Origin of the sequence: Streptomyces sp. WAC 01529 (assembly GCF_003945545.1) — a bacterium.
In the GTDB taxonomy this organism is placed as follows: Bacteria; Actinomycetota; Actinomycetes; order Streptomycetales; family Streptomycetaceae; genus Streptomyces; species Streptomyces anatolicus.
Window position 1 is genome coordinate 4,193,601 of the sequence record NZ_CP029617.1, and the last position, 56,435, is coordinate 4,250,035.

The following is a 56,435-nucleotide window of genomic DNA, read 5'->3' on the forward strand; positions in this document are numbered from 1 at the left end:
TCCTTGGCAGGGACTTCTGACAGCTCAGCTGATTCTTGGCCGTGCCCTCCTCGGCGGTTTGTCTCTCGGCGCCTCCCGGCGGATTCGCCTCTCAGCGGTCGAAGTCCAGCTCCACTGTGTCCGTCGTCGGGTGCGACTGGCAGGCCAGCACATATCCGGCCTCTGTCTCCTCCGGCTCCAGCGCGAAATTCCGGTCCATGCGGACCCCGCCCGAGACCCGGAAGGCGCGACAGGTCCCGCAGACCCCGCCCTTGCAGGCGTAGGGCGCGTCCGCGCGGTTGCGCAGCACTGTCTCCAGGAGGGACTCACCGTCGAGGACCGGCCAGGTGCCCGAGCGGCCGTCCAGGGTCACCGTCACCGTGCTGTGCGCGGGTGTGGCCGCCGGGGTCGCGGGCGCGGTGGCCAGGCCGCCGTCCACGTGGAAGATCTCCTCGTGGATGCGCCGACGGTCCACGCCGAGGGCGCGCAGGGTCCGCTCCGCGCCCTGCACCAGGCCGAACGGGCCGCACAGGAACCAGCCCGCGATCTCCGCCACGGGCAGCAGCGCCGGCAGAAGACGGGTGAGCCGCTCCTCGTCGAGCCGCCCGGAGTCGAGGCCTGCCTGTTGCTCCTCCCGGGAGAGGACGGTCACCAGCTGGAAGCGGTCCGGCCAGCGATCCTTGAGGTCGGCGACCTCCTCCAGGAACATCGTCGAGGCGGCGGTGCGATCGCTGCGTATCAGGCAGAAGTCGGCCCGCGGCTCGCGCTCCAGGAGTGTGGTGACGATGGAGAGCACCGGGGTGATCCCGCTGCCGCCGACCACTGCGGCATAGCGCCCCGGGGCCGGGTCCAGGGTGAAGCGTCCGGCCGGGGTCATCACCTCCAGCTCGTCGCCCACGTTCAGCTCCTTGAAGGCGTACGTCGAGAAGGCGCCGTCCTCCACGAGGCGCACCCCGACCCGCAGCGTCCGGGGCTCCCCGGGGGCGTCGGGGCGCGGGGCGGGGGAGCAGATCGAGTACGTCCGGCGGATCTCGGTGCCCTCGACGAAACGGCGGAGCGCGAGGTGCTGGCCGGGAGCGAAGCGGTACTCCTCGCGCAGCGCGGGCGGCACGTCGAAGGTCAGCGTCACGGAGTCGTCGGTGAGCCGGTCGACCGCCGCTACCCGGAGCGGGTGGAAGCGGGCCATCACAACTCCTTGAAGTGGTCGAAGGGTTCACGGCAGGCGGCGCAGCGGCGCAGCGCCTTGCACGCGGTGGAGGAGAAGCGGCTGAGCAGCTCCGTGTCGGTCGATCCGCAGTGCGGGCAGCGGATCGAGAGGCTCAACGGGATGGGGCCGTCCGCCGGGTGGGAGCGCGGGGGCGCTATGCCGAACTCGGCCAGCTTGCGGCGGCCCTCGGCGCTGATGTCATCCGTCGACCAGGCGGGGGAGAGCACCGTGCGCACAGATACCTCGGGGATGCCGCGGTCGTGCAGCACCTGCTCTATGTCGGATGTCATGGCCTCGATCGCCGGGCAGCCGGTGTACGTCGGGGTCAGCTCGACGTCGACCCTGCCGGGGGCGAGGACCCGCACGCCGCGCACGACGCCGAGGTCGGCCAGGGTCAGCACGGGCAGCTCGGGGTCCGGCACCGAGCCCGCGAGGGCCAGCAGCTCCGCCTCCAGCGCGGTGGGCGCGGTGGTCACCATGACGCCCCCGGGTGGCTGCGGTGCAGGTGCTGCATCTCGGCGAGCATCCGGCCGAACGGCTCGGTGTGCAGGCCCTGGCGTCCGGCGCCCGCCGTCCACGCGCCGCTCTGCGGTCCGTCGGGCACGCTCAGCGTGGCCCGCTCGATGACGGCCGTCACCGAGGCCGTCCAGCTCTCCCGCAGCGCCTCGAAGTCGACGTCGATGCCGTCCACCGGCTGGAACATCTCGCCGGTGAACCGCCAGAGCGCGTCCAGGCCGCGCCGCATCCGCTCGTGGCTCTCGGCCGTCCCGTCGCCGAGCCGCAGCGTCCACTGCTCGGCGTGGTCCTGGTGGTAGGTGACTTCTTTGACGGCCTTCGCGGCCAGGGGCGCCAACTCGCTCTCGCCGGACGCCAACTGGCCGTACAGCAGGGTTTGGTAGGTGGAGAAGTAGAGCTGGCGGGCGATGGTGTGGGCGAAGTCGCCGTTCGGCTGCTCGACCAGCTGGAGGTTGCGGAAGGCGCGCTCCTCGCGGAGGTACGCCAGCTCGTCCTCGTCACCGGCCAGGGAGAGCAGGACGCGGGCCTGGCCGAGCAGGTCGAGGGCGATGTTCGCCAGGGCGACCTCCTCTTCGAGGACGGGGGCGTGTCCCGCCCACTCCCCCAGGCGGTGCGAGAGCACCAGGGCGTCGTCGCCCAGGGCGAGCGCGGCCACGTTCGCGGGCAGCGCGCGGGCCGGGGCGGCGGCCTGGGCGGACGCGGCCGCGGAAGTGGGTGCCGGGGTGGGCGTGGGGGCCGCGGCGGGCGTGGGCGTGGCGGTCACAGGTGCTTCACCCCGTCCGGGATCTCGTAGAACGTCGGGTGGCGGTAGGGCTTGTCACCGGCCGGTTCGAAGAAGGAGTCCTTCTCGTCCGGCGAGGAGGCGGTGATCGCCGTGGAGGGCACGACCCAGAGGGAGACGCCCTCGCTCCTGCGGGTGTACAGATCGCGGGCGTTGCGCAGGGCCATCTCCGCGTCCGGGGCGTGCAGGCTGCCGGCGTGGGTGTGGGAGAGCCCGCGGCGGGAGCGGACGAAGACCTCCCACAGCGGCCAGTCGGTCGAGCTGCTCATGCTGTCGCCTTTCCGTGCTTCGCGGCGTAGGCGGCCGCGGCCTCCCGGACCCAGACGCCCTCCTCGTGGGCGCGCCTGCGCTGGGTGATGCGCTGGTCGTTGCAGGGGCCGTTCCCCTTGAGGACGGCCCAGAACTCGGTCCAGTCGATCGGGCCGAAGTCGTAGTGCCCCCGGGCCTCGTTCCACACCAGGTCCGGGTCGGGGAGGGTCAGGCCGAGCGACTCGGCCTGGGGGACGCAGATGTCCACGAAGCGCTGGCGCAACTCGTCGTTCGAATGGCGCTTGATCTTCCACGTCATCGACTGCTCCGAGTGCGAGGACTCGTCGTCGGGCGGGCCGAACATCATCAGCGAGGGCCACCACCAGCGGTTCACCGCGTCCTGCGCCATCTCGTGCTGGGCCTTGGTGCCGCGGCTGAGGGCGAGCAAGGACTCATACCCCTGGCGCTGGTGGAAGGACTCCTCCTTGCAGACGCGGACCATCGCGCGGGCGTAGGGACCATACGAACAGCGGCACAGGGGGACTTGGTTGGTGATCGCCGCGCCGTCCACGAGCCAGCCGATCGCGCCTACGTCCGCCCAGGTCAGCGTGGGGTAGTTGAAGATCGATGAGTACTTCTGGCGGCCCGAGTGCAGCTTGTCGAGCAGCTCCTCGCGGCTGGTTCCCAGGGTCTCGGCGGCGCTGTAGAGATACAGGCCGTGGCCGGCCTCGTCCTGGACCTTGGCCATCAGGATCGCCTTGCGCCGCAGGGAGGGGGCGCGCGTGATCCAGTTCGCCTCGGGCTGCATGCCGATGATCTCGGAGTGCGCGTGCTGCGCGATCTGGCGGACCAGGGTCGCGCGATAGGCGTCCGGCATCCAGTCGCGCGGCTCGATCCGCTCGTCGGCGGCGACCGCCTCGTCGAAGGCGGCCTGCTGCTCGGCCGTGCGCGCGGAGGAGGCCGCCGGGTGCGCGGCCTCGCCCGGCTCCGTCCCCGCCGCCGTGTGTGCGGCTGCTGTCGCCATCTCGGTCCCCCTCGACCTGAGCGACGAACCGACCGATCGTTCGGTTCGTTGGAATTCAATGGTGCGGCGCGCCGCCATAAGGTGTCAACCCTGTGGATAACTTCGCGAACGCTGTGCGCGGGGGGTCGGCCTGAGTACCGTTCCGGCGGCAGGGTTCGGCGTGGGAGCGGGGAACGGGAACGGGGCGGAATGGACGGGGACGGGTACGAGGAGGGCTCCGACAGGGGGCCCGCCGGTCCTGAGAGGCCGGTCGGCGGCCCGGAAACTGGTCCGGGAACCGGCCCGCGAGCCGTGCCGGAAGTCGGCCCGCAAGCCGTGCCGGGAGCCCGCGTGCAAGCCGTGCCTGAGGCCGCCGCTCCGGAAGCCGCGCCGGAATCCGCTCCGGAATCCGCGCCGGAGACCGACCGCGTCGGTATCGCCGGGCTCAAGCTCGGCTACCAGATCGCCGCGGCCTGCGCCCTCGCGCTCATCGCTGTGGCCGCGTGTGTCCACGTGGCGATGCTCTTCTTCCACGTCGCTCCCTCGAACACCCTGACCAAGCAGCACGGCGACGTGGTCGACGCGTGGGTCTACCCCGAGTTCGAGCAGAACTGGAAGCTCTTCGCCCCCAACCCACTCCAGCAGAACATCGCGGTGCAGGCCAGGGCGGAGCTTCGTACGGCGGGCGGAGGGGTGCGCACCACCGATTGGTACGACCTCTCCGCGCAGGACGGCGCCGCCATCGACGGCAGCCTGCTGCCCAGCCACACGCGGCAGAACGAACTGCGCCGCGCCTGGGACTTCTACGTGGGCTCGCACGACGCGCAGAATCGTCCCGTCGGCCTGCGGGGGCAGCTCTCCGAGCAGTACATCCGCCGCATCGCGTACATGCGGCTCGACCGGGAGCGGCCCGGCGGCAAGGGCGACACCATCGCGCGCGTGCAGCTGCGCTCCAGGACCACGAATGTACGGCCACCGAAGTGGAGCGAGGAGAAGGTCTCCCCGAAGCCGGTGTACCGGCTGCTCGCGTGGTGGACGGTGACCCCCGACGACCTGCCGCTCGCGGGCGCGGAAGGGACCGCCAGGTGACCCGTCACGAACTCCCGCTGGCACAGGGGCTCAGCAAGGTCACCGGGTTCGCCCTCGGCCCGTACCAGACCGCCGTGGTCCGTATCGGGTTCGCCGGCACCTGGCTCTTCTTCCTGCTGCGCGAACTCCCCCACCGCCATGAGATGTACGGTCCCGACGGCCCCTGGGACTGGGGCATGGCACGGCAGCTCATCTCGGGCAACGGCGCCTTCACCGCCCTGATGTGGTCGGACGGGCGGCTCTGGTTCGAGGTGGTCTACGCGCTGGCGATCCTCAGCAGCGCCCTGCTGATGCTCGGCTGGCATACGCGCGCGATGTCCGTGCTCTTCATGATCGGCGTGCTGTCGCTGCAGAACCGCAGCATCTTCATCGGCGACGGCGGCGACAACGTCATCCACCTGATGGCGACCTACCTGGTGCTCACCCGGTGCGCCCAGGTCTGGTCGCTCGACGCGCGGCGAGCGGCACGCGCGCGTGGGCAGGCCCTCGCCGACTCGGCGGCCGGTGCCGAGAGGGCGGGCAGTGCCGAGAGTGCGGGCAGGGTCGAGAGGGCGGACTCCGCCCGGAAGGCGGGCCGTGTCGACCCGGTGGGGCCCGTCTTGTGGTCGGTTCTCGGGATCGCCTTGTCCGTCGTGACCTTCATGGGGGAACTCAGCCGTGGATGGCTGCTGATCTTCTGGGGGCTGTGGCTGGTGCACGGCCTGTGGTGGGCCGTTGGGAGGCGCGCCCCGCACAGCGAGCTGCGCAAGCTGCTCGACGTCGTCGCCAACCTCGCCCACAACGCCGGCCTGCTCGTCATCATGGTCGAGGCCTGCCTGATCTACGCCACCGCGGGCTGGTACAAGATCCAGGGCAGTCGCTGGCAGGACGGCACGGCCGTCTACTACCCGCTGAACCTCGACTACTTCTCCCCGTGGCACACCCTCTCCGAACTGCTCTCGTCCAACGGCCTGATCCTGCTCCTCGTGACCTACGGGACGGTCGCCGTGCAGGTGGCCTTCCCCTTCACCCTCTTCAACCGCCGGGTGAAGAACGTCCTGCTCGCGGCGATGATCTTCGAGCACGCCGTCATCGCCGTCGTCCTGGGGCTGCCGTTCTTCTCGCTCGCGATGATCACGGCCGACGCGGTGTTCCTGCCGACGTCGTTCCTGCGGCGCCTTGGTGGAGGGGTGGCACGCGCGCGTGGAGCGTTGGTTTCCCGCGTGTGGCGGAGGCGGGCCGCGACCGCTGACCGGCGCCAGGACGAGGAGCCCGCCGAGCACGCGCGCGTAGGCTTCACTCCATGAACAGGACGGACGCGGAGGACCCCGACGGCGCCGTGCGCGCCTGGCGCGGGCTCGCCGACACAGCCGTGCTGCTCGACGGCTTCCACGCGATCAAGCACGCGCTGCGCTTCGGCGCGCGCGTGCCGGTCGCGCTGACCGGCGACCGGGCCGGTGTGCTGGCCCTCGCGGACGACCTCGCGCCGGATGTGAGGGACGCGCTGGACGCGCTCCTGGTGGAGATCCCCGAGGAGCGGCTGCGCGCGCTGGTGCCGCGCCTGCATCCCACCGCGACGGCCGCCCTGGCCCTGCGTCCCTCGCGCGCGGCCAACCTCGACGCGCTGGGCCGTATGCCGAGGACCGCGCCGGTCGTCGTGCTCGACGACCCCCGCAATCTCGGCAACGCGGGGGCGGTGATCCGGCTCGCCGCCGGATTCGGGGCAACCGGGGTCGTCACGACGGGGACGCTCGACCCCTGGCACCCCACGGTCGTACGCGGTGGTGCGGGTCTGCACTTCGCGACGGCCGTGGAGCGGATGGAGGTCGCCGAGCTGCCGCCCGGGCCGGTGTTCGCGCTCGACGCGGAGGGCGACGACATCCGGGGGCTGAAGCTCCCGGACGACGCCGTACTCGCCTTCGGGTCCGAGCGCAGCGGCCTGTCGGCGGGGCTGCGGGAGCGGGCGGACCACCTGGTGTCCCTGCCGATGCGCCCCCAGGTCTCCAGCTACAACCTGGCGACGAGCGTCGGCATGGCGCTCTTCCACTGGTCGGCGGGCAGGCCTCCGGCCCTGGAGACCTGAACCCGCCGGGGCACGCTCTTGGCGCGGGTCACGCGTCCTTGCGGATCTCCACCACACGGAAGCGGTTGGCGACGAACGCGCCGTCGCACAGCGCGGCGTTCGCCGCGGGGTTGCCGCCCGAGCCGTGGAAGTCCGAGAACGCCGCCGTCTGGTTCACATAGACCCCGCCCGTGAGGTTCAGGGACAGCTGCGCGCACTCCTCCAGGCAGGTCTCCTCGATGGCCGCGGAGAGCTCGTCCGACGTGGTGTACGCCCCTACGGTCATCGCTCCCTTGTCGCGCACCGTGCGACGCAGCAGCTCCACCGCGTCGGCCGCGGAGTCGACGGCGACCGCGAAGGAGACCGGTCCGAAGCACTCGCTCAGGTAGGCCGCCTCGGCGTCCGGCTTCGCGCCGTCCAGCTTGACGATCACCGGGGTGCGCACGACGGCGTCCGGGAAGTCGGGGTTGGTGATCTCCCTTGAGGGGAGGGCCACTTCACCGAGGCCGGCGGCCGACTCCAGACGGGTCTTCACGTCCGGGTTGACCAGCGCGCCCAGGATGCCGTTCGCCCGGGCGTCGTCGCCCAGGAGGCCGTTCACTGAGGCCGCCAGGTCGGCCACCACGTCGTCGTACGACTTCGCTCCGGCGTCCGTCTCGATGCCGTCGCGCGGGATGAGGAGGTTCTGCGGGGTGGTGCACATCTGGCCGCTGTAGAGGGACAGGGAGAAGGCGAGGTTGGCCAGCATTCCCTTGTAGTTGTCCGTCGAGTCGACGACGACCGTGTTGACACCGGCCTTCTCCGTGTAGACCTGCGCCTGGCGGGCGTTGGCCTCCAGCCAGTCGCCGAAGGACGTCGACCCCGTGTAGTCGATGATCTTGATCTCGGGGCGTACGGCGAGGGTCTTGGCGATGCCTTCGCCGGGCCGCTCGGCGGCCAGCGCGACCAGGTTCGGGTCGAAGCCCGCCTCCGCGAGGACCTCACGGGCGATCCGCACCGTGAGCGCGAGCGGCAGCACCGCGCGCGGGTGGGGCTTGACCAGGACGGGGTTGCCGGTCGCGAGCGAGGCGAAGAGCCCGGGGTAGCCGTTCCACGTCGGGAAGGTGTTGCAGCCGATCAGGAGCGAGAGGCCGCGCGCCACGGGCGTGAACCGCTTGTTCATGGCGAGGGGGTCGCGCTTGCCCTGGGGCTTGTGCCACTCGGCGGTGTCGGGGGTGCGGGCCTGCTCCACATAGGCATACGCGATCGCTTCCAGGCCGCGGTCCTGGGCGTGCGGGCCGCCCGCCTGGAAGGCCATCATGAAGGCCTGGCCGCTGGTGTGCATGACCGCGTGCGCCAACTCGTGCGTGCGGGCGCTGACCCGGGCCAGGATCTCCAGGCAGACCATCGCGCGCGTCTCCGCGCCCGCCTCGCGCCAGGCGCGCATTCCGGCGCGCATGGCCGGCAGCAGCGTGTCGATGTCCGGGTGGGGATACGTGATCCCCAGCTCCGGGCCGTACGGAGAGACCTCGCCGCCGACCCAGTCGTCCGTGCCGGGCTGGTCGAGGTCGAAGCGGGTGCCCTGGAGGGCGTCGAAAGCGGCCTTGCCCTCGGGCAGGCTCAGGCTGCCGTCCGCCCCGTACGCCTTGGGGTGTTCGGGGTGCGGCGACCAGTACGCGCGCGTGCGGATGGTCTCCAGCGCCTGATCGAGGGTGGGCCGGTGCTTGGCGATCAGCTGGTGCGCGGTGAGTTCGGCGGCCATGACAGGACCAACTCCTCGTCGGTCAGCTCTCCATCGAGCTGGCGAGTGGGCGGGAACAGTGGGCGGGGACTGGCTGACAGAGCTAGAGTAACCGAACGATCGGTCGGGACAAGAGGGTCCGCCAAACCTGTGGACAACTTCTCCGCGGCCACCCCGAAACCGCCGGCCGGCGGACCGTGCGGGAGGATCGCGAACATGACAGCACTCGAGCTCAGCAGCGCCGTTGCCGTGGTGGGCACCGGAACCATGGGTCAGGGCATCGCACAGGTCGCCCTGATGGCCGGCCACCCCGTGCGGCTGTACGACGCGGCCCCCGGCCGGGCGAAGGCGGCGGCCGACGCGATCGGCGCCCGGCTCGACCGGCTCGTGGAGAAGGGCAGGCTCACCCCCGACGACCGCACCGCCGCGGCCGCACGGCTCGCGCCCGCCGAGAGCCTCGCGGAGCTGGCGGGCTGCGGCCTCGTCATCGAGGCGGTGCTGGAACAACTGGACGTCAAGCAGAGCCTGTTCCAGGAGCTGGAGGACATCGTCGGCGGAGACTGCCTGCTGGCCACCAACACCTCCTCCCTCTCCGTCACCGCCATCGCGGGCGCCCTGAGCAACCCGGGCCGCTTCGTGGGCCTGCACTTCTTCAACCCCGCGCCGCTGCTCCCCCTCGTCGAGGTCGTCAGCGGCTCCGCGACCGACGAGATGGCGGCCACGCGCGCGTACGAGACCGCCGAGGCGTGGGGCAAGACGCCGGTGCGCTGCGCGGACACCCCCGGCTTCATCGTCAACCGCGTCGCCAGGCCCTTCTACGCCGAGGCGCTGCGCCTCCACGAGGAGCGGGTCGCCGACCCCGCCACGATCGACGCGGTCCTGCGTGAGTGCGGCGGGTTCAAGATGGGCCCCTTCGAGCTCACCGACCTCATCGGCCAGGACGTCAACGAAGCCGTCACGCGCTCCGTGTGGGAGTCGTTCTTCCAGGACCCCAAGTTCACCCCCTCGCTCGCCCAGCGCCGGCTCGTCGAGTCACGGCGCCTCGGCCGGAAGTCGGGCCAGGGGTGGTACGCGTACGGCGACGACGCCCCCCGCCCGGAACCGCACACCGCCGGGCCCGAGACGGCGCCCGAAACGGTCACCCTCCACGGTGAACTCTTCGCCGCGGACGCCCTGATCGGCCTCATGCGGGACGCCGGAATCCGGGTCGAGCAGGGCACGGACGTGCCGAGCTACCCCGGCTCCCTCGAACTGCCCGGTGGCGCGCGGCTCGAACTGGCCGACGGGATGTCCCCCGACGCCGCGGCGGAGCCCACCATCCACTTCGACCTCGCCCTGGACTACCGCACCGCCACCCGCATCGCCCTCGCCCCCTCCAGCCGGGTGGGCGAGCAGGCCCTGAAGGAGGCGATCGGCCTCTTCCAGGCGCTCGGCAAGAAGGTCAGCGTCATCGGACCCGCTCCGGGGATGATCGTGGCCCGCACGGTGTGGATGCTCGTCGACTTCGCCCTGGACGCCGTAGGCCGCGAGGCGGCGGACGCCGAGGACATCGACACCGCCATGCGCCTGGGCGTCAACTACCCGCTCGGACCGATCGAATGGGGCCGCCGCCTCACCACGTACCGCGTGGTCGAGGCGCTGGACCTGCTGAACGGCGAGTACCCCACCGGGCGTTACGCGCCCTCCCAGGCCCTGCGGCGCCAGGCCGTGCGAGAGGAGTACTCATGACCACCGCCCGGCGGGACACGTACACCCCGGAGACGCTGCTCAGCGTCGCCGTCCGGGTTTTCAACGAGCGCGGCTACGACGGCACGTCCATGGAGCACCTCTCCAAGGCGGCCGGTATCTCCAAGTCCTCGATCTACCACCATGTGGCGGGCAAGGAGGAGCTGCTGCGCCGCGCGGTGAGCCGGGCCATCGACGGGCTCTTCGGGATTCTCGCCGAGGACCACGCGCGCGTGGGCAGCGCCGTCGAGCGCCTGGAGTACGTCACGCGGCGCACCGTGGAGGTCCTCGTCGCCGAGCTGCCCTATGTGACGCTGCTGCTGCGCGTGCGCGGCAACACGGGCACCGAGCGGTGGGCCCTGGAGCGGCGCAGGGAGTTCGACCAGCAGGTGGCCGAGCTGCTGAAGGAAGCCGTCGCGGACGGTGACCTGCGCTCCGACGTCGAGCTGCGCCTGGCCACCCGGCTGCTCTTCGGAATGATCAACTCCATCGTGGAGTGGTACCGGCCGGAGAGCCGGGGGGCGGCCAACGGCGCGGAGATCGCCGACGCCGTGGTGAAGCTGGCCTTCGCGGGGCTGCGCACCGACCGCTGAGCCCGCCGGGCGGCTCCCGTCAGCTCTCCGGCTCGGCGCTCCCGGCGCTCCCGGCGCTCTCGCCGGTGGTGTCGGCGTTGTTCAGGTCCTCCTCCTCGAAGACCAGCAACGTACGCGTGCTGAGGACCTCGGGAATGGACTGCAGCCGGGTGAGGACCAGCTCGCGCAGGGCGCGGTTGTCCGGCGTGTGCACCAGGAGAAGTACGTCGAAGTCGCCGCTGACCAGCGCGATATGGGACGCACCGGGGAGTGCGCGCAGATGCTCGCGCACCGTACGCCAGGTGTTCTGGACGATCTTGAGCGTGATGTAGGCGGACGCGCCCTGCCCGGCGCGCTCGTGGTTGATGCGCGCCCCGAAGCCCCGGATGACGCCGTCGTCGATGAGGCGGTTGATGCGCGCGTACGCGTTGGCGCGGGACACATGGACGCGTTCGGCCACGGCACGTATCGACGCGCGACCGTCCGTGTGCAGGATCTGGAGGATGTCGCGGTCGATGGCGTCCACCGGCCGGGGATCCGGCAGCCGGGGTTCCGGTACTCGGGGCTCCGGGTGGCCGCCGGCGTGCTGGTCGGCCATTCGTTCAGATGCCATGTCCCCCCGCCTCCCTACCATGGACGTACTGCATCCATCCCAGGCTGTGCAGAACCGTTTGTCCACAGCCTGGAGGTGCCTGTAGCCAAAATGTGCCGACGACCGAACAATCGGTAGGTGAGGCGCATCACAACGCTGCGCCTCTTTTGCCGCTCCCACGAGGAGTCCGCTTCCACCAGGAGGTGCCGTCATGACGGTCATGGAGCAGCGGGGCGCCTACCGGCCGTCCCCGCCACCCGCTTGGCAGCCCAGGACCGACCCCGCGCCGCTGCTGCCCGACGCGGAGCCGTACCGCGTCCTTGGCACCGAGGCCGCCGCGAAGGCCGACCCGGGGCTGCTGCGCCGCCTCTACGCGGAGCTGGTGCGAGGCCGCCGTTACAACACGCAGGCGACGGCACTGACGAAGCAGGGCAGGCTCGCGGTCTACCCCTCGAGCACCGGCCAGGAGGCCTGTGAGGTCGCCGCCGCGCTCGCCCTGAAGGGCCAGGACTGGCTCTTCCCCAGCTACCGGGACACGCTCGCCGTGGTCGCCCGCGGCCTCGACCCCGTGAGCGCCCTGACGCTGCTGCGCGGCGACTGGCACACGGGATACGACCCGCGCGAGCACCGCATAGCTCCCCTGTGCACCCCCCTCGCCACCCAGCTGCCGCACGCCGTGGGTCTCGCGCACGCCGCCCGCCTCAAGGGCGACGACGTGGTCGCGCTCGCCATGGTCGGCGACGGCGGCACCAGCGAGGGCGACTTCCACGAGGCGCTGAACTTCGCCGCCGTGTGGCAGGCGCCCGTGGTCTTCCTCGTGCAGAACAACGGCTTCGCGATCTCCGTGCCGCTCGCCAAGCAGACCGCGGCGCCCTCCCTGGCCCACAAGGCTGTCGGGTACGGCATGCCGGGACGGCTGGTGGACGGCAACGACGCGGTGGCGATGCACGAGGTCCTCGGCGAAGCGGTCGCCCGCGCGCGGGAGGGCGGCGGACCCACCCTGGTCGAAGCGGTCACGTACCGCATGGAAGCCCACACGAACGCCGACGACGCCACGCGCTACCGCCTCGACGCCGAGGTCGCGGCCTGGCGTGACCACGACCCGATCCTGCTCCTGGAGCGGGAGTTGACCGAGCGCGGACTCCTGGACGACGACACCAGGCGGCGGGCGAGCGAGGACGCCGAGACCATGGCGGCCGACCTGCGCGCACGCATGAACGAGGACCCCGCGCTGGACCCCATGGACCTCTTCACGCACGTGTACGCCGAGCAGACCTCCCAGCTGCGGGAGCAGGCGGCGCAGTTGCGGGCCGAGCTGGAAGTGGCCTCGGAAGAGGCGGACGTACCGGAGGGGGAGACGCGATGACCACGGTCGCGGCGAAGCCGGTCACCAAACCGGCCACCATGGCGCAGGCGCTCGGACGCGCGCTGCGCGACTCCATGGCCGAGGATCCCTCGGTGCACGTCCTGGGGGAGGACGTCGGGGCGCTCGGCGGTGTCTTCCGGGTCACCGACGGGCTCACCAAGGAGTTCGGCGAGGAGCGCTGTACGGACACCCCGCTGGCCGAGGCGGGCATTCTCGGTACGGCGGTCGGCATGGCGATGTACGGCCTGCGGCCCGTCGTCGAGATGCAGTTCGACGCCTTCGCCTACCCCGCCTTCGAGCAGCTGATCTCGCACGTGGCGCGCATGCGCAACCGCACCAGGGGCGCGATGCCGCTGCCCATCACCGTGCGCGTGCCCTACGGCGGCGGGATCGGCGGCGTCGAACACCACAGCGACTCCTCCGAGGCGTACTACATGGCGACCCCGGGCCTCCACGTCGTCACACCCGCCACGGTCGCCGACGCCTACGGCCTGCTGCGGGCCTCCATCGCCTCCGACGACCCGGTCGTCTTCCTGGAGCCGAAGCGGCTGTACTGGTCGAAGGCCGACTGGAACCCGGAAGCCCCGCAGCGCGTGGAGCCGATAGGCCGCGCGGTGGTGCGCCGCCCCGGGCGCAGCGCCACGCTCATCACGTACGGCCCGTCCGTGCCCGTCTGCCTGGAGGCGGCCGAGGCCGCGCGCGCCGAGGGCTGGGACCTCGAAGTGGTCGACCTGCGCTCGCTGGTGCCGTTCGACGACGAGACGGTCGCCGCGTCCGTGCGGCGCACGGGCCGGGCTGTCGTCGTGCACGAGTCGGGCGGTTTCGGGGGCCCCGGCGGGGAGATCGCCGCGCGGGTCACCGAGCGGTGCTTCCACCACCTGGAGGCGCCGGTGCTGCGGGTCGCGGGGTTCGACATTCCCTATCCGCCGCCGATGCTGGAGAAGCACCATCTGCCGGGCGTCGACAGGATCCTGGACGCGGTCGCGCGGTTGCAGTGGGAGGCGGAGAGCTGATGGCGCCCGCGTTTGATGTGAACAGCCTGGAGTTCAAGCTGCCCGACCTCGGCGAAGGGCTGACGGAGGCCGAGATCGTCCGCTGGCTCGTCCAGGTCGGGGACGTCGTCGCCGTGGACCAGCCGGTGGTCGAGGTCGAGACCGCCAAGGCGATGGTCGAGGTGCCGTGTCCCTACGGGGGTGTGGTCACCGCCCGCTTCGGCGAGGAGGGCACGGAACTGCCGGTCGGGGCGCCGCTGTTGACGGTCGCCGTGGGGACCCCTGCCGGGCCCCGCGCCCCGGAGGAGCCCGCCGAGCGGGCGCTCCAGACGGCGGCCGAGGAGTCTTCCGGCAACGTCCTGGTCGGTTACGGCACCGCGGCGGCGCCCGCCCGCCGCAGGAGGGTGCGGCCCACGGGGCCCGCCCTGACGGCCGCCTCCGGGGGGCCTGGCCCCCAAACGCCTCCCCCGCGCGTGGACGGCCCGGTCCCGGTGATCTCCCCGCTCGTGCGCAAGCTGGCGCGGGAGCACGGCATGGATCTGCGCGCGCTCGCGGGATCGGGCCCGGACGGGCTCATCACGCGCGCCGATGTCGAGGCGGCCATCGGCGCGGGCCCGGTCGCCGCGCCTGAAACGGGGCCCTCCGGCGCGCGGCGCCAGGTCGAGGCGGGCCAGGAGCCCACGCGCGCGGGTCTTGAGGCCCGGCACGCGCTGACCGGCATCCGGGGCCTCGTCGCGGACAAGATGGCCCGCAGCAGGCGCGAGATACCGGAGGCCACCTGCTGGGTCGACGCCGACGCGACCGAGCTGCTCGCCGCCCGCACCGCCATGAACGCGGCGATGACGGAACGCGACGGGAGCCAGAAGGTGTCGCTGCTCGCACTCTTCGCCCGTATCACCGTGGCCGCGCTGGGCCGCTTCCCGATGCTCAACTCCAGCGTGGACATGGAGGCGCGCGAGATACGCCAGTTCGCCGACGTCCACCTCGGGTTCGCCGCGCAGACCGACCGCGGCCTGGTCGTCCCGGTCGTCCGGCACGCCCAGTCGCGGACGACCGAGTCGATCAACGCCGAGCTGATCAGGCTCACGGAGGCGGGACGGGCCGGGACGCTGACCCCCGGCGAGCTGACCGGGGGGACGTTCACGCTGAACAACTACGGGGTGTTCGGGGTCGACGGGTCCACGCCGATCATCAACCACCCCGAGGCGGCCATGCTCGGCATCGGCAGGATCGTGCCCAAGCCGTGGGTGCACCAGGGGGAGTTGGCGGTGCGGCACGTGGTCCAGCTGTCGCTCACCTTCGACCACCGGGTGTGCGACGGCGGCACGGCGGGCGGCTTCCTGCGGTACGTGGCCGACTGCGTCGAACAGCCGGCGGTACTGCTGCGGTCGGTGTGAGCGGTGTGAGCGGTGTGAGCGGCGTGACGGTGACGTAAGTCCCTTGGGCCAAGGGTCCTTCGCGGGGTGGCAATGATCCTCCGTATGCCCATACTCGGGGGGTGACCGCGAACGAGGGTGCCTCCTACGACGCCGTGGTGCTCGCCGGTGGCGGCGCGGCCCGGCTCGGCGGCGCCGACAAGCCCGGCGTGCGTGTGGGCGGCCGGGCGCTGATCGACCGGGTCCTGGCCGCCTGTTCCGGCGCCGGGACCACCGTCGTGGTGGCCGCGCCGAGGGCGACCGCGCGGCCCGTGGTGTGGGCGCGCGAGGAGCCGCCGGGCGGCGGGCCGCTGGCCGCGCTCGACGCAGGGCTGCGGCGTACGACGGCGGAGCGGGTGGTGGTGCTCTCCGCGGACCTGCCGTTCGTGGAGGGGCGGACCGTGCGGCGGCTGGTGGGCGCCCTGCGGGAGAGCGGGGCGGACGGGGCGGTGCTCACCGACCCCGAGGGGCGTGAGCAGCCGCTCGTCGCGGCCTATCGCAGCGCGTCGCTGCGGCGGGGGATCGCGGCGCTTGCGGGCTCGGGCGGAGGGGGCGGCCTCGGTGGGCTGCCGCTGCGACGGCTCGTTTCGCGGCTCGACCTGACCCGGGTGGCTGACCCCGTCGCCGCCTTTGACTGCGACACCTGGGACGACATCGCTGCCGCGCGGGCCCGGATCAGGGAGCATGGGCATGTGTTGGACGAATGGATTTCCGCAGTCAAGGACGAGCTGGGCATCGAACTCGACGTCGATACCGGCACCCTCCTCGACCTCGCCCGCGACGCCGCGCACGGCGTGGCCAGGCCAGCGGCACCGCTGACCACGTTCCTCGTCGGCTACGCGGCGGCGGAAGCCGTCGCGAAGGCCGCCGTGCGGGGCGGGGCGACGACGGGCGGCGCCGAAGCGGTCGCCGACGCGGCGCGCAAGGCGGCGGCGCTCGCGGCTCGCTGGGCGGACGAGGACCGCCAGGACGCGCCCCCCGCGCAGGCCGCGCCCCCCGCGCAGGCCGCGCCCCCCGCGCAGGACACGTCCGGCGCCCAGGGCACCGCCTCCGGCGCCCAGCAGGCCGACCCCGCCTCGCAGCAGGCGCCCCCCGCCCCCCGAACTTCCCCGTCCCCCGGCACCTCCCCGGATGCCGGATGACCGGGCAGTCTGTGCCGGATGCCGAGCTTGAGGAAGCTCTGGCCCTGGTGAACGAGTGCCGGGACGGGCGCGGAGCCATCCCCCGTTCGGCGCCCTCAGCGCCCTCAGCGGCCCAGGCCCCAGGCCCCGCCGCCCGGCAGCCCGCCCCGCACGGGCAAGCCGCCCCCCACGGGTGGAACCCCGCGTCCGGACCCACCGCCCCCGGCGAGACCCCGCACCGCGACATCACCCCCTGGCCCGCCGCCCGCGCCCTCGCCGCGCGGGCCGTGCCCCGGGGCGGGGGCGAGACCGTCGCCGTCCCCTTGGACAAGGCACTCGGCCTGACCCTGGCCGCCCCGCTCACCGCCCTCACCGACCTGCCGTCCTTCGACACCTCCGCGATGGACGGGTGGGCCGTCGCGGGGCCCGGCCCCTGGGTCGTACGGGCCGACGGGATCCTCGCCGGGCACGAGCGTCCGGAACCGCTGGGGGACGGCGAGGCGGTCCGGATCGCGACGGGCGCCCGCATCCCGCAGGACGCCACCGCGGTCCTGCGCAGCGAGCACGGCCGCCTCGACGACAAGGGCGGGCTGCACGCCCGGCGCGAGGTGGTGACGGGCCAGGACATCCGCCCGCGCGGCCAGGAGTGCCGTTCCGGCGACCGTCTCCTGCCGCCCGGAGCCCTGGTCACGCCCGCCGTGCTCGGCCTGGCCGCGGCCGCGGGTTACGACACGCTCAGCGCCGTACGCCGGCCGCGCGCCGAAGTCCTCGTACTGGGCGACGAGTTGCTTGCAGACGGGCTGCCCCGCGAGGGCCTCATCCGGGACGCGCTCGGCCCGATGCTGCCGCCCTGGCTGCGCGCGCTCGGCGCCGAGGTCACCGGCGTGCGGCGGCTGGGCGACGACGCGGAGGCGCTCCACGAGGCCCTGACGACGTCCACCGCCGACGTGATCGTGACCACGGGCGGTACGGCCGCGGGCCCCGTCGACCACGTCCACCCCACGCTGCGCCGCATCGGCGCCGAACTGCTCGTGGACGGCGTGGCCGTGCGTCCCGGGCACCCGATGCTGCTGGCCCGCCTCCGGCCGGGACAGCACCTCGTCGGGCTGCCGGGCAACCCGCTCGCCGCCGTGTCCGGCCTGGTCACGCTGGCCGAGCCCCTGCTGCGTACGCTCACCGGGCGCGCGTCCGCATCCGCATCCGCGTCCGCGACCATGCCCGCGTTCACCGCTACCGGTGAACCTTCGCCGCACGCCGCGTACACCGCCCCCGTACGCGAGGACGTGCAAGGGCACCCGTACGACACCCGCCTCGTCCCCGTCACCCTGCGAGGTGAGCACGCTGTGCCGCTGCGCTTCAACGGACCCGCGATGCTGCGCGGTATCGCGGCGGCCGACGGGCTCGCGGTCGTGCCGACCGGCGGTGCGCGCAAGGGGCAGGAGCTGGAGATCCTCGACCTCCCCTGGGCCCTGAGTGATTCCTGGGCCCTGAGCGAGAGCGGGGAGTGTTTCACGTGAAACTTCCCGGTAACGACGCCATCGCCCGCCACCCCGAAGAGCACCACACGACCCACCGGATCAAGCTGCCCCAGCGGGTGGTCGAACGGCCGTTGCGCCAGGTCACCCGGCGTCTGGTGATGGCCCTGCTGGTGCTCGCCCTGACGACGTTCATAGTCTGGATCGATCGCAGCGGCTACAACGACAACTCCGACAAGCAGGTCGACTTCCTCGACGCCGCGTACTACGCCACGGTGACGCTCTCCACCACCGGCTACGGCGACATCGTCCCGTACAGCGACAGCGCCCGGCTCACCAACATCCTCCTGATCACGCCGTTGCGCGTGCTCTTCCTGATCATCCTGGTCGGCACGACCCTCGAAGTGCTCACAGAACGGACGCGCGAGGAATGGCGTCTGTCCCGCTGGAGGTCCAACTTGCGTGAACACACTGTCGTCGTCGGTTTCGGAACGAAAGGCCGCTCGGCGATCCAGACCGTCTGCGCGACCGGCCTGAAGCCGGAGCAGATCGTGGTCGTCGATCCCAGCGCGAAGGTCGTCGACGCGGCCACGGCCGAGGGTTACGCGGGTGTCGTCGGCGACGCGACGCGCAGCGATGTGCTGCTCCGCGCGGAGGTGCAGCGGGCCCGGCAGATCATCATCGCGACGCAGCGCGACGACACGGCGGTGCTCGTCGCGCTCACCGCGCGGCAGCTGAACCGCGGGGCGAAGATCGTCGCCGCGGTGCGCGAGGAGGAGAACGCGCCGCTGCTGCGGCAGTCCGGCGCCGACGCGGTGATCACCAGCGCCAGCGCGGCGGGGCGGCTGCTCGGGCTCTCCGTGCTGAGCCCGAGCGCGGGCATGGTCATGGAGGACCTCATCCAGCAGGGTTCGGGGCTCGATCTCGTCGAGCGGCCGGTGATAAAGGCCGAGGTGGGGCGCGGGGTCCGGGAGACGGAGGACCTGGTGGTGAGTGTCGTACGCGGGCATCGGGTGCTGGGGTACGACGATCCTGCCGTCGGGAAGCTGCAGTTGACGGATCGGCTGATCACGATTGTTCGGGTTTCGCCGGGGTCGGTGGTGGCGCCTGACGCTCGGCCGTTGCCTCCGGCGGGGTGAGGATTCCACTGCCGTTCGGGGTTCTCCTGCCGTGCGGGTTTGTTGTGGCTGGGCGCGCAGTTCCCCGCGCCCCTTCGGGGCGCCTCAGTTAGAGGGGCGGGAGTAGCCTCGAAATCATGTATGCGATCACGATCCCCGAACCCGGCGGCCCTGAAGCGCTCGTGTGGGCCGAGGTGCCCGATCCCGTGCCCGGCGAGGGCGAGGTGCTGGTCGAGGTGGTGGCCAGTGCCGTGAACCGCGCCGATCTGCTCCAGCGGCAGGGCTTCTACAACCCGCCGCCCGGCGCGTCCCCCTACCCCGGCCTGGAGTGCGCGGGCCGCATCGCCGCGCTCGGCCCCGGCGTCTCCGGCTGGACGGTCGGCGACGAGGTCTGCGCCCTGCTCTCCGGCGGTGGCTACGCCGAGCAGGTCGTCGTCCCCGCCGGACAGCTCTTCCCCGTCCCCGACGGCGTCGACCTCGTGACGGCGGCCGCGCTGCCCGAGGTGACCTCGACCGTCTGGTCCAACGTCTTCATGATCGCCCACCTGCGGCCCGGCGAGACGCTGCTCGCGCACGGCGGTTCGAGCGGCATCGGCACCATGGCGATCCAGCTGGCCAAGGCCGTCGGCGCGAAGGTCGCCGTCACGGCGGGCAGCAAGGAGAAGCTCGCGTTCTGCGGGGAGTTGGGCGCCGACATCCTCATCAACTACCGCGAGCAGGACTTCGTCGAGGAGATCGAGCGGGCCACCGACGGGGCGGGCGCGGACGTCATCCTCGACAACATGGGCGCGAAGTACCTGGACCGGAACGTGCGCTCCCTCGCGGTCAACGGCCGCCTCGCGATCATCGGCATGCAGGGCGGCGTCAAGGGCGAGCTGAACATCGCCACGCTCCTCAACAAGCGCGCCGCCGTCACCGCCACCTCGCTGCGGGCCCGGCCCGGTGCCGAGAAGGCGTCGATCGTCGCGGCGGTACGGGAGCATGTCTGGCCGCTGATCGGTGCGGGGCATGTGCGGCCGATCGTCGACCGGACCGTGCCGATGCGGGATGCGGCCGCGGCGCATCGGGTGCTTGAGGAGAGTGGGCATATCGGGAAGGTGCTGCTCACGCGGTAGCGGTTAGCGGTACGTATGCCGTAAGCGGTACGTGTGCCGAGTGCGGGTCCGTCGTGGCTGGTCGCGCAGTTCCCCGCGCCCCTTCGGGGCGCTCACCTCGGGGCGCTGACGGGGTCACCCCTCCTTCGGGTGCGGTCAAAGTGCCGGAAATGTCCCGTCATGTGACGCTGGGCACTGGCGTGATGGTCCGCCTGACCTTGGGCGACCCGATGGCGGGAGGTGGCCGGCGCGGTGGTTGTGGCATGGGCGACTTTTCGCGTGACCGTCGTGGCCCTCGTGGCGACGACGCTGCTCACCGTGCTCACGGCGATCACCCCCGACGTGCCGTCGTACGCGGCCGAACCCGCCCCCCGCGGCCCCCTCACCACCGTCGACGAGACACCCCGGGCGGGCAGCCGCCCCGGTGAGGGCCGGGCCCGGCCGGGGCGCGCGGATCCGCCGGTCCCCGATCCGCCGCCGGCCCCCACGCCGCCCCCGTACGTACCCCCGCCGCGGCCGGAACCGGCCGCAGTGTCGCACCGCGACACCCTGTCCGACGCCGGGGAGCCGCCGACCGAACCCGTCCTGCCGGGCCTGCGCGTTCTGCCGCTCGGCGGCGGTCTGGTCCTCATCGGCCTCGGGCTCGGCTTCCTCGGACTGCGGTTGCGGCGCGGCGGCTGAGGGTGGATCACCGCGGTATGGGGGCACCACCGATGTGTGACGTACGGGTGCGAGAGAATGGCGGCATGGAGATGCCGAGGAACGAACGGTCACCGGAGAACCCTCAAGTCCTGGTCGTAGGCCAGGATGGAATGGCTCTCGGTGGTGGCGGAGACGACGAATCCCGCGAGGTTCCGGTGACGGAGATGGTCGAACAGCCGGCCAAGGTCATGCGCATCGGCAGCATGATCAAGCAGCTCCTGGAGGAGGTGCGGGCGGCTCCTCTCGACGAGGCGAGCCGGGTCCGCCTCAAGGAGATCCACGCCAGCTCGGTCAAGGAGCTGGAGGACGGCCTCGCCCCCGAGCTGGTCGAGGAGCTGGAGCGGCTCTCCCTGCCCTTCACGGAGGAGGCGACGCCCAGCGACGCCGAACTGCGCATCGCGCAGGCCCAGCTGGTCGGCTGGCTCGAAGGCCTCTTCCACGGGATCCAGACGACGCTGTTCGCGCAGCAGATGGCGGCGCGGGCGCAGCTGGAGTCCATGCGGCGGGCGCTGCCGCCCGGCGTGGGCGGCGGCGATGACGACGACGAGGGCGGCATCGCGGGCCGTACGGGGGGCCCTTACCTGTAGGCCGATCAGGGACACCTGCCTGACCCAGGACACCCCAGACGCCCAGCACACCCAAGACAGAAGGGGCCCGGTACGCACACCGCGTACCGGGCCCCGTCGCGAAGCGCGAAGGCCGGGAAAGACTAGGCCGGGTTACCCGTGGAGACGTCGAACTGGATGTCCACGTTCTTCGGGTCCACGTCCGAACCCTCCTTCGGGGTCTGCCGCATGACGGTGTCCTCGCCGTAGGCGTTCTCGTCGATGGAGCGCTTGTCGTAGCTCCAGCCGGCCGCCTGGAGGCAGGACAGGACCGACTTCCAGTCCTTGAAGGTGAAGTCAGGGACCTTGATCTTGTTCTCGTCGTTGTACGAGGTCTCCGGGTCCTTGCACACCTCCGGCTCGACCGTCATGTTGCGGTTCGGCCCCTTGTGCCCCGCCACCGGCTGCTTCGTCTTGTCGCCCGCCGATTCCTTGCCGCCCTCGTCACCGCCGCCCAGCGTGAGCGCGGTGATCAGGCCGCCGATCGCGAGGAGCGCGACGACGATCGAGCCGACGATCAGCGGCATGTTCCGCCGCTTGCCGCCCCCGGAGCTCCCGGTGGCCGTCGTGGCCGGCTGCGGGGAGAGGTTGTAGGGGGGCGGGGTGTGCGCGCCCTGGGGGCCGTAGGCGTTCGTGGGCGCCGGGGTCTGGTAGCCGCCCTGCTGGGGCGGGTAGCCGTAGCCCGGCGTCGGGGCCGGGGTCGAGGGGCCGTAAGCACCCGGCTGGTACGGGGTCTGGACGCCGCCCGACTGCTGCGGGAGCGAGGAGTCGACCGGCGGGAAGACCGCGGAGCCGACGCCCGCGCCGCTCGCCGTGGGCGCGCCCGGCACGATGCTGGGGGCCGCCGCCTGGAAGGACTGCGCCACGCGCAGGCACTCCTCGCGCATGGCGTCGGCGGTCGGGAAGCGCTCGTTCGGGTTCTTCTTCAGCGCGCGGGCGACGATCGCGTCGACCGCGGGCGGCAGGGAACGGTTGATCGAGGACGGAGCGACCGGCTCCTCCTGGACGTGCGCGTACGCGATCGCCAGCGGCGAGTCCGCCTCGAACGGCAGCCGCCCGGTGACCAGTTGGAAGAGCATGATGCCGACGGAGTAGAGGTCGGAGCGCGCGTCCACGCCGCGGCCGAGCGCCTGCTCCGGCGAGAGGTACTGCGGGGTGCCGACGACCATGCCGGTCTGGGTCATCGAGGTGACGCCGGACTGCATGGCGCGGGCGATGCCGAAGTCCATGACCTTGACGACGTTGCGCTTGGTCATCATGACGTTGCCCGGCTTGATGTCGCGGTGGACCAGGCCCATCTCGTGGCTGATCTCCAGCGCCGCGAGCACATCGGCGGTGATCTTCAGCGCCTGGTCGGTCGGCATCGCGCCGAACTGCGTGACGGACGCGTCGAGCACGGAGCCGAGCGGCTTGCCCTCGACGTACTCCATGACGATGTACGGCATCGTCGTGCCGTCCAGCTCGTCCTCGCCGGTGTCGAAGACCGACACGATGTTCGTGTGCGTGAGCTTCGCCACCGACTGGGCCTCGCGGCGGAAACGCTCGCGGAAGGACTGCTCGCGGCCCAGCTCGGTGTGGAGCGTCTTGATCGCGACCTGGCGGTCGAGCACGGCGTCGTACGCCAGGTGGACCGAGGCCATGCCGCCCTCGCCGAGCAGATCGCGCAGTTGGTAGCGGCCACCGGCCAGCGAACGCCCCGCGTACCGCCCCTGTGCGCCGTCCTGGCTGCTCATCTCGTGCGTCCCCCATCGGCGCGGCGGCCGGACGGCTCCGCGGCTGGTGATCGATTACCCGCTATTCCTGGCCAAGTCTGCCCGAGGACGATGACGCGTCAAGCTCGGTGCCCGTTCCGTGACCGTACGCGCAAGAAGCGTCTCGGAAGCGTTACAAGTTTGCGCGTGAGGACCCGGGGCGGCTTTGATGTCCGGTCCACCTCGAACCGGCGGGTGGCGTGAAGGCTGTAGCGTGGCCCGTCGGAGTACCCGGTAAAGCGGCGTACTCAGTACCAAGTACCACGACCAGAAACGACGGCGAGGACTGATGGCACAGACGCAGCGCGCTCAGGGCCCGTCCGACCCCGACGCGACTGGCGGCGGTATGTCAGACGCGCCCGAGTTGTGGGGCAATGGCGGGCTCGTCGGAGACGGCCGTTACCGGCTGACCCACAGACTCGGCCGGGGCGGCATGGCCGAGGTCTTCGCCGCCGAGGACGTACGTCTGGGGCGCACGGTCGCGGTCAAGCTGCTCCGCTCCGACCTCGCCGAGGACCCCGTCTCCAAGGCCCGTTTCACGCGTGAGGCCCAGTCCGTCGCGGGGCTGAACCACCACGCCGTGGTCGCCGTGTACGACTCCGGTGAAGACGCCGTCGGGCCGAGTGTCGTCCCGTACATCGTCATGGAGATCGTCGAGGGCCGCACGATCCGCGATCTGCTGCTCAACGCGGAGGCGCCCGGTCCCGAGCAGGCGCTCATCATCGTCTCCGGGGTGCTCGAGGCGCTCGCCTACTCCCACCAGCACGGCATCGTGCACCGTGACATCAAGCCCGCGAACGTGATCATCACCCACTCCGGTGCGGTGAAGGTGATGGACTTCGGCATCGCGCGCGCCCTGCACGGCGCGCAGTCGACGATGACGCAGACCGGCATGGTCATGGGCACGCCCCAGTACCTGTCGCCCGAGCAGGCGCTCGGCAAGGCCGTCGACCACCGCTCCGACCTGTACGCGACCGGCTGTCTGCTCTACGAACTGCTCGCGCTGCGGCCCCCGTTCACCGGCGAGACGCCGCTCTCCGTGGTCTACCAGCACGTCCAGGACACGGCTCTGCCGCCCTCCGAGGTCTCGGACGCGGCGCCGCCGGAGCTGGACGGGCTCGTCATGCGCTCCCTCGCCAAGGACCCGGACGACCGGTTCCAGACCGCCGAGGAGATGCGCGGCCTCGTCCAGTACGGGCTGCAGATGCTGCACGAGCAGGGCGGCCACACGGGGACCTGGAACACCGGGCCCGTCGAGATGCACGAGGGCGGCAACACCCCGGCGATGGGTCTCGCCGGCACGGCCGCGATGGGGCACCCCGACTCAGGGACCGCGCAGATCCCGGGCCCGATGCTGCGTCCGCCGGGCGACGACGGCGGCTTCGAGGGCGGGCAGCGCGGCGGCAAGGGCGGCCGCGGCAAGATGTGGATCTTCGCCGTGCTTGCCGTCATCGCGATCGTGGTGGGTGTCGCCTTCGCGCTGAGCGCGAGCAACGGCACGAAGGAGAAGGACAAGACCCCGACGACTCCCTCGACGAAGCAGTCGCAGGAGAAGAAGCCCAGCAAGAGCCCGGACAAGGACGAGACGGGCGAGGCGACGGAGCCGGGCAGTGACACGGGGGGCCAGACGAACTACCCCCCGCAGACGAACCGGCCGACCGGGCCCACGCAGCCGACCGGGAACCCCACCCAGCCGACCGGGGACCCGACGACCGACCCGACGACGGATCCCACCACGGACCCGACGACGGACCCGACGACCGATCCGACCGACCCGCCGGTCACGACGGACCCGACCGAGGGCGAGGACCCGGGCGACTCCGGGAGCGACGGCGAGGGCACCTGATCCCGCGCCTCCGCTGCCGTCCCCCGTTGATCGGGCGACGGCCCCCGGCCGCGTACGTCAGTGCGTGTGCTGCAGGCTGCGGGTGCGGCCCGCCGTGAGGGTGTGGACCTTGGCGACCTGCGGCTCTATCCGCAGATAGACCGGGTCGAAGAGTTCACCGTCCGCGAAGTGCGGCGTGGGGCCGAAGAGTTCCAGCTCGGCGTTGGTCGGCTCGACCGCCTCGCAGACGCCGATGCACTGCACGGTCCACTGCCCGTCGCGGGCGGACGCCGCGTTCAGATTGTCCGCGCCGTACGCGACGACGCTGCCGACGCAGGCCTGGTGGTAGCCGTATCCCCGGTGCATGCGCAGCAGGATCCTCCCGCCCACGACGATGTGGCGGGCCGCCGCGAGAAAGGGCAGCGCGCGCATGCTGGTCGCCACCCGTCCGTAGTCCGTGCGGCGGAGCAGTTCGAAGGCGAGCTGTTCATCGGTGGACATGCCCCCCACCTTCGGTCAGGCGCGGGATGTCCCGAAAGAGGACCCCGCCCCCAGTAAACGGGACGTAAGTCCCGTCAGTGCTGCTTCTCCGCCTGCATGCGCGCCACATACGCGGCGGCCTGCGAGCGGCGCTCCATGCCCAGCTTGGAGAGCAGGCTGGAGACGTAATTCTTGATCGTCTTCTCGGCGAGGTGGAGCCGCTCGCCGATGACGCGGTTGGTGAGGCCCTCGCCGATCAGGTCGAGGATCTTCCGCTCCTGGTCGGTGAGGTTGGCCAGGCGGTCGTCGCCCTTGGTGTTGTTGCCGTCGCGCAGCCGCTCCAGGACCCGGGCCGTGGCGACGGGGTCGAGCAGGGACTTTCCGGCGGCCACGTCGCGTACGGCGGTCAGCAGCTCATTGCCGCGGATGGCCTTGAGGACATAACCGGAGGCGCCGGCCATGATCGCGTCGAAGAGGGCCTCGTCATCGGCGAACGAGGTGAGCATCAGGCATTTGATGTCCTCGTTCTGCGAACGGATCTCACGGCATACCTCGACCCCGCTGCCGTCCGGCAGGCGCACGTCGAGAACGGCCACGTCGGGCCGGGTCGCGGGGATCCTGACCAGGGCGTCCGCCGCGGTGCCGGCCTCGCCGACGACCTCGATGTCGGACTCCACGGAGAGCAGCTCATGGACTCCGCGCCGGACCACTTCATGGTCGTCGAGGAGAAATACTGTAATTTTTCCATCTTCGCGCACGGAGCCAGTCTCACACACGATCTCTTTCGGCGCCCGGGCGGAACCCTTCCCGTGCGACCCTTCCCGAGTCCGGGGTGGCCGGGATAACGTGCCGGTGTTCCGGCCCCCTGCCAGGCTGTGATCAGTGCTGTGACCAGGAAGTGTTCCCGCTTTTCTCGATTTACTCGGAAATCCAAGCAGTCGGCACCCGGCCGTTTACTTGGAAATCCAAGCAAATTCGCAGGTCAGGTGGGGTTTCACAGAATTGCTAAGCACTGGGTAACGTGCATTGTGCAGGGCGCTCGCCGGGGCACCTGTCACGCCTGTTCCCGGCCGAGACGCACCCACCCCGTGCGCGGGCACGGATCAGGCGAGCCGCACTGGCCTACCCGGTAATCCCGGGGGCCGGACCGACGGAGGAGCACACGTGACCGTGGAGAGCACCGCCGCGCGCAAACCGCGCCGCAGCAGTACCGGCGGCGGCAAGCGCGCGAGCGCCAAGAAGGCCGCGCCGCAGCAGAGCACGGAGCCCGAGCTCGTACAACTGCTGACGCCCGAGGGCAAGCGGGTCAAGAGCGCGAAGAACGCCGTGTACGACGCCTACGTCGCCGACATCACGAGCGAGGAGCTGCGCGGCCTGTACCGCGACATGGTCCTCACTCGTCGCTTCGACGCCGAGGCCACCTCCCTCCAGCGCCAGGGCGAGCTGGGCCTGTGGGCCTCGCTGCTCGGCCAGGAGGCCGCCCAGATCGGTTCCGGCCGGGCCACCCGCGGCGACGACTACGTGTTCCCCACGTACCGCGAGCACGGTGTCGCCTGGTGCCGCGGGGTCGACCCGACGAACCTGCTCGGCATGTTCCGCGGCGTGAACAACGGCGGATGGGACCCGAACAGCAACAACTTCCACCTGTACACGATCGTCATCGGCTCGCAGACGCTGCACGCCACCGGCTACGCGATGGGCGTGGCCAAGGACGGCGCCGACTCGGCCGTGATCGCGTACTTCGGGGACGGCGCCTCCAGCCAGGGCGACGTCGCTGAATCGTTCACCTTCTCCGCGGTCTACAACGCCCCCGTCGTGTTCTTCTGCCAGAACAACCAGTGGGCGATCTCCGAGCCGACCGAGAAGCAGACCCGTGTGCCGCTCTACCAGCGCGCGCAGGGTTACGGCTTCCCCGGTGTGCGGGTCGACGGCAACGACGTACTCGCCGTGCTCGCCGTCACCAAGTGGGCCCTGGAGCGGGCGCGTACGGGCGAGGGCCCGGCGCTCATCGAGGCGTTCACGTACCGCATGGGCGCGCACACCACCTCCGACGACCCGAGCAAGTACCGCAACGACGACGAGCGGGTGGCCTGGGAGGCCAAGGACCCGATTCTGCGGCTGCGGGCCTTCCTGGAGTCCGAAGGCCACGCGGATGAGGGATTCTTCGCGGAACTCGACGACGAGAGCGAAGCGTTGGGCAAGCGAGTGCGAGAGGTGGTGCGGGCGATGCCGGATCCGGATCTGATGGCGATCTTCGAGAATGTCTACGCGGACGGGCACGCGCTCGTGGACGAGGAGCGCGCCCAGTTCGCCGCGTACCAGGCGTCGTTCGCGGACACCCCCGCGGCCGGGGAGGTCAAGTAACCATGGCTGTCCAGAAACTGCCCATCGCCAAGGCGATCAACGAATCGCTGCGCACGGCGCTGGAGAACGACCCCAAGGTCCTCATCATGGGCGAGGACGTCGGCAAGCTCGGCGGCGTCTTCCGGGTGACGGACGGGCTGCAGAAGGACTTCGGCGAGGAGCGGGTCATCGACACCCCGCTCGCCGAGTCCGGCATCGTCGGCACGGCCATCGGCCTCGCCCTGCGCGGGTACCGCCCGGTGGTGGAGATCCAGTTCGACGGCTTCGTCTTCCCGGCGTACGACCAGATCGTCACGCAGCTCGCGAAGATGCACGCCCGCGCGCTCGGCAAGATCAAGATGCCGGTCGTCATCCGCATTCCGTACGGCGGCGGCATCGGCGCGGTCGAGCACCACAGCGAGTCGCCCGAGGCGCTCTTCGCGCACGTGGCGGGGTTGAAGGTGGTCTCCCCCTCGAACTCGGCGGATGCCTACTGGATGATGCAGCAGGCCATCCAGAGCGACGACCCGGTGATCTTCTTCGAGCCCAAGCGGAGGTACTGGGACAAGGGCGAGGTCGACAAGGAGGCCATCCCCGGCCCCCTGCACAAGGCCGTCGTCGCCCGCGAGGGCACCGACCTCACACTCGTGGCGTACGGCCCGATGGTGAAGGTCTGCCTGGAGGCGGCCGCGGCCGCCGAGGAGGAGGGCAAGTCCCTGGAGGTCCTGGACCTGCGCTCCATGTCGCCGATCGACTTCGACGCCGTGCAGGCCTCGGTCGAGAAGACGCGGCGGCTCGTCGTCGTGCACGAGGCCCCGGTCTTCCTGGGCACCGGCGCGGAGATCGCCGCCCGCATCACCGAGCGGTGCTTCTACCACCTGGAGGCCCCGGTGCTCCGGGTCGGCGGCTACCACGCGCCGTATCCGCCGGCGCGCCTCGAAGAGGAGTATCTGCCGGGCCTCGACCGGGTGCTCGACACCGTCGACCGCTCGCTGGCGTACTGAGGGAGAAGGTCGTGACGACGATGACAGACGCTGCTCTGAGCGAGTTCAAGATGCCCGACGTGGGCGAGGGGCTCACCGAGGCCGAGATCCTCAAGTGGTACGTGGCGCCCGGTGACACCGTCACCGACGGGCAGGTCGTGTGCGAGGTCGAGACGGCCAAGGCCGCCGTCGAGCTGCCCATTCCGTTCAACGGTGTCGTGCGTGAGCTGCGCTTTCCCGAGGGGACGACGGTCGATGTCGGCCAGGTGATCATCTCGGTGGACGAGTCGGGCGGGGCGGGGGCGGGGGCCTCGGTGGCGCCTGAGCCGGTGAGTGCGCCCGCGCCTGAAGCCGCGCCTGAGCCCGAGCCCGCCGAGCCCCAGGGGCGCCAGCCCGTGCTCGTGGGGTACGGGGTCGCCGAGGCCTCGACGAAGCGCCGGGCTCGCAGGGGCGAATCGGTGGACGTCCCTGTCGTGGCGCCGGAGCCGGGGGTTGTGCCCCCCCGTTCCGCCGTGCGGAACGATGGCCCACAACAGGAGGGCGGGCTCAACGGCCACGGTGTCCGGCCGCTCGCCAAGCCGCCCGTCCGCAAGCTCGCCAAGGACCTCGGCGTGGACCTCGCGACGGTCACGCCCTCCGGGCCCGACGGGATCATCACGCGCGAGGACGTGCACGCGGCGGTGGCCCCGGCCGCCGCCGAGCCCGCGCCGCAGGCACCGGAGGCACCCGCCCCCGTGGCCGCGCCCGCCCCGGTGGTCGGCGCGGACGCCAGGGAGACCCGCGTCCCCGTCAAGGGCGTCCGGAAGGCGACCGCGCAGGCGATGGTCGGCTCGGCGTTCACCGCGCCGCACGTCACCGAGTTCGTGACGGTCGACGTGACGCGGACGATGAAGCTGGTCGAGGAGTTGAAGCAGGACAGGGCCTTCGAGGGGCTGCGGGTCAATCCGCTGCTGCTCATCTCCAAGGCCCTGCTGGTGGCGATCAGGCGGAACCCCGACGTCAACGCCGCCTGGGACGAGGCCAACCAGGAGATCGTCCAGAAGCACTATGTGAACCTCGGCATCGCCGCGGCCACCCCGCGCGGTCTGATCGTGCCGAACATCAAGGACGCGCACGCCAAGACCCTGCCCGAACTGGCCGAGTCCCTGGGCGAGTTGGTCTCCACGGCCCGGGCGGGCAAGACGTCGCCCGGCGCCATGCAGGGCGGCACGGTCACGATCACGAACGTCGGCGTCTTCGGCGTCGACACGGGCACGCCGATCCTCAACCCCGGCGAGTCCGCGATCCTCGCGGTCGGCGCGATCAAGCTCCAGCCGTGGGTCCACAAGGGCAAGGTCAAGCCGCGCCAGGTGACGACGCTCGCGCTCTCCTTCGACCACCGCCTGGTGGACGGGGAGTTGGGCTCCAAGGTACTCGCCGATGTGGCGGCGATCCTGGAGCGGCCGAAGCGGTTGCTGACCTGGGCGTAGTCCCCGCCCGAGCAGTGAGAAGGGGGCCCGCCGCGATCACCGCGGCGGGCCCCCTTTCCCGTATGCGCGTCAGGCGACCTTGAAGCCGTAGTCCATCAGCTTCTTGGCGTCCGAGAGGCGGTTGGCCGCCGAGGACGAGGTCAGGACGGTGCCGATGACCGTCTTGCCGTTGCGGGTGGCCGCGAAGACGAGGCAGTACTTCGCCTCGGGGCCGGAGCCCGTCTTCACGCCGAGGGCGCCGCTGTAGGAGCCGAGGAGCTTGTTCGTGTTCTCCCAGGCCATGTTGCGGTAGCCGCCGGACTTCGTGGTGACCTTCTGGGTGGTCGCCTTCGTCTTCACCACCGTGCGGAACGTGGAGTACTTCATCGCGTTGCTGGCGAGCTTGGTGAGGTCGCGCGGCGTGGAGTAGTTCTGGCCGTGGCCGATGCCGTCGAACGAGTCGAAGTGCGTGTTCGTCAGGCCGAGCGTCCTGGCCGTGGAGTTCATCTGGCCGATGAAGTTCTTCACGCGGGCCGAACGGGTCGTGCCCTTGCCGAACTTGTCCGCGAGGGCGTACGCCGCGTCGCAGCCGGAGGGGAGCATCAGCCCGTACAGCAGCTGGCGGACGGTGACCTTGTCGCCGACGATCAGGCGGGCCGAGGAGGCGTAGCCGTTGTCGACGATGTAGTCGCTGTACGCCTTCTGGACCGTGACCTTGGAATCCAGGTTGAGGTTCGGCTGGGCGAGGACCACGCGCGCCGTCATGATCTTCGTCGTGGAGCCGGTGGAGCGCCGGGTGTCGGCGGACTTGGTGAAGAGGCTCTTGCCCGTGCCGTTGTTCATCACATAGCCGCCCTTGGCGGCGATGGACGGCTTCGGTGGCGCGGCCGCGTGCGCCGGGGAGGTGAGGACTCCGCCCGCCAGAACCGCGCCCGCGGTGAGGGTAACGGCTGATACGCGACGTACGCCCTTAATGCCGGTATTCAAGATCTCTGCTCCAAATGCCCCTGGATTGCGGCCACATGGAGGGGCCGCTCATTCGTAAGACGAGCGAGAGGGGGCAATGGATGTGCCGGATGCCCCGTGTTTTTCTGTGCGGTCCGCCATGTGGACGAGGATTTCCGCGTATACGTGTTGTATCTATGCTGTGCGCATGCCAGTCACCGCCATCAAGCAGCCGCCCGCCGCCGACCGGGTCTACGCGCACGTGAAGCAAGCCGTCCTGGAGCGCCGCTACGAGGGCGGCACGCTCCTCACCGAGGGCGAGCTGGCCGAGGCCGTCGGGGTCTCCCGCACGCCGGTGCGCGAGGCGCTGCTGAAACTGGAGGTGGAAGGGCTGCTCCGGCTCTACCCGAAGAAGGGGGCCCTCGTGCTGCCCGTCTCCGCGCAGGAGATCGCCGATGTCGTCGAGACCCGGCTGCTCGTCGAGACGCACGCGGTGCGCAAGGCCGTGCCGGCGCCGGTGGGGCTCGTGGAGCGGCTGACGGCGCTGCTCTCCCGGCAGCGGGAGCAGGCCGCCGCCGGGGACTTCGCGGCGGCCGCGGTCACCGACCGGTGCTTCCACGCCGAGATCGTGCGCAGCGGGGGGAACGAGATCCTCTCGCGCCTCTACGACCAGCTCAGGGACCGGCAGTTGCGGATGGGGGTCGCGGTGATGCACTCGCACCCCGACCGGATCGCGAAGACCCTCTCCGAGCACGAGGAGATCCTCGCGGCGCTGCGCTGCGGCGACGCGGAGGCGGCGGTCGCCGTGGTCACCCGGCACGTCGGGTGGTTCCAGAACCTGGCGCGGGGGGAGGTCCGGTGAGTTCGGCCTCCTCGCCCGTCTCCCTCCCGGGGGATCCCCCCGGGGGCAGGAAGGCCGTGGTCGTCTGGTCGATCGGGGTCGCCGTCTACTTCGTCGCCGTCATCTTCCGGACCTCGCTCGGCGTCGCCGGGCTCGACGCGGCCGACCGGTTCCACGTCAACGCGTCCGCCCTCTCGACCTTCTCCATCCTCCAACTGCTCGTGTACGCGGGGATGCAGATACCCGTCGGCCTGATGGTCGACCGGCTCGGCACCAAGAAGGTGCTGACCATCGGCGTCGTGCTCTTCACGGTCGGACAGCTCGGCTTCGCCCTCTCACCCTCGTACGCGATGGCGCTCGCCTCCCGCGCCCTGCTCGGCTGCGGGGACGCGCTGACCTTCATCAGCGTGCTGCGGCTCGGCACCCGCTGGTTCCCGGCGCGGCGCGGCCCGCTCGTCGCCCAGCTCGCCGGGCTCGTCGGCATGGCGGGCAACCTCGTCTCCACCCTCGTCCTCGCCCGGCTGCTGCACTCCGTCGGCTGGACCGCGGCCTTCGCGGGCAGCGCGCTGTGCGGTGTCGTCGTCTTCGTCCTGATGACGCTCTTCCTCAAGGACCACCCCGAGGGCCACGAGCCCGCGCCCGCCGAGCACACCGGGGCGGCCTTCGTGCGCGAGCAGATCACCCTGTCCTGGCGGGAACCCGGCACCCGGCTCGGGATGTGGGTGCACTTCACCACACAGTTCCCCGCGATGGTCTTCCTGCTGCTGTGGGGCCTGCCGTTCCTCGTCGAGGCGCAGGGCCTGTCCCGGGCGGCCGCCGGTGAACTGCTCACCCTCGTCGTGCTCTCCAACATGGTGATCGGCCTGGTCTACGGCCAGATCGTCGCCCGGCACCACGCCGCGCGCCTCCCGCTGGCGCTCGGCACGATCGGGGCGACGGCCACGGCCTGGGCGGCCACGCTCGCCTGCCCCGGGGGCCACGCCCCGATGTGGCTGCTGATCGTCCTGTGCGCCGTGCTCGGCGCGTGCGGGCCGGCCTCCATGATCGGCTTCGACTTCGCGCGGCCCGCCAACCCGCCGGAGCGCCAGGGAACGGCCTCCGGCATCACCAACATGGGCGGCTTCGTCGCCTCCATGACGACGCTGCTCGCGATCGGCCTGCTCCTCGACGCGACCGGTGACGACTACCGCGTGGCGTTCTCCGCGGTCTTCGTGCTGGAGGCGGTGGGGCTCTGCCAGATCCTGCGGCTCAGGTCCAGGGTGGTCCGGCGGGAGCGGGAGCAGCTTGTCGCCAGCCGTGTCGAGGCCGTGCACGTCCCCGCCTGAGACCTCAGGGCAGCCCTCAGGGCAGATCTCAGGGCAGGCCTCAGGGCGTGACCGCGAAGTTCCGCAGGATCGCCTCCGCGAGCTCCTGGTCGCCCTCGGACTTGATCCGGTCGGCGACCGCCGCGTACTTCACCCGGCCGCAGGCCAGCCTGAAGTACGTCTCCCAGTCGAGGCCGATGGTGGCGAGCGGGCCCAGCGAGGGCGCGTTGTCCACCGTGCCCTTGCCCTCGGCGTCCACGCGGACCGTGCGCAGGAACTCCACGGGGCCGCTCACATCGAAGACGACCGCCGAGTTCGCGGGCGCGCCCGCCTCCTTGGCGACGACCTTCGCGAGGCCCTGAAGAAGCAGGTCACGGGCGACATACGCACCGGGGGAGTCGAGGTTGCCGGGCCTCTTCAGCGTCGTACGCAGATCCTGCTCGTGCACCCACACGTCGAACGCCCGCATCCGCATGGCCAGTTCGAGGGTCTGCTCGGAGCCGAACGGGCCGCGGACCTTGTGGCCCGGGTCCCGCGACTCGTTCCGCAGCTGCCGGGAGCGGCGGATGATCGTGTACTCCAGTTCGGAGGTCATCTCCGGCGCGGTGTGGTGGCGCCGCACGTCGACCTGCATCTCCATGTACCGCTGCTTCTCGTTCTTCACGTGGTACAGATCGCGGGGCAGCGTGTGGATCGGGCGCGGATCACCCAGCATCTCGCAGTCGAGGCCGATGACATGGGAGACGATGTCGCGCACCGACCAGCCGGGGCAGGGCGTGGCCCAGTTCCACTCGCCCTCGGCGAGCGGTGTCACCAGCTCCGATATCGCTTCCACGGAATGGGTCCAGGCATCGGCGTAGGTTTGCAGGCTGGGATGGAGACTCACGGGACCCCTCGGCGGTCGTACGCGGGCGGTGGGTGTCTGAGACGTTAAGTTACGCTGCCCGCAGGCACCCCGGCAGTGCTTTCGTGTGACGATCGTAGGCCTGCGTTGACGGGCCGAATGCCAGGACGGTGGTAGTGTGCGCGCTTCTCTCATCCAGATCGTCGTAGACGAGGACGAACCGGTCAATTCCCGTAGGGCGCGCGTCTCTTCGCTGGTGCGCGAAGTGGCCGGGCGCGAGGGTTCGGACCTCGTCGTCCTCCCCGAACTGTGGACCACGGGCGCCTTCGCGTACGAGTCCTTCGCGAGCGAGGCCGAGCCGCTGAAGGGCCTGACGTACGAGGCCATGGCGAAGGCCGCGAGCGACGCGGGCGTGTGGCTGCACGCGGGCTCGGTCCCGGAGCAGGCCCCCGACGGCGCCCTCTACAACACCTCGCTCGTCTTCTCTCCCGAGGGCGAACTCGCCGCCTCCTACCGGAAGATCCACCGCTTCGGCTTCGACAAGGGCGAGGCCGTCCTGATGAGCGCGGGCTCGCAGCTCGTCACGGTACGGACGCCCGCCGCCACCCTCGGCCTCGCCACCTGCTACGACCTGCGCTTCCCCGAGCTGTTCCGGGGGCTCGTCGACGCGGGCGCCGAGATGTTCGTGGTGCCCGCCGGGTGGCCCGAGCGGCGGCGCGAGCACTGGCTGGTGCTGGCCCGCGCCCGGGCGATCGAGGACCAGGCGTACGTCCTGGCGTGCGGCACGGGCGGTACGCACGGGGGCGTGCCGCAGGCCGGGCACAGCGTGGTCGTCGACCCGTGGGGCGAGGTGCTCGCGCAGGCCGGGGACGGCGAGGAGGTCCTGACAGTGGACCTCGATCCGGCGAAGGTCGCGGCGACGCGGGAGCAGTTCCCGGCGCTGAAGGACCGGCTCCTGGGGCGCTGACGCTCAGTCGTCCTCGCCGCGCTCCTTCTCGGCGAGGCGGATGACGCAGACCGCCACGGCGAGCAGCAGCGCCGGGTCGGCGTCCTCGCGCACGATGTGCAGGCCGTACGTCTCGCGCACGCTGAACCAGCGGCGCGAGATGTCGGCGAGGAGTTCACCGTCGTACTCGATGGCGAACTCGCGGTCGAGGATCTTGCCGCTGACGTCCAGTTCGGTGCCCTCGGCGAGCGTCACGCGGTAGTGGTTGCGCAGCAGGGACAGGCGCTTGCGCCTGATGGTGGCGAGCGGCTGACCCTCCCGCTCGATGACCATGGTGTCGCGCAGGGCGAACATCTTGGCGTGGATGTCGACGAGGAGCCTGCCCTGCGCGTCCTTCAGCTCGAAGGTGTCGCGCAGGCGCATCGCCTTGCCGTCGACGAGGAAGACCTTGCGGCCCCGGTCGTCCTCGATCCAGTAGTCGTCACCGATGCCGAACAAGCGATCGCGTACGAGAAGCTTCATGCCGCCATCACTACCCCGAAACCGACACGGACCGGGCGCGGCCCGGCCGTGTCACCCGTCGGTGGGTCAGTAACCCCTGCGCTCCTGGTCGGGGTCGACGACCGTCGTCTGCGCGGCCGGTGGCACCACCGCCCGCCTGCGCCGCGCGATGCTGGTGAACGCGGCGACGCCGATGAGCCCCACCGCCATCATCACGAGACCGGCGACGGTGACGTTGAGGCCTTCCATCTCCCAGTCGGTCGCGAACGTGAGAATGGCGCCCACGGCGATGAGAATGATGCATCCGCCCAGGCCCATATGGACCGCCTCCCTGTGGTCGTGGCTGCGCTGCACCGTGTACCCGGCCGCGCCCTCACCACACGGAATGCGGACACGGAAAGTGAGCCTCAGCCCTCCAGGAAGGCCACGAGGGCGTTGGCCAGCAGGTGGGGGTCGTCCGCGCCGCACAGCTCGCGCACGCTGTGCATCGACAGGATCGCGACGCCGATGTCGACCGTCTTGATGCCGTGCCGGGCGGCGGTGATCGGTCCGATCGTCGTGCCGCACGGCATCGCGTTGTTCGACACGAACGTCTGGAAGGGCACGCCCGCCTTCTCGCACGCGGCGGCGAAGACCGCGCGTCCGGCGCCGTCCGTGGCGTAGCGGTTGTTGACGTTCACCTTGAGGATCGGGCCGCCGTTGGCGCGGGGGTGGTGCGTCGGGTCGTGCCGCTCCGCGTAGTTGGGGTGCACGGCGTGGCCGGTGTCGGAGGAGAGGCAGACGGTGCCGGCGAAGGCGCGCGCCCTGTCCTCGTACGTGCCGCCGCGGGCGAACACGGAGCGCTCCAGGACGCCGCCGAGCAGCGGGCCGTCGGCGCCGGTGTCGGACTGGGAGCCGTTCTCCTCGTGGTCGAAGGCGGCGAGTACGGGGATGTGGGTGAGGTCGTCCCGGGCCGCGGCGGCGGTGAGGGCGGCCGTCGCGGCGTGCACGGACAGGAGGTTGTCCATGCGGGGGCCCGCGACGAGTTCGCGGTCACGGCCCAGGTACGCCGGCGGCTCCACGGAGTACGTCATGAGGTCCCAGCCGGTGACATCGCCCTCGCCGAGCCCGCTCTCCTCCTCCAGGAAGCGGATGAGGTCGCCCTCGTGGATGTCGTCGCCCAGGCCCCAGATGGGCTGCATGTGCTTCTGCTTGTCGAGCTTGAGCCCGTCGGCGGCGATGGAACGGTCCATGTGGATGGCGAGTTGGGGCACGCGCAGCAGGGGGCGGTCGATGTTCACCAGCCGCGAGGTGCCGTCGCGCAGCGAGAGGCGGCCGGCGAGGCCGAGGTCCCTGTCGAGCCAGGAGTTGAGCAGCGGCCCGCCGTAGATCTCCACCGCGACCTGGCGCCAGCCGTGGGCGCCGGCGTCGGGCTGCGGCTTCACGCGGAGGTTCGGGGAGTCGGTGTGGGCGCCGACGATGCGGAAGGGGGTGTGCGGGGCGGCGCTCTCCGGGACGTACCAGGCGACGATGGCGCCGCCCCTCAGCACGTACTTGCCGCCGCTCGTGCCGTCCCAGGCGTCGGTCTCCTCGACCTGCCGGAAGCCGGCCTTCTCCAGCCGCTCGGCGGCGCTCGCCACGGCGTGGTACGGCGAGGGGCTCGCCGCCAGGAAGGACATGAGGTCTTCGGTGTGGCCGCGGTCGAAGGGGCCGGTGGGGCCGGAGGATGTGCGCATGGCTGCCAGCCTAGCCAGAGCGGTGTCGGGGTGGTGTTGGTCCCCGGGGCGGGGTGGGGGGCCTCGCGTTACCTGGCCGGGGGCCTGCCTTGGCTGGGGGCTTGCCTTGCTTGGGTGCGGGGGCCCCGCTGGGGGGCGGGGATGGGTTGCTCACCGCGGGTGGGTTCCGGCGCCACCGCTTCGCGGTGGATGCTCCCCACCCACCCACCCGTGCACCCCGCGCTGTCCAGGAGCCGAACGTGCCTGCCGCTTCGCGGCGGGTGTTCCCCACCCGCCCGCCCGTTCACCCCGTGCTGCCCAGGAGATGGGCGTGCTTGCCGCTTCGCGGTGGGTGCTTCCCACCCGCCCGCCCGTTCACCCCGTGCTGCCCAGGAGATGGGCGTGCTTGCCGCTTCGCGGTGGGTGCTTCCCACCCGCCCGCCCGTTCACCCCGTGCTGTCCAGGAGCCGAACGAGCTTGCCGCTTCGCGGCGGGTGTTCCCCACCCGCCCACCCGCCCACCCGTGCACCCCGTGCTGCCCAGAAGCCGAACGAGCCTGCCGCTTCGCGGCGGGTGTTCCCCGCCCGCCCGTTTGCCCGGCGCTGTCCGGGAGCCGGACGTGCTTGCCGCTTCGCGGTGGGTGTTCCCCGCCCGCCCGTTTGGCCCGCGCTGGCCAGGAGCCGGACGAGAGCCTGCTCGTTCCCCGCTCATGAGGTGCCGGGTAAACGGGTGGGTGGGTGGGGGGCATCCGCCGCGAAGCGGCGGGACGGAGGGCGTTCGCTCTCCACGGCGGTGTCCGGGTGGCGGCCGGTGGGTGGGAGGCATCCGCTGTGGAGCGCCGGGGCAGGGGGCGTTGTCTCTGCGCGACGGTGCCTGGGCGGTGGGGCTGGGGGCGTTCGCCTCCGCGGTGGGGTTGGGGGTTCGGCCTCGATGATGCTCGGGGCATGGGTGTGTGGGGTGGGGGGTGGGGTGGGGCGCGTCTGGGATTTGCCCGGGCGTGTGGTGGACGGGCGCGTGGTGGAGGGCGCGCGGCAGCGTAGGAGGTTCCGTCCGCCGGGGGGAACGCGGTGCGGCCCGACCCCGGGGTGGGGGCGGGCCGCTTCCGTGTGGGAGGGGGAGGGGTTAGAAGGCCGCCTCGTCCAGGGTCATCAGGTCCAGGTCCACGCCCTCGGCGAGCTTCCGCTCGGCCGCCACCCCGGGCAGCACCGTCGTCGCGAAGAACTTGGCCGCCGCGATCTTGCCCTCGTAGAACGCCTTGTCCTTGGCCGAGGCCGTCTCCAGCTTCTCGGCGGCGACCGCGGCACCGCGGAGCAGCAGGTAGCCGACGACGACGTCGCCCGAGACCATCAGCAGACGCGTCGTGTTGAGGCCCACCTTGTAGATGGACTTCACGTCCTGCTCGGTCGCCGCGAGGTCCGTCAGCATGACGCCGACGATGGCCTCCAGCTCGACCGCGGCCTTGGCCAGCTCCTCGCGGGCGCCGGCCAGCGTCTCGCCGCCCGTGCCGACCGCCAGGAACTTCTTGATCTCCTCTGCGAGGCCGTTCAGCGCCGCGCCCTGGTTGCGGACGATCTTCCGGAAGAAGTAGTCCTGGCCCTGGATCGCGGTCGTGCCCTCGTAGAGCGTGTCGATCTTGGCGTCACGGATGTACTGCTCGATCGGGTACTCCTGGAGGTACCCCGAGCCGCCGAACGTCTGGAGCGACTGCGCCAGCTGCTCGTACGACTTCTCCGAGCCGTAGCCCTTGACGATCGGCAGGAGGAGGTCGTTCAGGGCGTTCAGCGCCGACGCGTCCTCGCCCGCCGCCTCCTTGACCTGGATCTCGTCCTGGACGGCCGCGGTGTGCAGCACGAGCGCGCGCATGCCCTCCGCGTACGCCTTCTGCGTCATCAGGGAGCGCCGCACGTCCGGGTGGTGAGTGATCGTCACCTTCGGCGCGGTCTTGTCCATGAACTGGGCCAGGTCGGGGCCCTGGACGCGCTCCTTGGCGTACTCCAGGGCGTTGAGGTAGCCCGTGGAGAGCGTCGCGATGGCCTTCGTGCCGACCATCATCCGCGCGAACTCGATGATGCGGAACATCTGGCGGATGCCGTCGTGCTTGTCGCCGATCAGCCAGCCCTTGGCGGGGTGCTGGTCGCCGAAGGTCATCTCGCAGGTGTTGGAGGCCTTCAGGCCCATCTTGTGCTCGACGTTCGTGGCGTAGACGCCGTTGCGCTCGCCCAGCTCGCCGGTCTCCCAGTCGAACTCGTACTTCGGTACGAGGAAGAGGGAGAGGCCCTTGGTGCCGGGACCGTGGCCCTCGGGGCGGGCGAGGACGTAGTGGAGGATGTTCTCCGACATGTCGTGCTCACCGGAGGTGATGAAGCGCTTCACGCCCTCGATGTGCCAGGAGCCGTCCGGCTGCTGCACGGCCTTGGTGCGGCCCGCGCCCACGTCCGAACCGGCGTCCGGCTCGGTCAGGACCATCGTGGAGCCCCACTGCTTCTCGACGGCGATCGAGGCGATCTTCTTCTGCGCCTCGTTGCCCTCCTCGAAGAGGATGCCGGCGAAGGCCGGGCCCGACGAGTACATCCACACGGCCGGGTTCGCGCCGAGCAGCAGCTCCGCGTAGCCCCAGATCAGGGAGCGCGGCGCGGTGGTGCCGCCGATCTCCTCGGGCAGGCCGAGGCGCCAGTACTCGGAGTCCATGAAGGCCTGGTAGCTCTTCTTGAAGGACGCCGGGACGGGCGCGGTGTTGGTCTCCGGGTCGAAGACCGGGGGGTTGCGGTCGGCGTCCGCGAAGGACTCCGCCAGCTCGTTCTCGGCGAGGCGGCGCAGCTCCTCCAGGATGCTCTTGGCGGTGTCGACGTCCATCTCCGCGAACGGGCCGGTGCCGTACAGCTTGTCGCGGCCGAGCACCTCGAAGAGGTTGAACTCGATGTCGCGGAGATTCGACTTGTAGTGGCCCATGGCGAAGGCTCCGTAAGCAGGAAAGGGATGGAATACCAGCAAGTAGCTACGATGATGCTACCCGTCGGTAATAAGGCGCAACCCCTAACCGCCCATCTGTGACTCAGTAGGCTTCCACCCATGTATGGCTATGACCAGAACCCGGGCGCCCAGCAGCAGTACGCTCCGCCGGGCGCGCAGCCGCCGCCGCAGCAGATGCAGGGCATGCCGGGCGGTGGGTACGGCCAGCAGCCTCCCCTGTATCCCGAGCCCTCGCCCCCGTCGCTCGCGGACGCGGTGCGGGCCTTCACGACCGGTTCGATGTCCGCCGAGGACTTCCAGCAGGCCTTCGCGACCTCGAAGGTCTACTGCCCGCGCGGCGACAACCCCGGCTTCCTCGCGCTGCACAACACCCAGCAGCCCGTCATCCCGATGTTCACCTCCCTCAAGGAGCTGCGGCGGTACGCGGGCAAGGACTCCAAGTACTTCGTGATCACGGGCGCGGAGGTCATCGACCTCCTGCCCACGGGGTACGGCTTCGTCCTGGACATGGAGGGCGAGCACCGCATGGTCTTCGACGCGAAGGCCGTGGAGCAGATGGTCGACTTCGCGATGCGGCGCATGTACGGGTGAGGGGGTGGGGCCCTCGGGGTCCCGTCCGGCCGCCCCGGATGGGGGAGCGCAGGGGTCGGTTTATCAGATGAACGGGTGACAGGGCGGGCAGGTCGCCTCCGGGTCGTGGACGGACGCGGGGCGGGCGCGGATGCTCTCGGCTATGCCCTCGTCCATGATCTCGCGCCGTGCGGTCGGCGCCGGCGCCGTACTCGTCACCGCTGCCGTGACCGCCGCCGTGTGCGGGGCGATGCTCGGTGCCGCGCCGGCCACGAGGGCGACGGAGGCGGCGCGCCCCGGCCCCCCGGGCCCGGCGGGTAACGCTCCTCCCGCCCCCTCCGCAGACACCGCCTCACCCGGCCCTCCCGCGCGTCCAGCGCCGCGCGCGCACGCTGGGCCTCCGGCGGGGTCTGCGCCGCGCGCGCCTGCTGGGCCTCCGGCGGGGCCTGCGCCTCGCGGGCACGCGGGGCCTCCGGCGCCCTCCGTGAACCCCGCGCCGCCCGGGCCTGCGCCTCGCGCGCACGGTGGGCCTGCCGCGCATCCCGGGTCCCCTGCCGCTCCAGCGCCTCGCGCACATGCCGTGCCCCCGGCGTCCCCCGCGAACCCCGCGCGCCCCGGGCATCCGGCGGCGCCAGCGCCCCGCGCGCACCCTGGACCCGCCGTGCGGCCCGAGCCCCTTGCGGCGCCTGCGCCCCGTGCGCATGCCGGGCCTCCTGGGTCCCCCAGGCTCCCTGCGGCAGCCGTTCCTCCCGCGCCTCCTGCGCCACCCGGCCCGCCAGGAACGCCTGGAGCACCTGGAGCACCTGGACCTCCTGAGCGACCCGGGCCCCCTGGGCACCCCGGTCCTCCTAGGCCCCCCGGCCCTCCAGGCTCACCTGGCCCCCCTGCACCCCCCAAGCCCCCCGCACCCCCCGGCCTCCCCGCACCCCCCGCCCACACCACACCACCCACCCCCACCACCCGCCCCGCCGACACCCCCGCCGACCGTGCTCTTCGGGACTTTCTCGATCACGGGCCCAAGGTCGGGGTCATGACCGCCGCCCACCGGGGGCAGTGGCGCAAGGCGCCCGAGAACAGCCTTGCCGCGATCCGGGCCGGCTTCGCGGACGGTGCCGAGATCGTCGAGGTGGACGTACGGCTGACCAAGGACAAGGTCCCCGTGCTGATGCACGACGCCACCGTGGACCGCACCACGAACGGCACCGGCCGCGTCGCCGACCTCACCCACGCCCAGCTCCGCGGCCTGCACCTCCGTGCGGGTCTCGGCGGGCGCCAGGCGGCGGTCACCGGCGAGCGGATCCCCACGCTCGCCGAGGCCATGCGGGCCTCCCGCACGCTCGGGCTCGTCAACCTCGACCAGGCCTGGAAGGACCGCGAGGCCGTCTGGCGGGTGCTGGAGGAGACCGGCACCGTACGCAACGGCCTCTTCAAGTCCAAGGCGCCGGTGCCCGAGGTGCGGGAGTTCCTCGACCGCCACCGGGGCGCGCTGTACATGCACCTGGTGGACGACGCCAACGCCGAGTCCGTCGCGGAGTTCGGGAAGGAGAGGCCGCCCGCGGTCGAGGTCGTCTTCGACGACGTCCGCGACAGGGTGGCCCAGCCCGCCTTCCTCCAGGGGCTGCGCGCGACCGGCCGCGTGTGGTTCAACACCATGCGGAACGACTACGCCGCCCGCTTCACCGACGAGGCCTCGCTGATCGCCCCCGCACGCGGCTGGGGCGCGCTCATCGCCGGGTACGGGGCGACGATCCTCCAGACGGACAACGTGGAGACGCTCAAGTCCTATCTGACCAAGGGCGTCGCGGACCCCGTGCCGCCCGGCGCCGTCCGCGTCCAGGCGGAGAACTACGCCCCCGGCGGCGCGGGCGTGGCCTACCACGACACCGATCCGGGGAACCGGGGCGACGGGCCGGGGCGGCGCGGCGACCACGTCGACGTCTGCGACCACGACGGAGCGGTGGTGGTGTGCTGGATGCGGGGAGCGGAGTGGATCACCTACGGGGTCGACGTACCGCAGGACGGCCACTACACGCTCAAGGCCCGGGTGTCGTCCCCGTACGCGCCCGCCGGGACCTACCGGATCGCCTACGACGGCGGCCGCCCCGGCAAGGCCGTGCAGGTCGCGAACACCACCGCCCACTACGCCTTCGCCCTCCAGGACAGCCGCGACCCACGGCAGCTGACCCGCGGGCGCCACACCGTGCGCGTCTCCCTGGACGCGGGCGTGTTCCAGAACTGGAACCTCGACTACCTCCAGCTGGAGCCCGTCCGGCCATGACCGTCCGTAGGGCCGTCCGTAGGGCCGTCCGTAGGGCCGTCCGTCCATGACGCCGTGATCAAGCCATGCCCGGGACCCGGAGGGAATGTCCTCCGGGTCCCGTTCGTTCACAGTGGCAGAAAGTTCTACGTTCAACTAAAGTGGGCGAACGAGGAGGTACCGACCATGCCTGCAGTGACCGTCGAGAACCCGCTGACCCTGCCCCGAGTGGTGGCGCCGGCCGATGCCGTGGCGCGCCCCGTGCTCGCCGTGACCACCGCGCCGCGCGGCTTCGAGGGCGAGGGGTTCCCCGTGCGCCGGGCCTTCGCGGGGATCAACTACAAGTACCTCGACCCGTTCATCATGATGGATCAGATGGGCGAGGTGGAGTGGGAGGCGGGCGAGCCGAAGGGCACCCCCTGGCACCCCCACCGCGGCTTCGAGACGGTCACCTACTTGATCGACGGCACCTTCGTCCACCAGGACTCCAACGGCGGTGGCGGCACCATCCGCAACGGCGACACCCAGTGGATGACGGCCGGCAGCGGCCTGCTCCACATCGAGGCGCCGCCGGAGGAGCTGGTCATGTCCGGCGGCCTCTTCCACGGCCTCCAGCTGTGGGTGAACCTCCCCGCCAAGGACAAGATGATGGACCCCCGCTACCAGGACATCCGCGGCGGCCAGGTCCAGCTGCTCGCCTCCCCCGACGGCGGCGCCCTGCTCCGCGTCATCGCCGGTGAGCTGGACGGCCACGAGGGCCCCGGCATCACGCACACCCCGATCACGATGATCCACGCGACCGTGCGGCCCGGCGCCGAGGTGACGCTGCCCTGGCGCGCGGAGTTCAACGGACTCGCGTACGTCCTCGCCGGACGCGGCACGGTCGGCGCCGAGCGCCGCCCCGCCCACCAGGGGCAGACCGCGGTCTTCGGCGCCGGGTCCTCGCTGACCGTCCGCGCCGACGAGCGGCAGGACGCGCACGCCCCCGACCTGGAGGTCGTACTCCTCGGCGGGCAGCCGATCCGCGAGCCGATGGCGCACTACGGCCCGTTCGTGATGAACAGTCAGGCCGAGCTGCGGCAGGCCTTCGAGGACTTCCAGAAGGGGCTCCTCGGTACGGTCCCGGCCGTGCACGGCATGTAGCCGCGGGCGCCCCGGCAGGGACACGGCAGGCAGCCGTACATAACGTGCGCGGCGCCGGGCGGCGTGCTCGGGTGGGAGGGTGCTGACCCTTCTCCCCGAACCCGCCCGGCGCCTCGCCTCCTGGTGCGTGGTGGTGCTGCTCGTCGTCGGCGTGGCGGCCGTCGGCGTCTGGCTGTGCGTCACCTTCCAGACGGCCGTGACGCCGGTCCTGCTCGCCCTGCTCGGCACCGCGCTCCTCGGGCCGCTGTACCGGCGGCTGCTCAAGATGCGGGTGCAGCGCTCGCTGGCCGCCGGGCTGACCTGCGCGGCCGTCGTCGCCGTGGTCGGCGGGGTCGCCTACATCGTGGCCAAGGCCCTGATCGACACGGGCGACCAGATCATCGCCTCCCTGAGGACCGCGGCGACCGACCTCGCCAAGTACTTCGGGGCGGCCGGGACCTCGCTCGACGACATGGCGTCGAACGCCAAGGACCTGCTCGGCAAGTTCGGCGGAACGGCCGCGTCGGGCGTGCTCAGCGGACTCAGCGTCGTCGGCGAGATCATCGCCATGGCCGTGCTCGCGCTCCTGCTGGTCTTCTTCTTCCTGCGCGACTCCGGCAAGGCGATGGCCTCGCTGCGCTCCCTCGCGCCCGGCGACTCCGCCGATGTCGTGGAGGCCATGGCGCGCCGCGCCTTCGTGGCGGTCGAGGGGTTCATGCGGGGCACGACGATCATCGCGTTCATCGACGCCCTGTGCATCACCGTCGGGCTGCTGGTCCTCCGGGTGCCGGGAGCGGTGGGCCTCGGCGCGCTCGTGTTCGTCGGCGCGTACATCCCGTATCTGGGGGCGTTCCTGTCCGGCGCGATCGCCGTCCTCGTCGCCCTCGCCGACCGCGGCTTCGTCATCGCGCTGTGGGCGCTCGGCGTGGTCCTCGCCGTGCAGGTCCTCGAAGGACACATCCTGCAACCGGTGATCCAGAGCCGGACGGTCCAGATGCACCCGGCCGTGGTGATGCTGACGATCACGGCGGGCGCGTCCGTCGCCGGAATCCTCGGAATGCTCCTGGCCGTCCCCCTGACGGCAGCGGCCTTCGGAGTCCTGTCGGAACTGCGCTCCCGCTACTCCGCCACGCCATAGCGCCCCGAGGAGAGCGCCCCGAAGGGGCGCGGGGAACTGCGCGCCCAGCCCACGACAACGCGCGCGCTATAGACCCTCAGCCGAACCGCCCGAGACCCCCGCGTCCTCATAAAGCTCGAACCAGATGCTCTTGCCGTCCCCCCGAGGATCCACCCCCCACGCCCCCGCGAGCAGCTCCATCAGAACCAGCCCGCGCCCGGACGAGGCAAGCTCGCCAGGCCGCCGCTTGTGGGGCAGATCGTCGCTGCCGTCCGCGACCTCGGCCCGCAGCCGACGCGCGCCCGGCTCGCCGGTGACCTCGGCGACCAGCAGGGCGTCCCCGTCCGTGTGCACGAGGACGTTGGTGAGCATCTCCGAGACCATCAGGACCGCCGAGTCGACCTGGTCGTCGTCCGCCCAGTCGTGCAGCAGGTCCCGCAGATGGCGGCGGGCCCCCGCGACCCGCTCCGGCTCGGCCTGCGCGACCGTCAGGACGGTACGGCGGGCGTCCGTGCGCTGCTCGGGGCGGCTGGTCCTGCTCAGCAGCAGCACCGCTATGTCGTCCTCGCGGCGGTCGGCGAGCGGGCCGGTGGTGTAGTGCGAGGTGGGCCCGTGCACGGCCTGGACCAGGCGGTCGGCGAGGAGTTCGAGGCCGTCCTCCTCGTCCTCGCCGAGGTACCCCTCCAGGGTCGACCTGATCCGCGCCCAGCCGCTGTCCAGGTCGTGGCCGCCGGTCTCGATCAGGCCGTCCGTGCAGATCAGCATGGTCTCGCCGGGCTCCAGGACGAGACGGGTGGTCGGATAGTCCGCGTCCGGGTCGACGCCCAGCGGAAGCCCGCCCGCAGTAGGCCGCAGCAGAACCGTTCCGTCAGTCATGCGTATCGCGGGTTCGGGATGGCCCGCGCGGGCCAGTTCGAGGACGCCGGTCGCCGGGTCGGCCTCGACGTACAGGCAGGTCGCGAAGCGCGGGTCGTACACCGCCGACTCGTCGGCGCCGCTGCCGCTCGAACCGTAGGTGATCGACTCCGTGATCCCCGACAGGAAACGGGTCGCCCGCGACAGCACCGCGTCCGGGCGGTGCCCCTCGGACGCGTACGCGCGCAGGGCGATCCGCAGCTGGCCCATCAGCCCCGCCGCGCGCACGTCGTGCCCCTGGACGTCGCCGATGACGAAGGCGATACGGCCGTTGGGCAGCGGGATCATGTCGTACCAGTCGCCGCCGACCTGGAGGCCCCCGCCGGTCGGCACATAGCGGGCCGCCACGCTCATCCCCGGGATCTGCGGCCCGAGCATCGGCAGCATCGAGCGCTGGAGCCCCTCCGTCAGCTCCCGCTCGGACTCGGCGACCCCGGCCCGCGAGAGGGCCTGCGCCAGCATCCGCGCGACCGTCGTCAGGACGGAACGCTCGTCGGGCGTGAACGAGACGGGATAGGCGAAGGCGGCCATCCACGCGCCCATCGTGCGGCCCGCCACCGTCAGCGGCAGGAACGCCCACGACTGCCGCTCGAAGCGCCGCGCGAGCGGCCAGGCCGCCGGATAGCGGCGGCGGTAGTCCTCCGGCGAGGAGAGATAGACGGCGCGGCCGGTGCGTACGACCTCGGCGGCCGGATAGTCCGTGTCCAGCGGCATCGCGGAGAAGGGCCCGTCGTCGCCCGGCTGGTGGCCGTGGTGCCCGATGATCGAGAGCCGGTCGCCCGCCACCCCGAAGACGGCGAGCCCGTCCGGCGAGAACCCCGGCATGGAGAGCCCCGCCGCGACCCGCAGCACCTCTTCCGTCGACCGCGCCTCGGCCAGCGCGCGGCCCGCGTCGAGCAGGAACGCCTCGCGGGAGCGCCGCCAGTCGCCGGTGACGGGGGTGCGGGCGGCGGTGCCCGGCGCGGGCTCGGTCACCTCTTGCAGGGTGCCGATCAGCTCGTACGCCTCCGTGGCGTCGTGCAGGACGGGCTTGGAGCGGCTGCGTACGGTACGCAGGACCCGGCGTCCGGTGTCGTCCATGATCCGCAGCCGGGCCTCGGCGAGGGTGCCCTCGGCGACGGCGAGCTGGACGGTTCCGTAGATCTCGTTCCAGTCGACCGGGTGGAAGCGGGAGCGCACGGCCGCCTCGGTCAGGGTCTGGGCGCGCGCGGGCAGACCGAGGAGCCGGGCCGCCTCGGCGTCGAGCGTGACGGTCCCGGACGCGTTGTCCCAGCGCCAGAGCCCGGTCGCGATGGCGGCCAGGACGTCCCGCAGGGGAGGCAGGGACTCGTCCCCCACCTGCGAGAGGGGATCGTTCCCCACCTGAGAGGGGGGATCGTCGGTGCGCATTGACCCACTTTAGGAAGATGTACGGGCCCGCCGCCACCGATCCCCGGCAGCGCGGGCCTCTCGCCGGGTGGCCGCAGGGGGTGGCCCCGGCGGATATCCGGAAACCGATCTTCGCCCGGACGGTAGCCTTGGGAGGGTCTGCTCTCTCCCCTATTCGCGAAGACTGGATGAACGACGATGCATCGGTACAGGTCCCACACCTGCGGCGAGCTCCGCGCCTCTGACGTCGGCACCGACGTCCGGCTGAGCGGCTGGCTGCACAATCGCCGAGACCTGGGCGGCATTCTCTTCATCGATCTCCGCGATCACTACGGCATCACGCAGCTGGTGGCCCGCCCGGGCACGCCCGCCGCCGAGACGCTCGACAAGCTCTCCAAGGAGACGGTCGTGCGCGTCGACGGCAAGGTCGTCTCGCGCGGCGCGGAGAACGTGAACCCGGAGCTGCCGACCGGCGAGATCGAGATCGAGGCCGCCGAGGTCGAGGTGCTCGGCGCGGCGGGCCCGCTGCCCTTCACGATCAACGCCGAGGACGGGGTGAACGAGGAGCGGCGCCTGGAGTACCGCTTCCTGGACCTGCGCCGCGAGCGCATGCACCGCAACATCATGCTGCGCTCGGCCGTGATCGCCTCCATCCGCTCCAAGATGGTGGCCCTCGGCTTCAACGAGATGGCGACGCCGATCCTCACCGCGACCTCGCCCGAGGGCGCCCGCGACTTCGTCGTCCCCTCCCGCCTGAACCCGGGCAAGTTCTACGCGCTCCCGCAGGCGCCGCAGCAGTTCAAGCAGCTGCTGATGATCTCGGGCTTCGACCGCTACTTCCAGATCGCGCCCTGCTTCCGCGACGAGGACGCGCGCGCGGACCGCTCGCCGGGCGAGTTCTACCAGCTCGACGTCGAGATGAGCTTCGTGGAGCAGGAAGACGTCTTCCAGCCCATCGAGAAGCTGATGACCGAGCTGTTCACGGAGTTCGGCGGCGGCCGCGAGGTGACCTCCCCCTTCCCGCGGATCCCGTTCCGCGAGTCGATGCTGAAGTACGGCAACGACAAGCCGGACCTGCGCGCCAAGCTCGAACTGCACGACATCACCGACATCTTCGAGGGCTCCGACTTCAAGGCCTTCGCGGGCAAGCACGTGCGCGCGCTGCCGGTGCCGGACACGGCCTCGCAGTCCCGCAAGTTCTTCGACGGCCTCGGTGACTACGCCGTGGAGCACGGCGCCAAGGGCCTGGCCTGGGTGCGGGTGGCCGAGGACGGATCGCTGACGGGCCCGATCGCCAAGTTCCTGACCGAGGCGAACGTGGCGGAGCTGACCAAGCGGCTCGGCCTGGAGGCCGGGCACGCCGTCTTCTTCGGCGCGGGCGAGTTCGATGAGGTCTCGAAGATCATGTCGGCGGTGCGCGTGGAGGCCGCGAAGCGTGCCGGGCACTTCGAGGAGGGCGTCTTCCGGTTCTGCTGGATCGTCGACTTCCCGATGTACGAGAAGGACGAGGAGACGGGCAAGATCGACTTCTCCCACAACCCCTTCTCGATGCCGCAGGGCGGCATGAAGGACCTGGAGGAGAAGGACCCGCTCTCCATCCTCGCCTGGCAGTACGACATCGTCTGCAACGGCATCGAGCTGTCCTCCGGCGCCATCCGGAACCACGAGCCCGAGGTCATGCTGAAGGCCTTCGAGATCGCGGGCTACGACGCGGAGACCGTCGAGCACGAGTTCGCGGGCATGCTGCGGGCGTTCCGCCTCGGGGCGCCGCCGCACGGTGGCATCGCGCCGGGCGTCGACCGCATCGTGATGCTCCTGGCCGACGAGCCGAACATCCGCGAGACGATCGCGTTCCCGCTCAACGGCAACGCGCAGGATCTGATGATGGGGGCGCCGACGGAGCTTGATGAGTCTCGGCTGCGGGAGCTGAACATCTCCCTGCGGAAGCCTGCGGCGCAGTAGCGGTCGTTCTGGCTGCTCTAAGGCCCCGGAACCTGATGGGTTCCGGGGCCTTTTGTGTGCGTCTGCTTCTGCTGGTTCGTCTTCGAGTGCCGGTGCGTCGTGGCTGGTCGCGCAGTTCCCCGCGCCCCTGACGGGGCGCTCCTGCCGGGCTACGCGGCGTGTGTGGGGGTGGAGTTGGCTTCCGCTTCGGCCCATTCGGTGACGAGTTGTTCGTACACCCGTCGCTCGTCGGGCCTCAGGCGTCCGCCGGCGCTCAGCCACAGCGCACGGATCTCCTCGTTGACCTCGTCGGCGGTACGTCGCCGGTCGGGGGAGGGAGTCGTGGCCATGCAGTGAAGCTTACGTAGGGGAGTGTGAAGGCGGCGTCAAATTAAGCCATGACCCCGCATGACATAGCTCACCGTGAGCCGGGCGCGGCGCACGGTGAGTGGGTCCCAGTTGGCCGTGAACGGGGCCGAGTTGGCGCTTTCGCCGCCCTCAGCCGGCGGTGAGCCGTACCCCGAGCCCGTCGAGTACGCGCTGGAGGCCGTAGTCGAAGGTCTCCTCGCGCGTCTTGGCGGGGTCCTCGGCGCGGGGGTCCCGCTGTCCGGGGCCCTGCTGCGGCACCGGCAGGTCGGCGGCGAACTCCTGCTCGTTCTTGCCGCTGCGGGCGATCAGGGAGAGATAGGCGGCCTCGCTGGTGGCCATTCCGATGACGTACGAGATGACGGTGCTCAGCGCCCGCTCGGTCTCGTCGGCGGGGAAGCCGGCCGCCCCGTACACGGCGGCCATCCGCTCCGACATCCTCGTCACGTTCGGACCGAGGTGGATGAGGCCGACCTGGCCGAGGACGGAGGCGACCCAGGGGTGCCGCAGGATCATCGCGCGCAGGCTGTAGGCGCTGCGGGCGGCGGCGTCGCGCCAGTCGGCGGGGCCGGTCGCGGCGGGCACCTCGAGCTCGCCGTAGACCTCGTCGACGACCAGCTCGATCAGCTCGTCCTTGTTGGCGACGTGGCGGTAGAGGGAGGTGGCGCCCGCGTCGAGGCGGGTGCCGAGCTTGCGCATGCTGAGCGCCTCGATCCCGTCGGCGTCGAGCAGCCGCACGGCCTCGGCCACGATCTGCTCCCGGCTCAACTGCTCGCGCTGGCGCCGGGGCCGGGTCCACACCGAGGCGATCTCGGACTTCTGCTCAGCGGGCACGGGGGCCTCCTCGTACGTCCACGATTGGTCCCGCTATTGTAGCGCACGGTGTACGCATACTGCGTACGCTGTTGGCGGGACCTGTGCCAGCGGGCGAGGGCGTAGAGGTCGGTGCGCGTGGTGATGCGGTCGCGGGCGTCGTCGGGGAGGGGGATGCGGCGTTGGTCGAGGAGGCGGACGATGGTGCGGGCCCGCTCTTCGACTACGGCCTCGGCGGCACCCTCGGCCCTGCCCTCGAGATAGGCCTCCTCGCGGAGCGCGCCCCGGGCCCGCTCAGGCCCGGGTGTCCCGGGCCCGCGTCCGGTCGGTGCTCAGTATGGCGGTGGCGCCCGCTCCCGTCGTCCGGTTCTGCCGCTGGGGTCACCGCTTCTTCATCAGTTCCACCGCCCAGCTGAAGCTGTCCGCGCCGTGGCCCGCTTCGACCACTCGGTGGAAGACGTGCTGGATCGCCTCGGGGAACGCCGTGTCCACGCCCGCGTCCGATGCGGTGTGGACCACGTGGTCCATGCTGGCCAGGCCCATCGCGGCGCGGTCCACGTCGCCCTCGTGGTTGCCCGCGTCGATGCGGGAGGCGTAGAAGTCGACGAAGTGGCCCATGCCCGCGAAGTTCTCCGTGACGTAGGGGGCGATGTCGGTGGCCGTGAGGCCGTGGGCGTCGGCCAGGGCCACGGCCTGCCAGTAGGCGATCATCGATGGCCAGAAAACGGCCATGTTCAGCTGGTACATCAGCGCGGCGAGGCCCGGGTCCTCGCCCCGGTAGTCCGTCCTGCCGGTCAGTACTTCCAGGGCCTCCCGGTGGGTTTCGTACGCCTCGCGCGGGCCGCTGTAGAACGTCGACGCGTCGGCCGTGCCGATCAGGGGCGGCGGGCACAGGACGCCCCCGGTGAGGTGCGTGCCGCCGCGTTCCGTCACCCAGCGGGCGCCCGCTCGGGCCTTCTCCGGGGTGTCCGAGCTGAGGTTCACCAGGGTGCGGCCCGCGAGCGCCGCCTCGGCGGGTTCGAGGATCGCGTACATCGCGTCGAGATCCGTGAGGCTGAGGATCGTCAAGTCGGAGGCGGCCAGGGCCTCTTCGGGGCTCGCGGCGAGGGTCGCGCCGCGCTTCACCAAGGCGTCGGCGCGGGACGGGGTGCGGTTCCAGAGCGTGACTCGGTAGCCCCGGTTCAGGTAGGCGGCGGCCATGGCCTGGCCCATCGGGCCCAGACCGATGACGGTGATCGTGCGAGACATGCGGTTCCTCTGTTCGTGGAAGTGGGCTAGAACGAGCGCTCTATTTAGCGGCTCGGGCAGAAGGTAGCACAGGTCTAGAACGAACGCTCTACTTAATGGACGGGTAAGGTGAGGCCATGACCCACAGCAGCGCCGCGAAGAGCGCGAACCCCAGTACCCGTGACCGGATCGTCGTCGTCGCCGCACGGCTCATCCAGCGGCAGGGGTACGTGGGTACCGGCATCAAGCAGATCGCCAAGGAGGCGGACGCCACGCTCGGCTCCGTCTACCACTTCTTCCCCGGCGGCAAGGAAGCCGTCGCCGTGGCGGCCCTCGCGTACAGCGCGGAGGAGTTCGCGGAGATGCTGCGGGAAGGGCTGGAGGGGGCCGGTGCCGGCGCGGGTGACGGTGGTCCTGGTGCTGCCATCGAGCGGTGCGCGGGTGAACTCGCCGTCGCGCTGCGGGAGTCGGGGTGGATCGACGGCTGCCCCGTCACGGCCGCGGCCCTGGAGACGCTCGGCACGGACTCCGAGATCCAGCGGGTCTGCGCGGAGGCGCTGCGCGGCTGGGAGCGGATCGTCGAGGAGCGGCTCGCAGCGGCGGGCCTCGCCCCCGGGGACGCGCGGGAGCTGGCGACGACGGTGATCAGTACGTTGGAGGGCGCCGAGGTGACCGCGCAGGTCAGCCGGAGCGAGGAGCCCCTGCGGGCGGCTGGGCGGCAGTTGGCGCGGCTCGTCGGGACGTACGTGTAGGGGCCAGGTCGGTGTGGACCAGGTGGTGGTCCGAGTACGGGGTGGGATGCACGGCGTGCCGGAGCGGGGCGAGGTCCCGCAGGAAGATGTAGTCGAACTTGGCGTGCCAGTCGGTGGTCGTCTCGCAGGTGCCGGGGGTGGCTTCGGGGGGCGGGGGCTGGCAGTGGGGGTCCGCGTCCGTGGCCAGTGACCACATTCTGGTGAGTTCGGGGGTCTCCGGTACGGCGTTGAAGTCGCCGAGCACGATCGCGCGTTCGTACGGGGTGACGGCTGTGGCCAGTACGCGGGTCTGCTCCGCGCGGACCGCTTCCTGGCGCCGCTGGGCGAGGTGGGTGTTGAAGACCCGGGTGGGCCGGCCGCCGACGGTGGTGGTCACGGCCAGGTAGCCGCGGTCCTCGGAGCCGCCGTCGGGGTACTCCACGTGCGTACGGTCCGTCATCGGGGTCGCCGAGAGGATCGCCTGGCCGAAGGCGCCGGGGCGCCAGGGCCAGCCTCCGCAGCGGCCGCGGTTGCGCAGGACCGTCCCGTACTCGACGTGGTAGTCGAGGCCGTAGAGGTGCTTCAGGTAGTCGCGGATCTTCTCCACGTCACGCACGCAGGCCTCTTGCAGGCCGATGATCTGGGGCGCGTAGGTGGCGATCTCCGCGGCTCGGCCGACGTTGCTCTCGTCGCAGGGGTTGCAGATGTTCCACGTCATGACCCGGCCCGGTACGACGGCCTCGGCGGCCTGCGGGGGCAGTGGTCTGGCGAAGAGGGCGCCGTCGGTCGGGGTGCTGGGGCCGAGGAGCGCGGTGCAGGCCACGGTCATGGCGCCTGCGAGCAGCCGCGTGCCTCTTCTCAAGTGGCCTCTCCTTCAACGGGCGGTACCTGACGTGTCCGGCTTCTCCCCTGGTGCCGCCGGGGCTCACGGGTGAGGGTAAGCGGGCTTCGGGCGGGGGCGCCTGGCTTTTCGGGACGGGGAGGCTCCGGTGCCGGGGGCCTCGTGCCTTCGGCACGGGGTGCGTGTGCTCTGCGGGTGTGGGCTCCGGTGCTGGGGGCCTGGCGCCCTCGGCCCGTGGTTCCGGGTTCTCGGTGCGTTGAGGCTCGCCGTCCGTTGGCGGCGTCGCACTTCGCCGCTTCGCGGCGGCTTTCCCACCCACCCACCCGTTTGCCCGGCATCGCATGGCTGGAGTACCGGGGCCGGGCCCTGGCGGGCTTTCCCACCCACCCACCCATCCGTTTGCCCGGCATCGCATGGCTGGGGTACCGGGGCCGGGCCCCGGCCGGGCTTGTGGCGCGGGGCGAACGGGTGGGTGGGTGGGGGACACCCGCCGCGAAGCGGCGAAGGGCGTGAGGCGGGCGCCGGGGGCAGGACAGCGGGCGGCACACGGGCCGGGGCGGCCGGGGCCGGCTCGGCGTGCGTGACGTGATCCCGGGCGGCTGGGCGAGCCGGGGCTGGGTCGCGCGGCTCGGTGGGTCGGGGCGGCAGGGGCAGGCTCCGGCCCTCATGGGAAAGTCCCGGCGCGGTCGCGTTGAAGTGTGGGCGCAGGGACCACGCGGGGCGAGGTGGGCCGGGGCGGCAGAGGCAGGCCCCGGCCCTACGGGAAAGTCCCGGCGCCGTCGCGTTGGAGTGCGGGCGCCGGGACTTCAGGGGGCGGGAGGGAGAGGGGGCCGTCGTTAGGACTGGGGCTTTTCCTCCAGGCGCGGGAACAGCACCGCTCCCTTCGTCACCGTCGAGCCCACCGGAAGCCGGCCCCACGCGCCCGCGTCCGCCACCCGCTGGTCGGCCAGCGCGCCCAGCGTGGCCTCCGCGCCGAGTGAGTCCCACAGCTTCTGGGACGTCTCCGGCATGACGGGGTTGAGCAGTACCGCCACCGCGCGCAGCGAGTCGGCCGCCGTATAGAGGATGGTCGCGAGGCGGGCCCGGCCCTCCTCCGACTCGTCCTTGGCCACCTTCCACGGCTCCTGCTCCGTGATGTAGCCGTTGACCTGCTTGACGAAGGCGAAGATCGACAGGATGCCGGACTGGAAGTCCAGCTCATCGCCGATCGCGCGGTCGGCGTCCACGACGGCCTTGGCGAGCCCGTCCTCGACCGCCTTCTCGGCGTCGCCGGACGCCGTCGCCGCGGGCAGCTCGCCGCCGAAGTACTTGCCGACCATGGCCGCGACGCGCGAGGCGAGGTTGCCGTAGTCGTTCGCCAGCTCGCTGGTGTAGCGGGCGGAGAAGTCCTCCCACGAGAACGAGCCGTCCTGCCCGAAGGCGATCGCCCGCAGGAAGTACCAGCGGTACGCGTCCACGCCGAAGTGGGACGTGAGGTCCTGCGGCTTGATGCCGGTCAGGTTCGACTTCGACATCTTCTCGCCGCCGACCATCAGCCAGCCGTTGGCCGCGATCCGGCCGGGCAGCGGGAGGCCCTGCGCCATCAGCATGGCGGGCCAGATCACCGCGTGGAAGCGGAGGATGTCCTTGCCGACCAGGTGGACGTCGGCGGGGAAGGTGGCGTCGAACTTCTCCTGGTTCGCGCCGTACCCGACCGCCGTGGCGTAGTTCAGGAGCGCGTCGATCCAGACGTAGATGACGTGCTTGTCGTCCCACGGGACCTTGACGCCCCAGTCGAACGTCGAGCGGGAGATGGAGAGGTCCTGAAGGCCCTGCCTGACGAAGTTCACGACCTCGTTGCGGGCCGACTCGGGCTGGATGAAGCCGGGGTTCGCCTCGTAGAGGGCGAGGAGCTTGTCGCCGTACTCGCTGAGCTTGAAGAAGTAGTTCTCCTCCTTGAGGAGTTCCACCGGCTTCTTGTGGATGGGGCAGAGCTTCTGACCCGCGAACTCGCCGTCGGCGGCGCCGTCGATCAGGTCGCCGGGGAGCTTGTACTCCTCGCAGCCCACGCAGTACGGGCCCTCGTACCCGCCCTTGTAGATCTCGCCCTTGTCGTACAGATCCTGGACGAACTCCCGCACGCGGTCCGTGTGACGCTTCTCCGTCGTACGGATGAAGTCGTCGTTCGCGATGTTCAGGTGCTCCCAGAGGGGCTTCCAGGCCTCGGTGACGAGCTTGTCGCACCACTCCTGGGGGGTGACGTCGTTCGCCTCGGCCGTGCGCATGATCTTCTGACCGTGCTCGTCCGTGCCGGTGAGGTACCACACCTTCTCGCCGCGCTGACGGTGCCAGCGCGTGAGCACGTCCCCTGCAACGGTCGTGTAGGCGTGGCCCAGGTGAGGAGCGTCGTTTACGTAGTAGATGGGGGTCGAGACGTAGAACGCCTTCGCGTTCTCGTCCGCTCCCTGCTTCTCGGATCCAGTGGCCGCCATGGTCGAAATCCTAACGGCCCCGTGAAGATCCACTCACCTCGATTCCAGCGGGCGGACCGGGGCGCTCCGGCCCTCCCCGGTCCACCTCTGGAACCTTGCCTTGCTCGTCCTTCGGCTACGGGCGCCAGGACGCCAGCAGGCCCTCGTACAGCTCCTTGTCCGTGAGCTCGCGCGGGGCGGGGCCCGCGTGGAAGAAGCCCGCGTTCTCCGCCTTCAGCTTGCGGAGGTAGTCGAAGGCCTTCGCGTCGTGCTCGCCGAAGGCCACGAACTGGAAGAAGAGGGGGTGCGCGGCGGCCTCCTCCAGCGCCTGCGTCGCCGGGCCCTTCGTGTCCGGGGCGCCGTCCGTCTGGAAGACCACGAGGGCGGGTTCGCCGGCGTGGCCCGACTTCTCGTAGTGGGCCACGACCTCTTCGATCGCCCGGTGGTAGCTGGTGCGGCCCATGTGGCCCGCGGCGGCGT

General features: G+C 71.4%; 51 protein-coding genes (1 of these 51 only partly in view). 27 read left to right on the forward strand and 24 right to left on the reverse strand.

The annotated features are described in order from the left end of the window. Positions 1-91: 91 nt before the first annotated feature. From DMA15_RS18930 to paaA, 5 genes are all read right to left on the reverse strand, one after another. The gene (locus DMA15_RS18930; RefSeq protein ID WP_125513985.1) at positions 92-1,165 is read right to left on the reverse strand and encodes a 2Fe-2S iron-sulfur cluster-binding protein; all 1,074 of its coding nucleotides are present in this window, start codon (positions 1,163-1,165) and stop codon (positions 92-94) included. Then, a complete protein-coding gene (gene paaD / locus DMA15_RS18935; protein WP_125513986.1) occupies positions 1,165-1,665 on the reverse strand; it encodes a 1,2-phenylacetyl-CoA epoxidase subunit PaaD in 501 nt (166 codons plus the stop codon). The genes DMA15_RS18930 and paaD overlap by 1 nt, the downstream gene beginning before the upstream one ends. Then, positions 1,659-2,369, reverse strand: coding sequence for a 1,2-phenylacetyl-CoA epoxidase subunit PaaC (gene paaC / locus DMA15_RS18940; RefSeq protein WP_125517870.1), 711 nt, complete (start codon positions 2,367-2,369; stop codon positions 1,659-1,661). Before paaC ends, paaD begins: the two co-directional genes overlap by 7 nt. A 92-nt stretch (positions 2,370-2,461) precedes the next feature. Further along, positions 2,462-2,752 (reverse strand): 1,2-phenylacetyl-CoA epoxidase subunit PaaB, encoded by a 291-nt coding sequence (gene paaB, locus DMA15_RS18945; protein ID WP_014155261.1) that lies wholly within the window; start codon positions 2,750-2,752, stop codon positions 2,462-2,464. Continuing rightward, positions 2,749-3,756 carry a 1,2-phenylacetyl-CoA epoxidase subunit PaaA gene (paaA, locus tag DMA15_RS18950; RefSeq protein WP_125513987.1) on the reverse strand — a complete coding sequence of 336 codons (1,008 nt, stop codon included), beginning with the start codon at positions 3,754-3,756 and terminating at the stop codon, positions 2,749-2,751. The genes paaB and paaA overlap by 4 nt, the downstream gene beginning before the upstream one ends. Before the next feature lie 189 nt (positions 3,757-3,945). Between paaA and DMA15_RS18955 the strand changes: the two genes are divergently transcribed. From DMA15_RS18955 to DMA15_RS18965, 3 genes are read left to right on the forward strand one after another with little or no spacing between them, the layout of a single operon-like run. Beyond that, positions 3,946-4,824 (forward strand): DUF5819 family protein, encoded by an 879-nt coding sequence (locus DMA15_RS18955; RefSeq protein WP_125513988.1) that lies wholly within the window; start codon positions 3,946-3,948, stop codon positions 4,822-4,824. Beyond that, positions 4,821-6,110, forward strand: a complete 1,290-nt coding sequence (locus tag DMA15_RS18960) for an HTTM domain-containing protein (protein WP_125513989.1) — start codon at positions 4,821-4,823, stop codon at positions 6,108-6,110. The genes DMA15_RS18955 and DMA15_RS18960 overlap by 4 nt, the downstream gene beginning before the upstream one ends. After that, positions 6,107-6,886, forward strand: a complete 780-nt coding sequence (locus DMA15_RS18965) for a TrmH family RNA methyltransferase (protein ID WP_125513990.1) — start codon at positions 6,107-6,109, stop codon at positions 6,884-6,886. The genes DMA15_RS18960 and DMA15_RS18965 overlap by 4 nt, the downstream gene beginning before the upstream one ends. 28 nt (positions 6,887-6,914) lie before the next feature. Here the strand turns inward: DMA15_RS18965 and paaN are convergent, their stop codons facing one another. Continuing rightward, positions 6,915-8,606: a phenylacetic acid degradation protein PaaN gene (gene paaN, locus DMA15_RS18970; protein WP_125513991.1), complete on the reverse strand. Its 1,692-nt coding sequence runs from the start codon at positions 8,604-8,606 to the stop codon at positions 6,915-6,917. Positions 8,607-8,801: 195 nt separating this feature from the next. On the opposite strand from paaN, the gene DMA15_RS18975 reads away from it, so the two are divergent. Both DMA15_RS18975 and DMA15_RS18980 read left to right on the forward strand, forming a co-directional pair. After that, on the forward strand, positions 8,802-10,313 hold the full coding sequence (locus DMA15_RS18975; protein WP_125513992.1) for a 3-hydroxyacyl-CoA dehydrogenase: 1,512 nt from the start codon (positions 8,802-8,804) through the stop codon (positions 10,311-10,313). Beyond that, positions 10,310-10,903, forward strand: a complete 594-nt coding sequence (locus DMA15_RS18980; protein ID WP_125513993.1) for a TetR/AcrR family transcriptional regulator — start codon at positions 10,310-10,312, stop codon at positions 10,901-10,903. The genes DMA15_RS18975 and DMA15_RS18980 overlap by 4 nt, the downstream gene beginning before the upstream one ends. Before the next feature lie 19 nt (positions 10,904-10,922). On the opposite strand, the gene DMA15_RS18985 is transcribed toward DMA15_RS18980, so the two are convergent. Then, entirely contained in the window at positions 10,923-11,495 is a 573-nt protein-coding gene (locus tag DMA15_RS18985) for an Lrp/AsnC family transcriptional regulator (protein ID WP_240659852.1), read from the reverse strand. A 190-nt stretch (positions 11,496-11,685) separates the two neighbouring features. On the opposite strand from DMA15_RS18985, the gene pdhA (DMA15_RS18990) reads away from it, so the two are divergent. From pdhA (DMA15_RS18990) to DMA15_RS19030, 9 genes are all read left to right on the forward strand, one after another. Next, the gene (gene pdhA / locus DMA15_RS18990; RefSeq protein ID WP_125513994.1) at positions 11,686-12,840 is read left to right on the forward strand and encodes a pyruvate dehydrogenase (acetyl-transferring) E1 component subunit alpha; all 1,155 of its coding nucleotides are present in this window, start codon (positions 11,686-11,688) and stop codon (positions 12,838-12,840) included. After that, positions 12,837-13,853 carry an alpha-ketoacid dehydrogenase subunit beta gene (locus tag DMA15_RS18995; protein ID WP_125513995.1) on the forward strand — a complete coding sequence of 339 codons (1,017 nt, stop codon included), beginning with the start codon at positions 12,837-12,839 and terminating at the stop codon, positions 13,851-13,853. Before pdhA (DMA15_RS18990) ends, DMA15_RS18995 begins: the two co-directional genes overlap by 4 nt. Further along, the gene (locus DMA15_RS19000) at positions 13,853-15,229 is read left to right on the forward strand and encodes a dihydrolipoamide acetyltransferase family protein (protein ID WP_125513996.1); all 1,377 of its coding nucleotides are present in this window, start codon (positions 13,853-13,855) and stop codon (positions 15,227-15,229) included. Before DMA15_RS18995 ends, DMA15_RS19000 begins: the two co-directional genes overlap by 1 nt. Before the next feature lie 101 nt (positions 15,230-15,330). Beyond that, positions 15,331-16,389, forward strand: coding sequence for an NTP transferase domain-containing protein (locus DMA15_RS19005; protein ID WP_125513997.1), 1,059 nt, complete (start codon positions 15,331-15,333; stop codon positions 16,387-16,389). Continuing rightward, entirely contained in the window at positions 16,386-17,885 is a 1,500-nt protein-coding gene (locus tag DMA15_RS19010; RefSeq protein ID WP_206302767.1) for a molybdopterin molybdotransferase MoeA, read from the forward strand. The genes DMA15_RS19005 and DMA15_RS19010 overlap by 4 nt, the downstream gene beginning before the upstream one ends. Next, positions 17,873-18,982 (forward strand): potassium channel family protein, encoded by a 1,110-nt coding sequence (locus DMA15_RS19015; protein WP_206302769.1) that lies wholly within the window; start codon positions 17,873-17,875, stop codon positions 18,980-18,982. Before DMA15_RS19010 ends, DMA15_RS19015 begins: the two co-directional genes overlap by 13 nt. Before the next feature lie 116 nt (positions 18,983-19,098). Next, a complete protein-coding gene (locus DMA15_RS19020) occupies positions 19,099-20,076 on the forward strand; it encodes an NAD(P)H-quinone oxidoreductase (RefSeq protein ID WP_125513999.1) in 978 nt (325 codons plus the stop codon). Positions 20,077-20,334: 258 nt separating this feature from the next. Beyond that, on the forward strand, positions 20,335-20,736 hold the full coding sequence (locus tag DMA15_RS19025) for a hypothetical protein (RefSeq protein ID WP_125514000.1): 402 nt from the start codon (positions 20,335-20,337) through the stop codon (positions 20,734-20,736). 65 nt (positions 20,737-20,801) lie between these two features. Continuing rightward, positions 20,802-21,344 carry a bacterial proteasome activator family protein gene (locus DMA15_RS19030; RefSeq protein ID WP_125514001.1) on the forward strand — a complete coding sequence of 181 codons (543 nt, stop codon included), beginning with the start codon at positions 20,802-20,804 and terminating at the stop codon, positions 21,342-21,344. Between the two features lie 122 nt (positions 21,345-21,466). On the opposite strand, the gene DMA15_RS19035 is transcribed toward DMA15_RS19030, so the two are convergent. Further along, on the reverse strand, positions 21,467-23,095 hold the full coding sequence (locus DMA15_RS19035; RefSeq protein WP_125514002.1) for a protein kinase: 1,629 nt from the start codon (positions 23,093-23,095) through the stop codon (positions 21,467-21,469). A 307-nt stretch (positions 23,096-23,402) separates the two neighbouring features. Between DMA15_RS19035 and DMA15_RS19040 the strand changes: the two genes are divergently transcribed. Further along, positions 23,403-24,959: a protein kinase gene (locus DMA15_RS19040; RefSeq protein WP_125514003.1), complete on the forward strand. Its 1,557-nt coding sequence runs from the start codon at positions 23,403-23,405 to the stop codon at positions 24,957-24,959. Between the two features lie 57 nt (positions 24,960-25,016). Here the strand turns inward: DMA15_RS19040 and DMA15_RS19045 are convergent, their stop codons facing one another. Both DMA15_RS19045 and DMA15_RS19050 read right to left on the reverse strand, forming a co-directional pair. Beyond that, the gene (locus DMA15_RS19045) at positions 25,017-25,439 is read right to left on the reverse strand and encodes a pyridoxamine 5'-phosphate oxidase family protein (protein ID WP_125514004.1); all 423 of its coding nucleotides are present in this window, start codon (positions 25,437-25,439) and stop codon (positions 25,017-25,019) included. 74 nt (positions 25,440-25,513) lie between these two features. After that, positions 25,514-26,176: a response regulator transcription factor gene (locus tag DMA15_RS19050; RefSeq protein ID WP_030794784.1), complete on the reverse strand. Its 663-nt coding sequence runs from the start codon at positions 26,174-26,176 to the stop codon at positions 25,514-25,516. A 406-nt stretch (positions 26,177-26,582) separates the two neighbouring features. Between DMA15_RS19050 and pdhA (DMA15_RS19055) the strand changes: the two genes are divergently transcribed. The 3 genes from pdhA (DMA15_RS19055) to DMA15_RS19065 are packed head-to-tail and all read left to right on the forward strand — an operon-like array spanning position 26,583 to position 30,213. Next, positions 26,583-27,782 carry a pyruvate dehydrogenase (acetyl-transferring) E1 component subunit alpha gene (gene pdhA, locus DMA15_RS19055; RefSeq protein WP_125514005.1) on the forward strand — a complete coding sequence of 400 codons (1,200 nt, stop codon included), beginning with the start codon at positions 26,583-26,585 and terminating at the stop codon, positions 27,780-27,782. A gap of 2 nt (positions 27,783-27,784) precedes the next feature. After that, positions 27,785-28,765 (forward strand): alpha-ketoacid dehydrogenase subunit beta, encoded by a 981-nt coding sequence (locus tag DMA15_RS19060; protein WP_125514006.1) that lies wholly within the window; start codon positions 27,785-27,787, stop codon positions 28,763-28,765. 11 nt (positions 28,766-28,776) lie between these two features. Further along, a complete protein-coding gene (locus DMA15_RS19065; RefSeq protein ID WP_125514007.1) occupies positions 28,777-30,213 on the forward strand; it encodes a dihydrolipoamide acetyltransferase family protein in 1,437 nt (478 codons plus the stop codon). A 69-nt stretch (positions 30,214-30,282) separates the two neighbouring features. Here DMA15_RS19065 and DMA15_RS19070 read toward each other — a convergent pair whose 3' ends face one another. Continuing rightward, positions 30,283-31,179 (reverse strand): serine hydrolase, encoded by an 897-nt coding sequence (locus DMA15_RS19070; protein WP_125514008.1) that lies wholly within the window; start codon positions 31,177-31,179, stop codon positions 30,283-30,285. 166 nt (positions 31,180-31,345) lie between these two features. On the opposite strand from DMA15_RS19070, the gene DMA15_RS19075 reads away from it, so the two are divergent. Together DMA15_RS19075 and DMA15_RS19080 are read left to right on the forward strand one after the other, a co-directional pair. Next, positions 31,346-31,999 (forward strand): GntR family transcriptional regulator, encoded by a 654-nt coding sequence (locus DMA15_RS19075; protein ID WP_125514009.1) that lies wholly within the window; start codon positions 31,346-31,348, stop codon positions 31,997-31,999. Beyond that, a complete protein-coding gene (locus DMA15_RS19080; protein ID WP_125514010.1) occupies positions 31,996-33,303 on the forward strand; it encodes an MFS transporter in 1,308 nt (435 codons plus the stop codon). Before DMA15_RS19075 ends, DMA15_RS19080 begins: the two co-directional genes overlap by 4 nt. Positions 33,304-33,343: 40 nt before the next feature. Here DMA15_RS19080 and DMA15_RS19085 read toward each other — a convergent pair whose 3' ends face one another. Next, entirely contained in the window at positions 33,344-34,168 is an 825-nt protein-coding gene (locus tag DMA15_RS19085; RefSeq protein ID WP_125514011.1) for a maleylpyruvate isomerase family mycothiol-dependent enzyme, read from the reverse strand. Between the two features lie 136 nt (positions 34,169-34,304). Here DMA15_RS19085 and DMA15_RS19090 point away from each other — a divergent pair, with 136 nt between their 5' ends. Beyond that, entirely contained in the window at positions 34,305-35,093 is a 789-nt protein-coding gene (locus DMA15_RS19090) for a carbon-nitrogen family hydrolase (RefSeq protein ID WP_125514012.1), read from the forward strand. Between the two features lie 3 nt (positions 35,094-35,096). On the opposite strand, the gene DMA15_RS19095 is transcribed toward DMA15_RS19090, so the two are convergent. The 4 genes from DMA15_RS19095 to DMA15_RS19110 all read right to left on the reverse strand — a co-directional run bounded on the left by DMA15_RS19095 (position 35,097) and on the right by DMA15_RS19110 (position 40,216). Continuing rightward, positions 35,097-35,594 (reverse strand): LURP-one-related family protein, encoded by a 498-nt coding sequence (locus tag DMA15_RS19095; RefSeq protein WP_125514013.1) that lies wholly within the window; start codon positions 35,592-35,594, stop codon positions 35,097-35,099. A gap of 66 nt (positions 35,595-35,660) precedes the next feature. Further along, complete coding sequence (locus DMA15_RS19100; protein WP_125514014.1) at positions 35,661-35,891, reverse strand: hypothetical protein; 231 nt, start codon at positions 35,889-35,891, stop codon at positions 35,661-35,663. Positions 35,892-35,980: 89 nt separating this feature from the next. Further along, on the reverse strand, positions 35,981-37,288 hold the full coding sequence (locus DMA15_RS19105) for a M18 family aminopeptidase (RefSeq protein WP_125514015.1): 1,308 nt from the start codon (positions 37,286-37,288) through the stop codon (positions 35,981-35,983). Between the two features lie 1,101 nt (positions 37,289-38,389). Continuing rightward, on the reverse strand, positions 38,390-40,216 hold the full coding sequence (locus DMA15_RS19110; protein ID WP_125514016.1) for an acyl-CoA dehydrogenase: 1,827 nt from the start codon (positions 40,214-40,216) through the stop codon (positions 38,390-38,392). Positions 40,217-40,336: 120 nt separating this feature from the next. On the opposite strand from DMA15_RS19110, the gene DMA15_RS19115 reads away from it, so the two are divergent. Continuing rightward, positions 40,337-40,828 (forward strand): SseB family protein, encoded by a 492-nt coding sequence (locus DMA15_RS19115; protein ID WP_055563227.1) that lies wholly within the window; start codon positions 40,337-40,339, stop codon positions 40,826-40,828. Between the two features lie 63 nt (positions 40,829-40,891). Here DMA15_RS19115 and DMA15_RS19120 read toward each other — a convergent pair whose 3' ends face one another. Next, on the reverse strand, positions 40,892-41,080 hold the full coding sequence (locus tag DMA15_RS19120) for a hypothetical protein (protein WP_125514017.1): 189 nt from the start codon (positions 41,078-41,080) through the stop codon (positions 40,892-40,894). A gap of 757 nt (positions 41,081-41,837) precedes the next feature. Here DMA15_RS19120 and DMA15_RS19125 point away from each other — a divergent pair. The 3 genes from DMA15_RS19125 (at position 41,838) to DMA15_RS19135 (ending at position 45,324) form a co-directional block, all read left to right on the forward strand. Then, complete coding sequence (locus DMA15_RS19125) at positions 41,838-43,085, forward strand: glycerophosphodiester phosphodiesterase family protein (RefSeq protein ID WP_125514018.1); 1,248 nt, start codon at positions 41,838-41,840, stop codon at positions 43,083-43,085. Positions 43,086-43,250: 165 nt separating this feature from the next. Beyond that, positions 43,251-44,207, forward strand: coding sequence for a pirin family protein (locus DMA15_RS19130; RefSeq protein ID WP_125514019.1), 957 nt, complete (start codon positions 43,251-43,253; stop codon positions 44,205-44,207). A gap of 82 nt (positions 44,208-44,289) precedes the next feature. Further along, positions 44,290-45,324: an AI-2E family transporter gene (locus DMA15_RS19135; RefSeq protein ID WP_125517873.1), complete on the forward strand. Its 1,035-nt coding sequence runs from the start codon at positions 44,290-44,292 to the stop codon at positions 45,322-45,324. Positions 45,325-45,390: 66 nt separating this feature from the next. Here DMA15_RS19135 and DMA15_RS19140 read toward each other — a convergent pair whose 3' ends face one another. After that, positions 45,391-47,607, reverse strand: coding sequence for a SpoIIE family protein phosphatase (locus tag DMA15_RS19140; RefSeq protein WP_125514020.1), 2,217 nt, complete (start codon positions 47,605-47,607; stop codon positions 45,391-45,393). 177 nt (positions 47,608-47,784) lie between these two features. Here DMA15_RS19140 and aspS point away from each other — a divergent pair, with 177 nt between their 5' ends. Continuing rightward, entirely contained in the window at positions 47,785-49,548 is a 1,764-nt protein-coding gene (gene aspS, locus DMA15_RS19145) for an aspartate--tRNA ligase (RefSeq protein WP_125514021.1), read from the forward strand. A gap of 149 nt (positions 49,549-49,697) precedes the next feature. Here the strand turns inward: aspS and DMA15_RS19150 are convergent, their stop codons facing one another. From DMA15_RS19150 to DMA15_RS19160, 3 genes are all read right to left on the reverse strand, one after another. Then, entirely contained in the window at positions 49,698-49,877 is a 180-nt protein-coding gene (locus DMA15_RS19150) for a hypothetical protein (protein ID WP_125514022.1), read from the reverse strand. 148 nt (positions 49,878-50,025) lie between these two features. Further along, positions 50,026-50,727: a TetR/AcrR family transcriptional regulator gene (locus DMA15_RS19155; protein WP_125514023.1), complete on the reverse strand. Its 702-nt coding sequence runs from the start codon at positions 50,725-50,727 to the stop codon at positions 50,026-50,028. A 360-nt stretch (positions 50,728-51,087) separates the two neighbouring features. Next, a complete protein-coding gene (locus tag DMA15_RS19160; protein WP_125514024.1) occupies positions 51,088-51,954 on the reverse strand; it encodes an NAD(P)-binding domain-containing protein in 867 nt (288 codons plus the stop codon). Between the two features lie 116 nt (positions 51,955-52,070). On the opposite strand from DMA15_RS19160, the gene DMA15_RS19165 reads away from it, so the two are divergent. Further along, the gene (locus tag DMA15_RS19165; protein WP_125514025.1) at positions 52,071-52,685 is read left to right on the forward strand and encodes a TetR/AcrR family transcriptional regulator; all 615 of its coding nucleotides are present in this window, start codon (positions 52,071-52,073) and stop codon (positions 52,683-52,685) included. Here the strand turns inward: DMA15_RS19165 and DMA15_RS19170 are convergent. From DMA15_RS19170 to DMA15_RS19180, 3 genes are all read right to left on the reverse strand, one after another. After that, positions 52,615-53,493: an endonuclease/exonuclease/phosphatase family protein gene (locus DMA15_RS19170; protein ID WP_125517874.1), complete on the reverse strand. Its 879-nt coding sequence runs from the start codon at positions 53,491-53,493 to the stop codon at positions 52,615-52,617. The genes DMA15_RS19165 and DMA15_RS19170 overlap by 71 nt on opposite strands. An 848-nt stretch (positions 53,494-54,341) precedes the next feature. Then, entirely contained in the window at positions 54,342-55,976 is a 1,635-nt protein-coding gene (gene metG, locus DMA15_RS19175; RefSeq protein ID WP_125514026.1) for a methionine--tRNA ligase, read from the reverse strand. Positions 55,977-56,091: 115 nt separating this feature from the next. Continuing rightward, positions 56,092-56,435, reverse strand: partial view of a VWA domain-containing protein gene (locus DMA15_RS19180; protein WP_346428916.1) — the 3' portion only. Its footprint extends 712 nt past the window's final position; only the last 344 of its 1,056 coding nucleotides appear in the window; its start codon lies beyond the right edge, outside the window — the gene reads right to left on this strand; the stop codon is at positions 56,092-56,094.

Coding starts and splice junctions, on each gene's coding strand:
- DMA15_RS18955 (WP_125513988.1), top strand. CDS start 3,946: ATGGACGGGGACGGGTACGAGGAGGGCTCCGACAGGGGGCCCGCCGGT.
- DMA15_RS19030 (WP_125514001.1), top strand. CDS start 20,802: ATGGAGATGCCGAGGAACGAACGGTCACCGGAGAACCCTCAAGTCCTG.
- DMA15_RS19000 (WP_125513996.1), top strand. CDS start 13,853: ATGGCGCCCGCGTTTGATGTGAACAGCCTGGAGTTCAAGCTGCCCGAC.
- DMA15_RS19125 (WP_125514018.1), top strand. CDS start 41,838: ATGACCGCCGCCCACCGGGGGCAGTGGCGCAAGGCGCCCGAGAACAGC.
- DMA15_RS19105 (WP_125514015.1), bottom strand. CDS start 37,288: ATGCGCACATCCTCCGGCCCCACCGGCCCCTTCGACCGCGGCCACACC.
- paaA (WP_125513987.1), bottom strand. CDS start 3,756: ATGGCGACAGCAGCCGCACACACGGCGGCGGGGACGGAGCCGGGCGAG.
- DMA15_RS18975 (WP_125513992.1), top strand. CDS start 8,802: ATGACAGCACTCGAGCTCAGCAGCGCCGTTGCCGTGGTGGGCACCGGA.
- paaD (WP_125513986.1), bottom strand. CDS start 1,665: ATGGTGACCACCGCGCCCACCGCGCTGGAGGCGGAGCTGCTGGCCCTC.
- DMA15_RS19040 (WP_125514003.1), top strand. CDS start 23,403: ATGGCACAGACGCAGCGCGCTCAGGGCCCGTCCGACCCCGACGCGACT.
- DMA15_RS19130 (WP_125514019.1), top strand. CDS start 43,251: ATGCCTGCAGTGACCGTCGAGAACCCGCTGACCCTGCCCCGAGTGGTG.
- DMA15_RS18965 (WP_125513990.1), top strand. CDS start 6,107: ATGAACAGGACGGACGCGGAGGACCCCGACGGCGCCGTGCGCGCCTGG.
- DMA15_RS19160 (WP_125514024.1), bottom strand. CDS start 51,954: ATGTCTCGCACGATCACCGTCATCGGTCTGGGCCCGATGGGCCAGGCC.
- paaB (WP_014155261.1), bottom strand. CDS start 2,752: ATGAGCAGCTCGACCGACTGGCCGCTGTGGGAGGTCTTCGTCCGCTCC.
- DMA15_RS19060 (WP_125514006.1), top strand. CDS start 27,785: ATGGCTGTCCAGAAACTGCCCATCGCCAAGGCGATCAACGAATCGCTG.
- DMA15_RS18980 (WP_125513993.1), top strand. CDS start 10,310: ATGACCACCGCCCGGCGGGACACGTACACCCCGGAGACGCTGCTCAGC.
- pdhA (WP_125513994.1), top strand. CDS start 11,686: ATGACGGTCATGGAGCAGCGGGGCGCCTACCGGCCGTCCCCGCCACCC.
- DMA15_RS19045 (WP_125514004.1), bottom strand. CDS start 25,439: ATGTCCACCGATGAACAGCTCGCCTTCGAACTGCTCCGCCGCACGGAC.
- DMA15_RS19095 (WP_125514013.1), bottom strand. CDS start 35,594: ATGAAGCTTCTCGTACGCGATCGCTTGTTCGGCATCGGTGACGACTAC.
- DMA15_RS19110 (WP_125514016.1), bottom strand. CDS start 40,216: ATGGGCCACTACAAGTCGAATCTCCGCGACATCGAGTTCAACCTCTTC.
- DMA15_RS18985 (WP_240659852.1), bottom strand. CDS start 11,495: ATGGCATCTGAACGAATGGCCGACCAGCACGCCGGCGGCCACCCGGAG.
- DMA15_RS19165 (WP_125514025.1), top strand. CDS start 52,071: ATGACCCACAGCAGCGCCGCGAAGAGCGCGAACCCCAGTACCCGTGAC.
- DMA15_RS19020 (WP_125513999.1), top strand. CDS start 19,099: ATGTATGCGATCACGATCCCCGAACCCGGCGGCCCTGAAGCGCTCGTG.
- DMA15_RS18930 (WP_125513985.1), bottom strand. CDS start 1,165: ATGGCCCGCTTCCACCCGCTCCGGGTAGCGGCGGTCGACCGGCTCACC.
- paaN (WP_125513991.1), bottom strand. CDS start 8,606: ATGGCCGCCGAACTCACCGCGCACCAGCTGATCGCCAAGCACCGGCCC.
- DMA15_RS19010 (WP_206302767.1), top strand. CDS start 16,386: ATGACCGGGCAGTCTGTGCCGGATGCCGAGCTTGAGGAAGCTCTGGCC.
- DMA15_RS19170 (WP_125517874.1), bottom strand. CDS start 53,493: ATGACCGTGGCCTGCACCGCGCTCCTCGGCCCCAGCACCCCGACCGAC.
- DMA15_RS19150 (WP_125514022.1), bottom strand. CDS start 49,877: ATGGCCACGACTCCCTCCCCCGACCGGCGACGTACCGCCGACGAGGTC.
- DMA15_RS18995 (WP_125513995.1), top strand. CDS start 12,837: ATGACCACGGTCGCGGCGAAGCCGGTCACCAAACCGGCCACCATGGCG.
- DMA15_RS19100 (WP_125514014.1), bottom strand. CDS start 35,891: ATGGGCCTGGGCGGATGCATCATTCTCATCGCCGTGGGCGCCATTCTC.
- metG (WP_125514026.1), bottom strand. CDS start 55,976: ATGGCGGCCACTGGATCCGAGAAGCAGGGAGCGGACGAGAACGCGAAG.
- DMA15_RS19115 (WP_055563227.1), top strand. CDS start 40,337: ATGTATGGCTATGACCAGAACCCGGGCGCCCAGCAGCAGTACGCTCCG.
- DMA15_RS19075 (WP_125514009.1), top strand. CDS start 31,346: ATGCCAGTCACCGCCATCAAGCAGCCGCCCGCCGCCGACCGGGTCTAC.
- aspS (WP_125514021.1), top strand. CDS start 47,785: ATGCATCGGTACAGGTCCCACACCTGCGGCGAGCTCCGCGCCTCTGAC.
- DMA15_RS19140 (WP_125514020.1), bottom strand. CDS start 47,607: ATGCGCACCGACGATCCCCCCTCTCAGGTGGGGAACGATCCCCTCTCG.
- DMA15_RS19035 (WP_125514002.1), bottom strand. CDS start 23,095: ATGAGCAGCCAGGACGGCGCACAGGGGCGGTACGCGGGGCGTTCGCTG.